We start from the raw sequence: 44,655 nt of genomic DNA, 5'->3' as shown, positions 1-44,655 counted from the left end.
AAAAAAAATATAATTCCATCATTAAGGTCTTTTTTACTCAACCTTTAGACTTTAGCTTGTCTTGAGCGAAGTCTAAATGCTCAAGGTGTCAAAATTAATTCAATTCAATAAGCATAGAAGTTTTTCCTTTGATGCTTAAACGATCACTGAAATTAATAGTTGCTTCAGAAATCACATCTTTTCCTGAAACGCTTCCATTTAAACCTTCAGCAAAACGAGCTAGCTCCAATTCCTGGGCTTCAGGATTATTATTGATTACCACCATTACGCGTTCTTCTTCATTATATCTAAAATACACATACACGTTATTGTCCGGTAAATACTGCAGTAATTTTCCGAAATGCAGCACTTCTTTATTTTTTCTATAATTCAATAATTTCTTGGTGAAGGCATGATAATCATTCTGAGTTTTTGTTCTTCCAGCTTCAGTAAATGCAGATTGTGGGTCTCCTTTCCAGCCACCCGGAAAATCTCTACGAATGTCGCCATCTCCTTTTTCAGCTTTATTTCCAACCATCCCAATTTCATCTCCATAATATAACTGCGGGATTCCACGTGTAGTAAGCACCAAAGTCATCGCCAACTTATACTTATTAACATCTCCTTTATATGTATGGTTTATTCTATCTGTGTCATGGTTTCCTGCAAATACCAGAATATTATCTATGTCGGCATATAAAAAATCATTTACAAAATTCTCATACACCTTAATCATTCCTTTGTCCCAACTAGGATTTTCTTCATCAAACACGGTCATTATCGCATCATGCAAGGTAAAATCCATTACAGAAGGTAAGTTGGAATTGTAACTTTGAATCGCTCCTATTGGACTATCTTTTTGCCAGTAAGAGATTTGTGCCTGATCGTGCATCCAAACTTCCCCTACGATATTAAAATTAGGATATTCGTTCATTATAGACTTTGTCCATTTAGCAATTCCTTCCTTGTCGTTGTAAGAATAGGTATCTACCCGAAAGCCATCTAAATCGGCATATTCTATCCACCAAATTGCATTTTGGGTAAGATAATTTAGCACCAATGGATTACGCTGATTAAGATCTGGCATTGAGCTCACAAACCAACCGTCTACACAGTATTTCCAATCTATTTCAGACCGATTCGTATCATATTGCGTGGTCATTCTATAATTAGAATTTGCATATCCCGGAAACTGATGGATCCAGTCGTAGGTTGGCAGATCATTGATCATCCAATGCGTTGCACCCCAATGGTTGGTAACATAATCCATTACCAATTTCATATCCCGCGCGTGCATCTCTGCAGCCAATTTTTTATAATCTTCGTTCGTACCATAACGCGGATCTATATTATACACGTCACTTTGCGCATAGGTATGGTAAGAATAGGTTTTATCGTTATCCTCCAAAAGCGGTGTACTCCAAAGCGCAGTAACTCCAAGATCTTCTAAATAATCTAAATTATCTATTACTCCCTGAAGATCCCCACCATGGCGACCACCTAAATTTGTGCGATCTGCTTTTTCTACCATTTTAGCTGAAGAATCGTTATCCGGATTTCCATTAGCAAAACGATCCGGCATAATTAAATACATGGCGTCACTGGCATCAAAACCTTTCCTGAAGGCAGAACCTTCCCTTCTTTCTTTTAATTCAAAAGGTTTACTGAAAATAGTTTTTCCTTCTTTGCTGAAGTTGAACTCATAAGAACCTGCTGGAAGATCCTTAGTATTAATAGTTACAAAAACATAATTAGAGTTCTCTGTTCGAAGCACATTTTCAATGATCATTTCCTTTGGGGCAGACAATTCATATTGAGCGATATCTTTTCCGTAGAACATGATCTGAAGGCTAGGCTGCTGCATATTGCTCCACCAAAAAGGAGGCTCCATCCTATCTATCTGTGCAGATGTAGAAAGACTAAAAAACACCAAAAAAAGTACTATTAACTGCTTCATTTATATAATTTATATGCCTCAAAAGCTGAGGTTGTGACTAAACTTCTACTGCGCTATTTGGATGAACTTCTATAGATTTCCCTTTCACAAGAATATTGATAGCTGCCGTTCCTTCCAAGTTAAAACAAGTCTTCTCCTTACTAACCTCAACTTTTACTATTTGGTTTCTAAAATTCACTTTAAAAGAATACGCATCCCATTCTTCCGGAATTCTTGGATTAAAAGAAAGCTGATCATTCACAATCCTCATTCCTCCAAATCCTTCTACAATACTCATCCAGGTACCAGCCATACTAGTAATATGGCAACCTTCTTTTACTTCATGGTTATAATCGTCCAGATCTAATCTGGCTGTACGCACATAAAATTCATAAGCTTGTTTCATTCGACCTAATTTTGCTGCCTGAATACTATGAACACATGGAGAAAGTGAAGATTCATGCACCGTTAAAGGCTCGTAAAAATCGAAATGTCTCGCGAGTTCTTTTTCTTCAAATTGATCTTCAAAAAAGTAGAATCCCTGTAAAACATCGGCTTGCTTGATATAACAGGATCTCAGAATTCTGTCCCAACTCCATTTCTGATTGATGGGTCTATGCTTTTTGTCTAGATTTTCAACAGGGATTAATTCCTTATCCAAAAATCCATCTTGCTGAAGGAACACCTCCAAATGATCTGAATACGGGAAATACATATTGTCTGAAACCTCTTTCCATTTCATTAATTCCCCATCAGAAAGATTGGTTAAGCCAAAAATTCTATCGTAATCTTCTGCATGACCATCTTTTACTTTCTTTAGTGTTTCTAAACAATACTCGATACACCATTTTGCCAAGAAATTGGTATACCAGTTATTATTTACGTTATTTTCATATTCGTTAGGGCCTGTAACCCCAAGAATCATAAACTTATTTTTATCGTTGCTAAAAGTTGCTCTTTGTTGCCAAAAACGGGCAACGGCAATCATTACTTCCAGTCCTTTTTCCGGAATATAATCGAAATCTCCCGTGTATCGTACATAATTATAAATGGCAAAAACCATTGCACCATTTCTATGAATTTCTTCAAAAGTGATTTCCCATTCGTTATGGCTTTCTTCCCCATTCATGGTCACCATTGGATACAAAGCAGCACCATTAGTAAAACCTAACTTTTCTGCATTCTCTATCGCCTTATCCAAATGGTTATATCTATAAGAAAGTAAATTCCTTGCTACCTGTTGGTCTTTTGTTGCCATATAAAAAGGAATGCAATAAGCTTCGGTATCCCAATAAGTACTTCCTCCATATTTCTCTCCGGTAAAACCTTTTGGACCAATATTTAATCGCTCATCTTTCCCTGAGTAGGTTTGATTTAGCTGAAAAATATTAAAACGAATTCCTTGCTGCGCTTTTACATCACCGGAAATAGAGATATCTGCCATTTCCCAAGTTTTTTCCCAGGCATCCTTTTGGTCCTGAAGCAATCCTCTGTATCCTATGCTAACAGCGGTAGATACTACATTTTTAGCAGCAGCTATGAGCTCATTCCTATCATGATTCATATCTGTAACATAGCCCGCAAACTTCTGCAAACTCACGACATCTCCTTTTTCTGCTGAAATCTTATAGGAGAATGAAATTTTATCAATCTCTTTTTCTTCCTTATACTCAAGCTCAACTTTTTTACCATTCAGTAAAACTTCAGATTGCATAAAGGTACATGCGTGAAATTCTGTTTTTAAGGTTTTTGAAACAATAAAACCTTGATTTTCCGAAGAACTCACCTCTATGGTTTCCCAGAATTTCTCTTCCCAGTTAGCATCCATATTGGAAATCCCACTATCCAAATAAGGTTGAAAAGTGATTGTCGCATCTCCAGAAATCAATTCTATCTGGTAATCTATCGCTCCCACTTCATCTAGTTCTAAAGACAAAAATCTGGTGGCTTCTACTCTTATTAAAATATTGTTAGGTAAAGTGGCAACAAAACTACGTTGATACCAGCCTTCCTTCATATTAAGTTCTCTGCGATAATCCTCTACTTTAATGCACGTATTTAGGTCTAAAGTTTCGCCGTTCACAAAAATATTGATCCCTATCCAGTTGGGAGCATTTAATACCTTTGCAAAATATTCCGGATAGCCATTTTTCCACCAGCCCACTTTGGTTTTATCCGGGTAATACACCCCGGCGATATAACTCCCCTGAAATGTTTCTCCTGAATATTGTTCTTCAAAATTGGCGCGCTGGCCCATTTTTCCATTTCCTATGCTGAACAAACTTTCTGAAGATTCTACACGATCTTTCTCGAAACCTTCTTCTATGATAGACCAATTGTCTGGTTGTATATAATCTTGATTCATACCTACGTTGTCACTAATTTTTTTTATAAAATCTATTTCAATTTCTTCAAAACTGCTAAAAACATGATCTGCTTCATGCAGTACATCTTTTTCACCAATTCCTATACTCATCATTCCAGCTATATTTGCAGCTTGTACACCTGCAACCGAATCTTCGAATACTAAGCAGTTTTCCTTCGAAACTCCAATTTTTTCAGCAGCGATAAGAAAAACTTCCGGATCTGGTTTGGCGTTACTTACATCATTCCCATCTACAATGGCTTGAAACTTTTCAATCAACCCAGTTTTCTTCAAGATTGGACGTGCATTCTTACTTGCAGAACCCAATGAAATTGGAATATTTTCTTCAGAAAGAAAATCTATAATTCTGGAAACTCCGGGTAAAATATCCTTACTAGTTAGATTAGTGATATGGGACAAATAGTTGTCATTCTTAACCGCCATCTTTTCTGTGAATTCCTCTTTAGATAAGCTTGTATTTCCCCATGCTAAAATTTTCTCAAGAGAGCGCACTCGGCTAACCCCTTTTAGTTCTTCATTTTGAAGCTCTGTAAAATCGAAACCCAAATCGTTAGCCAATTTTTTCCAGGCTAAAAAGTGGAATTTCGCAGTATCTACAATTACTCCATCCAAATCGAATATTACTCCTTTAATTTTGCTCACTAATATTTATTTTTCGTTGTGTTTGAACTCTTAAGGTTAAAATTCCCGCCAAGATCATTGAGAAACCACCTATTAACAAAGCGTATATAGGTTGATTTCCAAAAAATTCTTTTACTAAAAACCCTAAAATTGTGGCTGCCACAATTTGAGGTATTACTATAAAGAAGTTAAAAACCCCCATATAATATCCCATTTTATTGGATGGTAGAGATCCAGATAACATTGCATAGGGTATAGATAAGATACTCGCCCAGGCAATTCCTACTCCAACCATCGCTAACAATAATCCCACTTTATCTGAAAGAAAATAAATGGAGATTAAACCCAGCCCTCCCGCACAAAGTGCCAATAAATGAGTGAATTTGTTACTTGTTCTTTTCGCCAATACAGGTAATAAAAAGGCCACTGCTGCAGCAACTCCATTATATACGGTGAACATCACCGTCACCCAGTCTGCCGCATCATTATATAATTCTGAGGTAGTATCTGAGGTTCCAAATACGTGTCCTGTTACGGCTTGAGTTGTATAGATCCACATAGAAAACAATGCAAACCAAGAGAAAAATTGTACCCATGCCAGTTGTTTCATTGCTCTTGGCATGTTAAGCATGTCTGTAACTATAACGGTAAAACCATTACGAATTTCTTTTTTTCGTAACTGAGAAACTATTGTAAATAGCAGTCCTGTAATTAAAAGTCCTATAAAAAGTATGTATAGTTCCTTGGTTAAATCTTTATAATAGATAATTCCAGAGAATAATGCACCTATTATGGACATCACAAGACCTATAGTAAATTGAGATTCAATATTCTTCTTTTTATCTACAACCTCATTATTTGCAGTCGAAATCGCTTTGTCTGCCTTATCGAAGGCTGCTAATTCTTCAGGAGAGTATTCCTTGGACTTAAAAACTGTCCAGAGAACTGCCAATAAAAACACTGCACCCCCAACATAGAAAGACCACTTTACAGAATCTGGAATAACGCCTTCTGCTGCGGTATTGCTTACTCCAAACCAATTTGTAAACATATATGGCAACAAAGAACCTATTACGGCTCCTATCCCAATAAAGAAACTTTGCATGGAGAAACCTAGGGTTCGTTGTCTTTCGGGAAGATTATCTCCTACAAATGCACGAAATGGTTCCATAGAAATATTTATGGAAGCATCCATAATCCATAAGGTACCTGCGGCTACCCAAAGCGTTGGAGAATTGGGCATAATAAATAAGGCAATTGAAGAAAGAATTGCACCAACTAAGAAATATGGTCGTCTCCTACCTAATTTTGTCCAAGTTCGGTCGCTAAAATAACCAACTATAGGCTGAACAATTAGTCCGGTAACCGGTGCAGCAATCCATAAAATGGGAATATCTTCTACATTTGCGCCTAAGGTTTCAAAAATTCTTGAAGTGTTGGCATTTTGTAAAGCAAATCCAAATTGAATACCCAGGAATCCAAAACTCATGTTCCAGATCTCCCAAAAACTAAGGTTGCGTTTTTGCATATCGTAAGATTAATTTCTACTACGACAAGCACTATGACTCGTCAAAACATATTAACGGAAGTGAAAATATCAGTTTTGACAATTATAATAAGGCTGTAAAGATATATAAATTTTTAAATGCTGAAAGTAAAATTAGCCTTTTGTAGAATTTCGTTCCACCAAACCAGTTTCTATTATAATGGTTTCAAACGGCTCATCCTCTGCATCTTCATTCTCTAATTTCTTAATAAGTAAGCGTGCTGCCTGTGCTCCCATTTCCTCTCCATGTTGATTAATGGTAGTTAAACTAGGGATAAATCGTTTAGACAACTCACCATCTGTAAACCCGATTACCTGAACATCTTCAGGCACTTTTAAGCCTTGTTCCTGAAAAGCTTTTATAGCATAGATCGCGAAATGCTCATTTACAGCGAACACAGCATCCATATGTTTATTATTAAGAAAAGATTGAATCTCAGATTCGCTATGGTCAAAATCTTCCACTTTTAGAATCAAGTTTTCATCAAAAGCAATATTACTCTCATTAAGCGCATCTATGTAGCCTTGCGTTCTAAGTTTACCAACACTCACATAATCTATAGTGGTTATAAGTCCTATTCTTCTACAGCCTTTATCTACAAGATGTTTTACGGCTTTTTTAGCACCTAAGGTATCATCGATAATTATCTTATCGCAATTTATTTCATCGATAACTCTATCAAACATCACGAGTGGCATTCCCTGCTCGATCACTTCAGTTAAATGATGATAATCTCCTTTTTGCTGTGTTTCTTTAGCAACTGAAAGGATAAATCCATCTGTACTACCGTTCGCTAAAATCTCCATATTTATCACTTCCTTATCAAAAGAATTGTTGGAAGTACAAATAATAACATGGTAGCCTTTTTCGTTGGCAACCTGCTCTATACCACTTATCACGGTAGTAAAGTAATGATGGACAATTTCAGGAATAATAACTCCGATGGTCTTGGTTTTTCGATTCTTAAGACTAAGTGCAATATTATTTGGCTTATAATTATACAGTTTAGCAAAGGCCTTTATTTTTTGGCGGGTATCTTCACTAATTTCAGCACTATCACGCAAAGCTTTAGACACTGTAGATATTGAAACATCTAACTCTTTGGCAATTAATTTAAGGGTTAATCTTTTCTTCATAAAATAGTAATCGTAGGGTCTTCGAAGTTTCCTGTAATCTACAACAAAATTTCAAAAATCCGTATAAAGCATTAAAACATAAAAGTTGTCAACACGAAAACGTTTTCGTAGTGGTCATCAGGCAAATACGCAAGAAATTAACATTTAGTTTACATACATTTAGCCTCAGGAAGTGAAAATATACAGTTAAATTTTATTCAAATTAATCGATTTATTTATGAAAAAATTACTTAAAAGTTCGTTGTTTTTGCTGCTAATGCTGCCGATGAGCTTTTTTGCCCAACAAACTGTAAGCGGTACTATTACTGAGAGTACAACCGGCTTACCTATTCCCGGGGCAAACATAATTGTTAAAGGAACAACTAACGGAACTACCACAGATTTTGATGGTAAATACACCATCTCCAATATAGATAATGGAAATGTCCTGGTATTTTCTTTTCTAGGTTTTGTGAGTCAAGAAATACCTTATAATGGTCAAACTTCTTTAGATGTGTTGTTAGATGAAAGTCAGAATGCTTTAGAAGAAGTCTTATTGATTGGGTATGGATCTACTACGCAGCAAGATGCCACCGGTGCAGTAGAAAAGATAGATTCAGAAAAATTTAACCAAGGAGCAGTGATATCTCCAGAACAGCTTATTGCAGGTAAATCTGCCGGAGTACGTATTACGCCAAGTAGTGAGCCAGGTGGTGGTGCTGAAATTAGAATTCGTGGAGGATCTTCTTTATCCGGAAACAATTCTCCTTTGATCGTTGTAGATGGAATTCCATTAGATCAAAGAGGTGTTCAGGGAGTTCGAAATCAGCTAAACGCTATTAACCCTAACGAAATTGAAGACTTTGTAATTCTTAAAGATGCTGCCGCAACTTCTATTTACGGTTCACGTGCATCTAACGGAGTAATTCTTATTACTACTAAAAAAGGAGTTACAAGTACAGATTTTACTGCAGAGTACGATCTTAAAATCTCTGGAGGAGAAATTACAGATAAAATTGATGTGTTGAATGCTGCACAGTTTAGAAATATAATTGAAACTACAGATGGTACTGATGTAAGTTTATTAGGAACTTCTGATACGGATTGGCAAGACCAAATATATAGAAGGCTTATGGAGCGATTCATAATATTACAGTAGGACAAGGTTATGACAATTTTACTTATAGATTGAATTTCAACCATACAGATCAGCAGGGTGTATTGAAAAAGGATTTTTATGAGCGTAATGCGTTGAATTTAACCTTAACTCAGAATTTCCTTGATAACGATCTTAAATTAACATTGAATTCCAAAGGAATTTTAGATGAGAACAGTTTTGCAGATCAAGGTGCTATTGGTGCTGCTGTAGCTTTCGACCCTACTCAGTCGGTATTTGATCCAACAAGTCCTTTTGATGGATTTTTTGAATTTAGAGGTGGTGATACAACAGATGATGAATTTAGACAAGCTACTAGAAATCCATTGGCATTATTACTGCAAAGAGACAACAATGCAAAAAACAAAAGGAATATCTCCAATTTAAATGTAGATTATAGATTCTCTTTTTTACCTGAATTAAGGTTCAATTTAAATGCCGGTTTCGATTATGCTGAATTAAGCGGATACGAAACGAGACCTATTACCTCTGCCGCTAATAACCAATCTGTTCGTTTCGAAAATTTTTATGAGGGAATAAATAGAAACACTTTATTGGATTTTTACTTCAACTATAAAAATGATTTGGATGCTATTGATACTAAGTTAGATCTAACCGCAGGTCATTCTTATCAGGAATTCTTTATTAACAGCAAAAGTAGAACAACTCAAAACAATAGTCTTGTTGCTAATCCTGTTAGTATAAATAGAAACTCTTTAGAATCTTATTTTGCAAGAGCAAGTTTCGATATTTCCAATAGATATTTAATTTCTGCAAGTTACCGTAGAGATGGTTCTTCAAGATTTTCTGAAGATAATAGATGGAGTAGTTTTCCATCGGTATCTATAGGTTGGAAGATCATGAACGAATCCTTCATGGAAAACAGTAACGTATTCAGCAATTTAAAATTAAGAGCTGGGTATGGTATTACAGGAAACCAAGAGATTGGTCCTAACTATGGCTATTTAGGAATTTATACTCCTAGCCAGAGGGGTGCAAACGTTCAATTTGGGAATACTTTCGTAAATACATTAAGACCTGAAGAATTTGATGAAAACCTAAAATGGGAAGAATTAAAAACTACCAACGTAGGATTAGATTTTGGTATCTTCAACAATAGATTTTCTGGGAGCGTAGATGCTTATTATAGAGAAACAAAAGATCTTTTGGCTACTGTACCAGTGCCGGCAGGTGCGAATCTTTCAGATTTGCTAACCACCAATGTGGGTGAAACAGTAAGCCGTGGTATTGAAGTTGGTTTAGATGCTGCTATAATCCAAAGAGAAGATTTTAACTGGAATGTTAATTATAATATTTCTTTCCAAGATCTCGAAATAACCGCGCTATCTTTAGGAAATGATCCTAATTTCTTTATTCCTCAAGGAGGTATAGGTGGTGGTGTTGGTAACAACATTCAAATTTGGAAAGAAGGTTTCGATCCTACAACATTCTTTGTATATCGCCAAGTTTACAATAATGAAGGACAACCAATAGAAGGGGCTTATGTAGATGTAAATGGAGACAATCAAATTACAGAAGCAGATCGTCAAGCTTATAAAAAAGCGACTCCAGATTATTTCATGGGCTTAACAAATACTATTAACTATAAGAATTTGGATTTCAGTTTTACTTTTAGAGGTAATTTTGGAAACTACGTATATAACAATACCCAGTCTGGAAATGGATTTGTTGGTGCAGGAACTGTTACTCCGCAAGCATATTATGCCAATTTAAATGCAAATGTGCTTGAATCTAATTTTGAAGCGGCGCAACTGTTCTCAGATTATTATATAAGAAGTGCAGATTTTGTAAGATTAGACAATGTTTCCCTAGGATATTTATTCCCAGGAGATGTAGTAGATGTACGAGCAAGCCTTACAGGTACAAACTTATTTGTAATTACAGATTACGAAGGTTTAGATCCTGAAATTGGAAACGGAATAGATAACAACTTTTACCCTAGAACAAGAAATGTGGTATTAGGACTTAATCTTTCTTTCTAAAAAATAAAAAAACAAATAGCTATTATTATGTATAGAAATTTTAAACCAGTCATGATCCTTTTTTTGAGCACAATATTATTGTGGTCTTGCCAGGACGACTTAGAACTAAAACCTGAGGATAACCGGGAAACCTCTGCAACGGTTTTTGATAATCCGGATTCTTATAGAGAATTTACCGCAAAATTATATGCAGGACTTTCATTGAGTGGACAACAAGGCCCTTCTGGAAATGCCGATCTTCAAGGTTTAGATGAAGGATTCTCAAATTACATGAGACTTTTCTTTAAACTTCAAGAGCTTACTACAGATGAAGCTGTTATTGGCTGGAATGATGGTACAATTAAAGATCTTCACTCTCAAACCTGGACTTCAGGAAATGAGTTTATTAGAACCATGTACAGCAGATTATTATATCAAATAGCATTAACAAACGAATTTTTACGTCAGACTACTGATGCTAAGTTAGATGGTCGTGGAGTTAGTGGAGATTTAAAATCTGAAATTGCTGAATATAGAGCAGAAGCAAGATTTTTAAGAGCTCTAAGCTATTATCATGCAATGGATCTTTTCGGGAATCCACCATTTGTTACAGAAGAAGATCCTATTGGAGCTTTCTTGCCACCACAAATTAAAAGAGCAGATCTTTTTAGTTATATAGAAGGAGAACTTTTGGCTATTGAAAGTACTATTGTACCTGCCAGACAAAACGAATATGGAAGAGCAGACCAGGCCGCGGTTTGGATGTTACTATCTAAATTGTACCTAAATGCTGAAGTGTATACAGGACAAGGTCGATATACAGATGTTATTACTTATACTACTAAAGTAATTCAAGCCGGATATTCTATTCCGGATGTACCTTATCAGTATTTATTTTTAGCAGATAACGATACCAATGGTGCACAAGAGGAGGTGATTTTTCCTATAACATTTGACGGGTTAAATACACAAGCCTATGGTGGAATGACATTTATGATACATGCTTCTATTGGAGGTTCTATGGATCCTGCCGACTTTGGAGTAAGTAGTGGATGGGCCGGATTAAGAACCACACAGCAATTTGTAGATCTTTTCCCGGGCGGAGCAGAATCTGAAGATAAAAGAGCCATCTTTTATACAGATGGTCAGAAAAAAGAGATCGATAATATTTCTGTTTTTACAGACGGGTATGCAGTAGCAAAATTTAAAAATGTAGATATTAATGGAGAACAAGGAAGTGACTCTACGGGGGAATTTCCAGATACAGATTTCCCAATGTTTAGACTTGCAGATGCTTATCTTATGTATGCTGAAGCTGTACTAAGAGGTGGTGGCGGAAGCACAGGACAAGCCGTAACTTATATTAATGAGCTTAAAGAAAGAGCTTATGGAGATTCTAGCGGGAACATCACTGCTTCAGATCTTACTTTAGATTTTATAATAAATGAAAGAGGTAGAGAATTATATTGGGAAGCTCAAAGAAGAACAGACCTTATAAGATTCAATCTATTTACAGAAAATGGAGTATGGGCATTTAAAGGTGGTGTTCCTCAAGGAACTACAACAGCTTCTTTTAGAAATATAATGCCAATACCTGCTTCAGATCTAGTGTAAACACCAACTTAACCCAAAATCCAGGATACTAATTTTAAAAAATTGAAAATGAAAAAAATATTAATATTATTATTTGCTTTTGTATCTCTTCTAGGATTGAATTCCTGTTCTAGTGACGACGATGTAGTTTTTATTGCCCAGCCTGATGTTGAAGGTATTAATTTCATTAATTCTTTTAATGACACTTATGTACTTACTTCAGCTACTTCTGGAAATATCGCAGAAAGATTTGTTTGGAATACTGTAGATTTCGACGTTCCAACAAATATCACTTATGAGCTTCAAGCATCAACGAGTTCAGATTTTTCTAGTTTCGATGTTATAGGAAGTACCAGTGAAAACAATTTAGCTATTAAAGTAAGCCAGTTAATTACACTTGCTACAGATGCAGGGTTGGATAACGATGCTGAAACGGAGGCTCCAAATACAGGACAGGTTTATTTTAGAATAAAAGCTTTCGCCGGAAATGATGGAGGAAACGCTTTAAATACTTCTTCTGAAGTTAAATCTATTACAGTAGTAATGCCGGAAGCAGCTGTAGAAGAAGGACCTAGCTTTAAAGAATTATATCTTGTTGGAGATGCTACTGCCGCAGGTTGGAATAATGATAACAACAATACACCTTTATTCAGAGATTCTGAAAATGAAAACCAATATTACTTTACAGGATATTTTGGTGCAGGTGCATTCAAATTGTTAGATATGAAAGGTGCATGGCAACCACAATGGGGAATTAAAGACGGAAGCCTAACTAATAGTGAATTATTAGGTGAAGATCCAGATGCGTTCCCGGTAGCTACAGCAGGATACTATACATTCACAATAAATACTGAAGATCTTACGTACACTTTTGAAGCCTATGATGCAAGTGCCGCGACTACTTATGATGTTATAGGTATTGTAGGAGCTGGAACATCTGTTGGATGGCCTAATGATGATAATCCTACGCCAGATATTAAAATGACTAATTCAGATTTCGATAAGCATATTTGGCAAGCTAATGATGTTGTACTTACAGATGGTGCAGCAAAATTTAGAGCTAATTTAGCTTGGGATGTAAACTGGGGTGGCGGAGAAAACTTCCCTAGTGGACAAGCAACTGGTGATGACATCATGGTTCAAGCAGGAACCTATACAGTTTGGTTTAATGATATTACCTCTCGTTATACCTTTATTCCGGTTGTAGTAGCTGAGTAATTTCAGAATACAATAATATTAAAGCTGTCTAAAGATAAAGGCTTAACCTAATTCTAATTTTTAGAAGTTAAGTTAAATCCAAATGATCCTTAGACAGCTTTATTCATTTAAAAAATCACATATGATTAAAAAAATAATATTTGGTGCTGCGGTTTCAATGCTTGTAATGGGAACTTCCTGTTCTTCTGATAGCAATCCTGTAGATCCAACAGATGATGTAATTGGAGGAGGTGGAACACCAGAACCCGTTACTCCCCAAGCATTAGATTTATCCAATTACGATAATGGCTCTGGAGTAATGATGCAGACTTTCTATTGGGATGTAGAGCCTAGACATGAATGGTGGAAAATCCTTAACGAAAAAGTTGCGGGATGGGCAGATGCCGGTGTAGATAGAATTTGGCTACCCGTGGTTTCTAAAGGACAATCAGGCGGTTATTCTATGGGCTACGATCCTTCAGATTATTTCGATTTTGGGGAATATTTCCAACATGGAACTACTCCTACTAGATTTGGAACTCGTACGGAATTAGAAACTTTAATAGCTAGTGCGCATAGCGTAAATTTAGAAGTAATTGCAGATATCGTGTTAAATCATAATTCCGGAGGGGGTGAAGAATTCAATCCTTTCAGAAATAAAAACACCTATACCCTATTTGATGAAACCCATGGGAATGCTTCTGGAATGTTCAATAGAAGCTATAAAGATTACCATCCTAACGATATTCATGAGCGAGATGCCGGAGATCTATTTTTCTCGGAACAAGATGTGTGTCACGATCAAGAGCGAGTACAAGAATGGTTTTGGAAAAAAGAAAATTCTGTAGCCAAATATTACAAAAATGTAATGGGCTTTGATGGTTGGAGATTCGATTATGTAAAAGGTTTTGAACCTTGGGTAGTTAAAGCTTGGATAGAGGAAGTTGGTGGTTTTTCTGTTGGTGAGAATTTCGATGGGAATAGTGCTGTGCTCGAAAGATGGGTAGACGCAACTGGCTCCAATGCTTTTGATTTTGCATGTTTTTATAAAATGGAGGAAGCTTTTGACAGGCACAAAGATCTATCATATCTAGGAAAAGATATGTTACGTAAAACCTACCCAGATAAAGCAGTGACTTTTGTGGCAAATCATGACACCGAAAAAGATGATAATGAGGACAACCGTATAGCCGAATCTAATAAAATGAAAGCATATGCTTATATTTTAACGCATGATGGGTATCCTACGATTTTCTACTCAGATTATGAAAATGCCGATTTCCAAGATGAAATTAAAAATATGATCTTACTACATAACACCTTGGCAACAGGCCCAGTGGAGGTGCTTTTTAATGATAATGATGAGTACATCATGAAACGTGCAGGAAATACAAACAATCCAGGTTTAATACTATATATAAACACAAGTGGTAATAATAAGCGAAGAGAAATAGTGACTAATTGGACCTCCAAAAAGTTGAAGGATTATGGAAATAATTCCTCTTATTCTCCTACAACAGGTGCAGACGGAGTGGTATCTCTTGAAGCTCCTGCCAATTCGTATAGCATTTACTCAATTATGGAATAATTTAATTTCTGGTAGAATTCTAAAAGTCGGCTTCCCTACAAAGCCGACTTTTTTATTTCCGTTAGGCCACTAAAGCATTCTATTAATAGTGGCATTTATGGTGTATTCTGCATTTTATCCATATTTTTGCAGCTATGGGATTAACAAACAACGATATATTCAAGAAATTACGTGTTGCACTGAAATTACGCGACGACGATATAGTACAAATTTGCGCGCTGGTAGATTTTAAAGTTACCAAAAGTGAGCTTGGGGCGATCTTTAGAAACGAAGATCACCCAAAATATGTAGAATGTGGAGATCAATTTCTACGAAACTTTTTGAATGGATTGGTTATACACATGCGTGGACCAATGCCTCCTAAGAAGAAAGAAAATAAATAATAAAACTATCTTACTATAAATACCTCCTACCCAATTAAAGAAAAGATCTTTCTCAAAAGATCAGATTTCATCATTAAACACTAAGTAGCATTCATTATCTCCGCAACAAAGGATTCATGAACTCTATAGTGATTTTGATCCAAATGAAATTATGTTGAACAGTTCTTTCGCATCTAATTCGGCCTTCCTTTTCGAAATATTCTTCAGAATTTAATAGCGATGCTCATAGAGCAAGCCTAATATTTTTGAATTAAGGAGATATTTCGCAACATCTATCCTTAACTGAATGTCTCAAAAGAAGAGAGGAATCCCCTCTTCAAAAAATACTGATAAAACTATCATCCCTTAGTCATAAAAGGCCATAATTTATTGGTTGTACTCATTGTACTTTTCCCGGAGAAGATCGCAATGGGAAATGGAATAACTACCCAAAAACAGAAAAAGGATTGCGTTTATTAAAACTTTAACGTTTCAATGATTTCATCGATAAAATGCACTATTTTATCGATGAATAACTTCTCACTATTCCTTCCTAACTCCCACTCAGCCTGATAAAAATCAATTTTTAAATTTAATACAATAAATATTTAACATAAATAAGAATAATTCGTTCAAACAACTTTAAACTTAGATACAATGTTAATTTTAATAGATGAGTTTGATAATTCAATAAAATATAATTAAGTTTATAAGAACCAATCATAATTTGAGTTAATAATTCACGTACCCTACGGCGTTTATTATAAACCATTGAATATTAGCATTTTGCTATTATTAACTTAAAATTTAGCTTATGGTTCCAGAACTACACCTACCCAAACCTACGTCTCGTGTTTATTTTTTTACTTTTATTATTATACTTTTTAGCAGTTTTTCTGTATTTTCTCAGAGTAGGAATTTAGCTACAAATATTATTACAGAAATTAATGTAGAAAACTCTCTAAATGCAACCCTAGATGACACCAATTTTGCTACACTAACCTCTAACTCAGGATTGGTATTGGGTGCATCTGCAGAATCAGCCATTTTAGAATTGGAGTTCGCTGATTTATTAGAAGCTAGGACTACATCTTTTGTTCAGCTAGATTTTCAGCATGACATTCTAAATTTACTAACTCAGGGATCCTTAGGTAATATCCTGGCAGATCTTACGGGAAGTATTGTTTTCGGCAATCATTATTTCAACATCATAGGAAAAAATAATTCGTCTATAGTTTATAGCGCTTCAACCCAAAAATTTACACATAATGATAATTTCAAAATTGTAATCGATTCCGATAATAATTATTATGCCGCTTTTAAACCTGATGCTTCTTATAATAGAATTCAAATCGAAGATCATACCTCAGCTATTTTAGGACTCAATGTAGAAAAATCCATGAATGTGTATAAAGCATTTTATGGAACTGCTAATTCCACTAATTGTTACTCCCCTAGATTTACATCTAGTAATGCCAATGGCATATCTTTAGACGTTCTAAACCTAGGGGGCGCAGGCGTTAGTAATCCTTCACTAGCGATCGATCAAGATTTGTCTACTTTTTCAGAACTAAGTCATGGAACTTTAGGTGTTGCCTCTAGTATCTCACAACTATTTTATTTAGAAAATGAGGCCTTAAATACAGATAAGATAGAGCTATCATTTAAAATGGATGGAGCTCTAGTGGGTGCGGAATTATTTGATAAGATTGAGCTAATTGCTTATTACAATAATTCTCCTGTTTTTTCAGCAAAAACAACAAATTTACTTACTGCTGAGCTTTTAACAGAATTGCAAAAGGGAGAGGTAGTAACAATTACTTTTAATCCGAAAGTAGTATTTGATAAGATGGAAATTAAACTATCAGCTCTGGCAGATATAGGGTTGGAGCAATCTTTTGATATTCATGAAATACAAATAATAACCGCAGTTTGTGAGGCACAAAAAGATAATGACAACGATGGACTAACAAATGGAGAAGAAGCAACTTTGGGAACCGATCCAAACAATCCTGATACCGATGGTGATGGGATTAATGATGGAGACGAAGTAGCCAATGAAACAGATCCTTTAAACTCTTGCGATCCAGATAATACTCGAGATGAATGCGATGCAGATAACGACGGACTAACAAATGCCGAAGAGGCAACTTTAAGTACAGATCCAAACAATCCTGATACAGACAGTGATGGGATTAATGATGGAGATGAAGTAGCTAATGGAACAGATCCGCTAAATTCTTGTGATCCAGATAATACTCGGGATGAATGTGATGCAGACAATGACGGGCTAACAAATGCTGAAGAGGCCACTTTAGGAACCGATGCAAATAATCCTGATACAGACGGTGATGGGATTAATGATGGAGATGAAGAAGCTAACGAAACAGATCCGCTAAATCCTTGTGATCCGGATAATACTCGTGACGAATGTGATGCCGATAACGACGGACTAACAAATGCCGAAGAAGCGACTTTAGGAACCGATGCAAATAATCCTGATACCGATGGGGATGGAATTAATGATGGAGATGAAGTAGCTAACGAAACAGATCCGCTAAATCCTTGTGATCCGGATAATACTCGAGATGAATGTGATGCAGATAATGACGGACTAACAAATGCCGAAGAAGCAACTTTAAGTACAGATCCAAACAATCCTGATACAGACAGTGATGGGATTAATGATGGAGATGAAGTAGCTAATGGAACAGATCCTTTAAACTCTTGCGATCCAGATAATACTCGAGATGAATGCGATCCAGACAATGACGGGCTAACAAATGCTGAAGAGGCCACTTTAAGTACAGATCCAAACAATCCTGATACAGATAGTGATGGGATTAATGATGGAGATGAAGTAGCTAATGGAACAGATCCTTTAAACTCTTGTGATCCCAATAATACCGGAGACGAATGTGATGCCGATAATGACGGACTAACAAATGCCGAAGAAGCCACTTTAGGCACCGATCCGAACAATCCTGATACAGATGATGACGGAATTAATGATGGAGATGAAGTAGCTAACGAAACATATCCGTTAAATTCTTGTGATCCGGATAATACTCGAGATGAATGCGATGCCGATAATGACGGACTAACAAATGCCGAAGAAACAACTTTAGGTACAGATCCAAACAATCCTGATACAGATGGGGACGGAATTGATGATGGAGATGAAGTAGCTAATGAGACAGATCCGCTAAATCCTTGTGATCCGGATAATTCTGGAGCAAATTGTAACACTGATGCTGATAATGACGGGCTTACCAATGCAGAAGAAGAAACTTTAGGTACAGATCCAAACAATGCTGATACTGATGGGGATGGAATTAATGATGGAGATGAAGTCAACAATGAAACAGATCCGTTAAATTCTTGTGATCCAGATGACTCCGGAGCAGATTGCAACACTGATTCTGATAATGACGGTTTAACTGATGCGGAAGAAGCAACTTTAGGCACCGACCCAAACAATGCTGATACTGATGGTGACGGAATTAATGATGGAGACGAAGTCGACAACGAAACAGATCCTTTAAACTCTTGTGACCCTGATAATTCTGGAGCAGATTGTAACATCGATTCTGATGATGACGGGCTTACCGATGCAGAAGAAAATACGCTAGGTACAGATCCAAACAATGCTGATACCGACGCTGATGGAATTAATGACGGAGATGAAGTCAACAACGGAACTGATCCTCTAAATTCTTGTGATCCGGATAATACTGGAGATGAATGCGATGCAGATAATGACGGACTCACAAATGCTGAGGAAGAAAGCCTAGGTACTAATCCAGATAATTCCGATAGTGATAACGATGGAATAGATGATGGCGAAGAGTTTAATAACGGAACCAATCCTCTCAACCCTTGTGATCCAAATAATGATGGAAGTGATTGCAATAATGATAATGACAATGATGGTTTGGATAACGAATCAGAAGAAGAACTAGGAACAGATCCTGATAATGCCGATTCTGATAACGATGGTATAAATGATGGAGATGAGGTAAACAATGGAACAGATCCATTAAATGCGTGCGATCCAAATTCCGCAAATGAAAATTGTTCAGAAAGAGCAACCGTGGCTGTTGAAATAACAGCAGACAATCCAACTCCTACTATTGATGGAGAAGTTGAATTTACAATCACCTTCATTAATAAAGGATCAGCTTCTGTTAGCAACGTTACTGTAATGCAAGAATTGAATACAGGATTCGAGTTAATTGATGCGTACAGTAATATTGGAATTTATAACAGGAATACTAATAACTGGGATTTAGAATTTGTAGACGCAAATTCATCTGCAGAACTACTAGTTCGGGCTAAAGTTCTTAATCAAGGAATCTATAGCAACACAGTTTTAATAAATCAAGTAACCCCTATAGATATAACTCCGGGAGACAATTCTGCATCTATATTATTATTTCCTAATTGCATGACAATCTTCAATCAATTTTCCCCGAACAAAGATGGGATGAATGAAACCTTCATGATAGATTGTATTGAGAAATATCCAAATAATTACTTGCAAATATTCAACCGGGATGGTAATAGAGTTTTCGAAAAGAAGAGTTACAAAAATGGCTGGGATGGTTCAGCGGAAGGAGACTTATCTATAGGTTCTCAGAAAAAAGTGCCAAATGGAACTTACTTCTTCGTGCTAGACTTAGGGAATGGTTCCCCACAAATCAAAGGATGGATTCAAATAATAAGATAATTATGAAAAAGATATATATACAAATATGCCTAAGTATTGGGATTGTTCTTTTTACCCTAAATGGATATGCCCAGATAGAACCTAAATTCACCCATTACTTCTTTAATTTGCAGAACATTAACCCTGCAGCAACAAGTACATTGGAGACTACCACTCTAACCGGAATTATTCGCTCTCAATGGCAGGGAATTGAGGGAGCACCGGAGTCTCAATTGTTATCCTTAGGATTCCCATTGAATAATAATAAAATGGGAATAGGAATAAACATTGTAAATGACATTATCGGACCAAGTTCGTATAGGTCTTTTGAAGGAAACTACTCCTACTCTATTCGGTTATCCGAAAATAGTTCTTTAGCATTAGGAATTAATCTTGGTGCCACCTTATTAGACGTAGATTTCACAAAGGGAAATTTTGAAAATCCCGGGGATGCAGCAAGAAGCAATGTAAACAATAGGACCTATTTTAAATCTGGAGCAGGATTAATCTACCATACAGAGAACTGGTATCTAGGTTTAGCAGTACCTAATTTTTTTAAACAAGATTTTTATGATGAAGAAATTGGTAACGTAATCGCAGATAAATTTCAATATAACTTACATTCAAGCTACCTGCTATATATAAATTCTAGACTAGATTTTGTTCCTAGCGTCTTAGCAACGATAGTTAATGGAAACCCGATCACGCTAAACACTAATGCAAATTTCATGTATAACAACAAATTTAATTTTGGTGTTGGTTATAGGTATAATGAAGCATTAAACGCATCTATAGGTTTCAATTTTTTATCTCATTTTCATGTAGGATACTCTTACGATCTAAGTTTAGAAGACTTTGGAAGATACAATGATGGTTCTCACGAAATTATTCTTAAGTACAAGTTTGATATAAAACCCGGAAGACCCGATGTTTTGAATATTTTTTAATACCCTATGATTAACCCTACCCTAACGAAAAAGGTCCCAAGAATTTTCTTGAGACCTTTTTTACTAAAGTTTTGAAAAGTTTAAGCTAAAACCGCCTGAACTTTATCTGCAGCTTCTTGGAATTCTACAGCACTCTGTACATCCAATCCGCTATTATCTATCAATTCTTTCGCTATATCTGCATTGGTTCCTTGTAAACGAACAATGATAGGAATTTTAATGTTCCCCATATTCTTGTAAGCGTCTACAACTCCCTGAGCCACACGATCACATCTTACAATACCACCAAAGATATTAATAAGGATCGCTTTTACATTATCATCCTTTAAGATAAGTCTGAATGCTTCTTCTACTCTTTTTGCATCTGCAGTTCCACCAACATCCAAGAAGTTAGCCGGCTCTCCACCTGCTTGCTTAATAAGATCCATAGTTGCCATTGCAAGTCCGGCACCATTCACCATACATCCAACGTTTCCGTCCAGATCTACATAGTTAAGTCCAACCTTTCTTGCTTCAACTTCAACCGGATTTTCCTCACGGATGTCACGCATTTCTGCATAATCCTTATGTCTATATAATGCGTTATCATCTAAAGTTACTTTAGCATCTACCGCCATTATCTTATTATCACTCGTTTTAAGAACAGGATTGATCTCAAATAAAGCTGAATCAGATTCTACGTAGCAGTATAAAGAGCCATAACGAATTTCGTCATTTCCTTAAATCCTACTCCGCTTAAACCTAAGTTAAAAGCAATTCTTCTAGCCTGAAAACCTTGTAATCCAACTGAAGGATCTATTTCTTCAGTAAAAATTAAATGTGGAGTTTCCTCTGCAACAGTTTCTATATCCATTCCACCTTCTGTAGAATACATGATCATGTTACGTCCAGTAGTTCTATTTAAAAGCACAGACATGTAATACTCTTCCGGCTCATTTTCTCCAGGATAATAAACATCCTCTGTAACTAATACTTGGTGAACTTTTTTACCTTCAGCAGAAGTTTGAGGCGTAACCAGGTTCATCCCGATTATTTGTCCTGCAATTTCTTCAACCTCTTTAAGGTTCTTAGCAAGTTTTACTCCACCACCTTTTCCACGTCCTCCGGCATGCACCTGAGCTTTAATTACGTGCCATCCGGTTCCGGTTAACTCGGTAAGTTCTTTTGCAGCATCTACTGCTTCTTTTGCATTATGAGCAACAATACCACGCTGTATGCGTACGCCAAAGCTGTTCAAAATTTCTTTTCCTTGATATTCGTGTATGTTCATAATCTGCTTTTCTTCAGTATTAATTACGGAACGCAAAAGTAACAAATGTAATAGGATGTACCAATATTTTTTGAAATTATAAACGTTAAGGAAAAATGTCATCCTGTTTCGATAGCTATTGGAGTTATTTCAATATTTAATATTATTGACATAAAAGATGAACGAGACCATAGCCTGACGAAACCACTGAACAGACCAACGAATTATGAATACAATTTTAAATTGTTACTAAATGAACATTTTGTTAGAATGTGTTATATTCTAGTAAAATTTATAGCTTACTAATTATCTAAAGTATTTTTGCCGGCAATTTAATTTAAATATGAATAATCAAGACCTCCTAAACATCGCTGCGGAATTTGGCAGCCCTGTATATGTATATAATGCTGAAAAAATTGAATCTCAATACAACAGGCTCACTTCAGCATTCAAACAGGTGGAAAGCCTCAGAATTAATTATGCTGTAAAGGCACTTTCTAACATTTCTATCCTGAAATTATTTAAAAAATTAGGATCGGGCTTAGATACCGTTTCAATTCAGGAAGTAAAATTAGGACTAAAAGCCGGGTTCGAACCTTCAAAAATAATCTACACGCCTAATGGGGTTTCTTTAGAAGAAATTGAAGAAGTTACCACGTTGGGAGTACAAATTAATATCGACAATCTTTCTATTTTAGAGCAATTTGGAACCAGACATCCAAAAATTCCTGTTTGTATTCGTATCAATCCGCATGTAATGGCCGGTGGAAATAGTAATATTTCGGTAGGTCATATAGATTCTAAATTTGGAATTTCTATTCATCAAATTCCGCATTTATTGCGAATTGTGGAAAATACTGGAATGAACATCAATGGAATTCACATGCATACAGGAAGTGATATTTTAGATATTGAGGTATTTTTATATGCTTCAGAAATATTGTTTGAAACAGCGAAACATTTCCCAGATCTAGATTTCATCGATTTTGGCAGCGGATTTAAAGTGCCATATAAGCCCGGAGATATCGAAACCAATATTGAAGAATTAGGCGAAAAATTAAGCGAGCGATTTATAGATTTTTGTACACAATATGGAAGAGACCTCACGTTGGCTTTTGAACCGGGAAAATTCTTGGTAAGTGAGGCCGGAAAATTTATTGCGAAGGTTAATGTTATAAAACAAACCACTTCCACCGTTTTTGCAGGAGTAGATTCTGGATTTAATCATTTAATTAGACCGATGCTTTATGGCTCCCAGCATGAGATCAGCAATGTTTCTCATCCCGATGGGAAAGAGCGATTCTACTCGGTAGTAGGATATATCTGTGAAACCGACACCTTTGCTACCAATAGAAGAATTGCCGAAATAAAAGAAGGAGACCTTCTTAGTTTTAATAATGCCGGAGCTTATTGTTTTACCATGGCCAGCAACTACAATTCTAGATATCGCCCTGCGGAAGTACTTTGGTATAATAAAGAGGCGCATCTAATTAGAAAAAGGGAAGTTTTTGAAGATCTCATTCAAAATCAAGTAGAAATTGAATTATAAATTAGTATGCTTCAGCATTAAAACCTGAAGCTTTTTAGTTTTTATCACTAAATTGAACTCAGTACATTAGATAAGACCAAAAATGTACAGTGTATTCATTTAAATTTCAACTATTATAAACTTCCTTAATTATGAATTTCAAATTACCACTTTTTATACTTCTCGTCTGTTTCAGTATTTCTATTAGCTCTGCTCAAAAACTATCTAAAAAAAGAAAAAAAAGATTCTTAGCAGTATAGAAAATAACAATGCAGAGGCTATTGCTTTTTTGGAAAAAGTGGTGAATATTAACAGTGGGACATTAAATGCCAAAGGTGTTAAAGAAGTGGGAATGTTATTCCAGCAGGCTTTTAATGATATAGATTTTAAAACCCGTTGGGTAGAAATGCCGGAAGAGATGAATAGAGCCGGGCATCTTTTTGCCGAAACTTCTGGAGATAAAGGAAAAAAATTATTGCTAATTGGCCATTTGGATACTGTTTTTGAAGAAGATAGTCCTTTTCAGAAATTCAAAAAAATAAATGATAGTATTGCCCATGCTCCTGGTGGAAACGATATGAAAGGCGGCGACGTTATCATTCTATTTGCTTTAAAAGCATTACATGAAAACGGTCTTTTAAAGGATGCTCAAATAATAGCTGCTTTTACTGGAGATGAAGAAAGCACTGGAAAACCTCTTAGCATTAGTAGGAAAGATTTAATTGAAGCGGCTAAGAGAAGTGATATTGCTTTAGGATTTGAAACCGCCACGGGATATAATAATGTAACTATTGCGCGAAGAGGTTCTTCTGACTGGGAAGTAGAAGTTAAAGGAAAGCGGGCACATTCCTCCGGAATTTTTAGTGAAGATACCGGTGCCGGAGCCATTTTTGAAATGTCGCGGATTTTAAATGCCTTTTATACCGATGTGAAAGGAGAAGAGTATCTCACCTTTAATCCAGGAGTATTAGTAGGTGGAACTTTTGCTGAAATAGACGATTTAACCAGCAAGGGAACTGTTTTTGGGAAAACAAATGTAGTAGCTCAAAAAGCGATTGTTAAAGGAGGACTGCGATTTATTTCTGAAGAACAAAAAGAAAACGCGAGAAATAAAATGAGAGAAATTGTTTCCAATAATTTACCACAAACTTCTGCAGAAGTCAAATTTACAGATAGCTATCCGGCCATGGCACCAACAAAAGGAAATGAAGACTTGCTGGAAGTTTTTAGCAATGTAAGTGAAGCTTTGGGACAAGGAAAGGTAGCAGCATATGATCCTTCCAAACGTGGAGCGGCAGACATCTCTTTTGTAGCATCCTATGTAGATGGCTTGGACGGTTTAGGAACCATGGGAAATAATGCTCATACCCCTGAGGAAACCGTAAATTTAAATACGATAGAAAATCTTACGAAGCGTGCCGCCATTTTAATTTATAGACTTTTAAACACCAAGTAAAATTAGATCTTAGACTGTTGTATCCCTAAGGTTTGGTTAAATCTATTTTTGAAAACCTCTAATATTGATACCTTGCACTAAAATCCACATTTCCCTGCTATGTATTATATTTTACACCTTCCAGATGAACTTGAAAATGTAGCAGACCTCATTATTCCATTATTCGAAAAGGTAAATTACACCTTACTTTCATTTCCTTTAGAAGAAGAATTTTTATTTGATGAGGAAGATCTTGTAATCCTATATTTACCAGATTCAGGAATTAAAAAAATATTACCTGCGGCGGCCAATAAAAAGTGGCCTTTAGGTATCCTACCGCATCCTGAAGCTACAAAAGCAATAAATGGCTTAGGGCTTTCAGAAAATTTAGAAGAAGCAGTTAAGGAGATTTTAGACACGCCAGAGCTGCAGTTATTGGATCTGCTAATTTGCAATCATATTCCTGTACTTCAATCTGTAAACGTTGGCGATGTTTTTATTTTTTCAGAAGAAAAAGAGCACACAGGATTTATAACAGAAGTATATAATTTTTTCAGAAATATTAGAAAAGCATCAGGACTTTCCCATAGTCCATTTTTATTAAGTGCAGATGGAGAAAAAATTATTCAAACTTCTGCATTGGGAATTATTGCTGTAGAACATGCTGCAGGTTCTGTAATTTCCAAAAGATTAATTAAGAATAGCGCCATGAACGATGGCAAATTTCAGACTCTTATTCTGGCGCCTCAAAATATTCTTCAGTTATTTTTATTTCTATTTAAAAGTTTGTTGCCCAACCCTAAAGCCATGGCTCAGGTTCCCGAATTTATAGGGCAAATAAAATCTTCCAATTTAAAAATTGAAGGTGAAAGCACAATTGACTTTTCTATAGATGGAGAAACCATGAGTGCCAAAATAATTGAGATCGAGGTAGAAAAAGAACAATTATCACTTTGTCAAAAAAGCATTTTTGGATTTGAAAAAGAGGGAGCAGACGGCAAGAAGAGCTTAAAAATAGAGCGTTTACCTACAGGGGAACGTCGGGATGAATTAATTAAGCGGAAACTACCAATTTGGCCAAGAGCGACAACCGAAGAATTTCAGGACCTATTTAAGGTGCTAAAAGAAAATGCCAAATTATCCTCCTCCTTTTTGGTTATGATGATTCTGGCTACCCTTATTGCGACCTTCGGACTTTTTGGTGACTCTTCCCCTGTTATTATTGGAGCTATGATCTTGGCGCCCATCATCTCTCCAATTGTATCTTTTTCTATGGGAATGGTGCGCTACGACACAAATCTGTTGAAAACAGGAATAGTTACCATTTTAATTGGTACCGCTGTGGCATTACTATTTGCGGCAGCTGTTAGTTTAATAATTCCTCTTAAGATATTAACCGGAGAAATAGATGCCCGCCTCACACCTAACCTTTTAGATATGGGAATTGCTGTGGCATCTGGAATTGCTGCAGCCTACGCGCATGCCAAGGAGGGAATTGCAAAAAGTCTTGCAGGAGTTGCTATTGCGGTTGCGCTAGTACCTCCATTGGCTGTCGCCGGAATTGGCGTTGGTTGGTGGGACTGGGAAGTTTTCTCCGGTGCATTTCTTCTTTATTTAACCAACCTTGCCGGTATAATTATGTTTGCCGGAATTACCTTTTTGATTTTAGGATTTGCTCCGTTTAGACGTGCTAGAATGGGGCTTATTTACACTTTAGTGATCATTGCATTGGTTATGGTTCCTCTTTCGCTATCTTTTAATAGGATTAAACAAGAAGCTAGAATCACCTCCAAACTGGAAGGAACAAATTTTGACGATATTTATCTACGAGATGTAAAAGTGAGAACCGGAAAACCTTTGATGGTCTCATTAAAACTTGTTAGCCCCGAAGCCATAGATGCCAAAGAAATGGCCAATATAAAAGTGGAAATTGAAGAGAAGATAGGGCAGCCAATAATTCTTGAAGTTATTTCGGCAATAGAATTTTAAAGAATTATTTTTGAATTCTTTAAAATTGGTACCATGTTTAAAACCTTAGATCAGAAAAATTGGAACAGAAAAGAACATTTTGAGTTTTTTTCCACATTCGACGAGCCTTTTTTTGGGATAGTTTCTGAAGTAGATTGCACGAAAGCCTATAAATTCTCTAAAAATAACAAGCGCTCTTTTTTTGCACATTATTTACACAAAACTTTAATGGCAGTTAACGAGATTGAGGAATTCAAATATCGGATTTCAAATGATGAAGTTATTATTTGCGAGCCCGTACATTCTGCAGCAACAATCGCCAGAACAGATGGGACGTTCGCTTTTTCTTTTGCTGAATTTGATACAGATTTTTCCATATTTCAGAAGAGCTTGAAAAAAGAGATCGAAGAAGTGCAAAATTCAACTGGACTTAGATTTAACGATGACGCAAAACGTTTGGATAGCATCCATATTTCTTCTTTTCCGTGGCATAAGTTAACCGGTCTAACACATTCCAGAAACTTTAAACACCCGGACAGTGTCCCCAAGATTACATTCGGTAAGATGTATTCATTAGATAACAAATGTAAATTGCCCCTTGCTATTAATGTGCATCACGGACTAATGGATGGTTTTCATGTAGCAAAATTTCTCGAAAAATTTCAGGAGCTGCTAGATTCAGAATAATAGTGAACTACTAAACCTTTGTAATTATTAGCGTTTTTAAAGTAATCATTTTAGATTTTTTTACCAAATCTTCAACATTGCTTAAAAAAGTGTTAATTTTAACTTTTAGAATTAATTTTCATTATTTATTTCACACTATATCAAGTTATTAACTAATCTAAATTACAAAGCACTATGAAAATTTTAAAAATTATAGGAATCGCGTTATTAATTATAATTGGAATTCCTCTTATTCTGGCACTTTTTGTTTCTAATGATATGAATTATGAAAAATCTATAGATATAAATGCGCCGATCGAAGTAGTTTGGGAAAATGTAAATAGCCTTTCTGATATGGATAAATGGAGCCCTTGGAACGATTACGACCCTAATATGAAGAAAGAATTTAGCGGGACAGATGGGGAGATTGGTGCAAAACAGTCTTGGGACAGCGAGGTAGAAGAGGTAGGAAAAGGAAGCCAAACCATTGCTAAGCTTGATGCGCCCAACTTAATTGAAACAGATCTTGTGTTTTATTCGCCTTATGAGAGCGAAGCAAAAGCCTACGTAAAATTAAAAGAAAAAGGGAATGTAACCACAGCCACCTGGGGATTCGATAGCGAAATGCCCTATCCTTTTAATGTGATGCAACTGTTTACCGATATGGAAGAAATGATGGATAAGGATTGGAATAATGGTTTAACGAAACTAAAAAAGTTAAGCGAAAATTAGACTTTTCTTTTTAATTAGAATAAGAAAATGCTCCACGAATGGGGCATTTTTCTATTTGTAGTTTTTTTGATTTCTATAAAATCAAAAGATTCTAGTTTAATATTGAGCCAAACCTACATTCACTATATTTGGCATCTAAAAAAAACAACATGAAATATACCTTCTTAACATTTATTCTTACACTTTTTATTGCCTGCGACAGCAATGATAATGGAAATGAGTCTGTGGATTTTAAAGCTCAAAATGAAGTAGATATCACAGCGTATATAACCGATAAGAATTTAAACGCCCAAAAGAGCGACTCAGGTTTGTACTATGTTATCAACGAAGAAGGAACCGGAGAGCGACCAACCTCAACTTCTAACGTTACCGTGGCGTATAAAGGTTATTTCTTAAATGGATCTGTATTCGACCAGAGCAATGCTAATGGAATAAGTTTTGGCCTACAGCAAGTAATAAAAGGCTGGACAGAAGGGATCACCTATTTTAAGGAAGGAGGATCGGGATTGTTATTAGTTCCTGCTCATTTAGGATATGGAAACAATGATTTTCGTGGAATTCCGGGCGGTTCGGTATTGATATTTGAGATCGATTTGATCTCGGTAAATTAGAATCTTTAGGACAAAATTTTCCCGAATTGGAAAATCTAAAATTTAACTCCTATCAGGTTCTTCTTTGGTATGGGTTATTTTTTTTGATCTTATATCTGTTTAACTTTAGAATACATTGCAAAAGTTAGAACAGACTGTTTAACTCTTCTATCTTTGCAACAAACTCGAGAAAATGTTGGATTTCATTATTGTTGGTAGCGCACAAGCCGGCCTAAGTATGGCTTATCACTTAAAGCAAATGGGGAAATCTTTTCTCGTGGTTGATAAGGAAGATAAGATTGGAGAATCTTGGCTGAGTAGATGGGACTCTTTAAAGCTTTTTACACCCACAGAGTTCAATCATTTAGAAGGAATGGAGTTTCCATCTCCTAAGGGTCATTATCCGAATAAATATGAAGTAGCTGCCTATTTTGAAGCTTATGTAGAAAAATTTGAAATTCCCGTTCAATTTAATACGCTTATCACTTCAATAGAAAAGAAGAAAGGAGTTTTTAGATTAAAACATGAAGATGGTGAGTTAAAGTGCGCGAATGTTATTATTGCTACCGGCCCTTTTCATACTCCCTATACTCCCCCATTTTCAGTTAAGGTCAGCAAAAAAGTAAGGCAGATACATAGTAACTATTATAAAAATCTGGATCAACTTCAAGAAGGAGATGCTTTAGTGGTAGGCGGAGGAGATTCTGGATTTCAGATCCTAGATGAGGTTTCTCGAAAAGGAAAAAAAACATTTTTTGCAGGACCTTCTGATGCTAAAACATTACCGCAGGAAATCTTAGGAAAGACATTATGGTGGTGGTTTACAAAAACCGGTTTTTTAAGCTACAGCAAACACTCTTGGATTGGTAAGTTAATTGCAAATAGACCTCAGCCAATTATAGGACTTGACATCAAGGAAATACTAAATAGAGAGAATGTGATTCCCGTTGGCAGGGCTTTAAATGCCGATGGAAAAACTATGACCTTTGAAATGGATGAGGTTTCAACTATTAAAAATATAGTTTGGGCAACCGGCTACAGGCCTAATTTTAACTGGATTCAAGGTTTAGAATTAGATAAAAAAGGGTATCCAAAAAACAAAAGAGGCGTAAGTGCTATAATGGGTCTTTACTTTATAGGTCTTCCTTGGTTGCATACCCGAGGCTCTGCTACCTTGGGAGGTGTTAAAAAAGATGCAGCTACATAGCCAAGAATATAGCGAAGCAAGAAGCTAAAATGATTTCAGAACCTGTATTAGCTTCATAATAGATTGTATTACTTCTTAGGTTCTGGTTTCTGGTTTCTTTAAAATAGATTGAAAATTCTTTTTTTAAGCTTGAAGTATCATTTTCGATGATAGTCAATTTCTTCAAAACATACATGATATAAAAACAAAAAACTGCCCCATTTCTGGAGCAGTTTTTTTTTAATACTTATTATTTAAAGGAGCTTAGAAAATATATCTAAGACCTACTTGCATTTGCCATCTAGACTCTAAACTAAAGTCGTTTGCAAAAGTGCTTCTTTGTGATGGATCAAAACTATATATCGGAGTATTAGTGTCGTCTACAGAAACTCCAAGAGGTTGGTCGTTCACAGGAACTTCAATGACACCCCAATCAGAATTAATTAAGTTTCCGAAGTTTAACACATCTAAACTCAATTGAATTGTGTTAGTACCGGTTCCAACTTTAAAGTCGTAATCCTGCAAGAATTTCACATCCCAACGTCCTCTCCAAGGGCTTAATACAGCATATTTTTCTGCATAATCTCCTCTTCTATCTCTTAGGTATTCATCCTGCTGAATATAAGATTCGAAAGCAGCTCTTTGCGCTTCTTGCTCCGCATCTGTTCCAGTAAAGTTATATCCTGAAAGATCAGATTGTGTTGGTATATAGATCAAATCGTTTAATACAGATCCGTCATTATTGATATCTCCTGAATACGTGTAAGAGAATCTTCCTCCTTGAGCGTACTCGTAAAATGCACCAATAGATGTTCTCCATTGTTTGTTTTGACCATAACTGAAGGATTTGTTCAATTGTCCAACAATTCTATGTTTATCTCCATAACGAGAAGTAGAACTTACTGCTCTGTTTACATTTCCTAAAGCAGGGTTTCTATCGTAAGCATCACTAGAAATCTCAGCATCTAAAGAACTTGCATCTTCTGCCTCTAAATAGTTATAAGCGATAGTTGCAAAAAGTCCGTTACTGAAAGTCTTTTGTAATTTGAAAGACCAGTTAAAAGAGTAACCAACATCTGTATTAGAGAATACATATGCATTTGTTACACCACCAAATTCATTCAATGCTCTATCAGAGTTCAAATAGATCATTCTATTATCGGCACCGTTTAATGTTCCTGTTGGTGTTGCTAACCCGTAATTTCTTACCATTTGAGAATTTACATCTCTTGTGTAGATAATGTCTGTAGTTGCAAGGATTCCATTTTCAAACTTATAGTCTAAACCTAAATTACTTCTCCAAACCTGTGGAAATTGAAAATCTGGTGCAGATGTAGTGTAAAAGAAGAAATTAGGATTCGCTACCTGGTTTCCAATCCATACAAATGGTAAACGACCTGTAAAGATCCCTGTTCCACCTCTAAGCTGAACCGTTTTATCTCCTTTAATATCATAATTGAAACCTAATCTTGGAGAGAATAATAATTTCTTAGAAGGAAGATCCAAACTGTTCAATTTGGTTTCATTTCCATTCTCATCGAAATATGTAATATTTGGTTGGTAGTTTCCTTCAGGGAATGTCCCACCTGCAGATCTATCTATATTTTCTTGAATCTTATCCTGAGTATCAAAATATAATGGCTGATCTACTCTTAAACCGTAAGTCAACGTAAATTTATCTGTAGCTTTCCATTTATCTTGTGCATAAAATGCCAATTGCCCAACGTTTGTTTCAGCTAAAGCCCATGTTCCATTTGCATTGTTAGTATCAAAAGTGCTTTGTGCGTTTGCTAAAGCTGCTGCAATCGTTCCATTGTTAACGGCTTCTTCAAAACTTCCGGCTCCACCTCTAACACTTGTAAAAGCATCGAAAAATGTACTTACCGGACCTTGTCCTGCTTCCGCATTCCCACCAAAATCGTATAATCCTAAGTTAAACGAGTTATCGAATTCAAATTTTTCGAAACTACCACCTACAGTAATTGTGTGATTTCCAAGAATGAAGTTTAAGTTATTTGTAACCTGATACACCTTTTGTTCCAACCTATTGTTGATAGAGAAAGGCTCATGTCCAGCAACTATATAACGAACTCCATCTTCTTGAATATTAATTGGAGGTGCCGGTGCAGAGAAAGGATCTCTACTATCATCAAATTTAGTATAACCTACCTGTAACTTATTTGTGATCGTTCCAGAGAAGTTCGAGTTTAATTCTATTAAGTAAGAATCTATTTTATTGTTGATTCTATATCCAGAATTTCTAAATTGTAAAGTTGTTAAATCTGGTCCTCTACGTCCAATAGCTTCTCTGTTTGCAGGTAAATCTCTAGAAGCATCCAAGAAGTTATAAATAAAAGCCAAACGGTGCTTATCAGATACATTCCAGTCTAATTTTATAAGACCTTTTGTAGATTCTGTTTCGTGCGTAAATCCTTCGTAAGGTCCAGTTTCGTATCCTAAGTTTCCTAATTGAGTAGAAACAAAGTCAAGATCGTCTGCTGTAACTCTAGATACGTTAGATCCCGATAATCCCGGACGAGATGCTAAAAAGTTAGATCCTAGATCTTCTCTATCATCTTTTTCGAAGTTACCAAATACAAATAATTTGTTTTCGATAATTGGTCCACCAACACTAACTCCATATTGAGCTTGAGTAAGGTCCGGAACAAAAATATCGTCTCCGGCAACTTTACTTCCTGTCATATCTTCGTTACGGTAGAACCCGTATACAGTCCCTTTCCAATCGTTAGTTCCACTTTTAGTAACTGCATTTACAGAAGCTCCTGTAAAACCAGCTTGAGTAACATCGTAAGGTGCTGTAGATACTTGAATTTGCTCTATTGCATCTAAAGATACCGGCTGAGCATTTGTTTGTCCACCTGGAGTAGCTGCATCCAATCCAAATGGATTGTTGAAAATAGATCCATCCAAACTAAAATTATTGAACTGGTCATTTCTACCTCCAAAAGAACCATTGCTAGAAGCAGTTGGCTCTAATCTGTAAAAATCTGCTGCAGATCTTGTAATAGATGGCAATGTTTTTAATTCTCTACTTCCAATGTTTGTCTCTGCACCCGTACGGTCACTATTAATAACAGCATTTTTTTCACTGCTAATAACAACCGCGTCTAAAGCAGTAGCATCTGCAGACATGGTAACATCCATATTAAATGTTTGTCCCAGTCTAAGATCTACATCTGTTAAAACATAATCTTTAAATCCAACAAAACTTACGGTAACCGTATAAGGACCACCAATTCTCAAGTTTAACATGTTAAATCGTCCGTCAAAATTTGTCACCGCTCCGTATACAGTCCCAGTAGGCATGTGCACCGCTTTTACATTAGCGCCCGGAAGTACAACATTCTGATCTTCATAAATAATACCACTAATCTCAGCTGTAGTTACCTGAGAAAAACCAGATAAAGACAGTAAAACAGCAGTTACAAATAAAAGTAAATTGTGTTTCATTTTTAATTTTTTGATTGTTGTGTTACGTTGTTAATATTTTGCAAAAATACTGCAAATTTATTTAATTGAAATCTAAATATTTGAAATTCTAAGCCTCATTTATCTCCATCAATTTCATTAAATTTATATTCGATTTGTTTCACAATTAACTGGTTTAAAACTACTTATATGAAAAATTTTGATTGGAGTCAATTTTCGAGAAAGATAGCTGTGAAGACAGACATGCAAAAAATTTATGATGCGTGGACGATTCCTGCTGAAATAGAGAAGTGGTTCTTGAGCAAAACCACTTATTACGATGCAAACGGAAAAAAATTAGATAAAAAAAACGCATGTTACTGAAGGTGCGTCTTACGAATGGTCTTGGTATTTGTATGATGCCGTAGAGAAAGGTAAAATCAAAAAAGCAAACGGAAAAGATCACTTACAATTTACCTTTGCGGGAGATTGTTTGGTAGATGTGCTTCTTACAAAGAAAGACGAATTTACGATTGTAGAGCTCACCCAAAAAAACATTCCTACAGATGAAGATTCTAAAAAGAATGTGAGATTGGGTTGCGATTCCGGATGGGCTTTTTATATGGTAAATCTAAAATCAATATATGAAGGTGGATTAGATCTAAGAAATAAGGAAGAAAAATTAAAAGGGATGTTGAATAGTTGATTTAATCAAAACTCTAATTTCCTAAAAGGTCACATCGAGCGGAGTCGAGATGCTTTTGCAGCTTATTCGATTGCGCTCAGGATTTCAAAAATATTAAATCGAATAAATTTTTAAGTGATTATTTCAGAGGCTATTTTTCAAAAATTAATTTACGTTTCGGTAAATCATTGTCCTATTTTAGTATCTTCAGCTGTCTTATATATAAACATTTATGAAAGAATTTTTATTGATCCTTAAAGGAGACGGCATGAACCATATGTCTCAAGACGAATTACAAAGCATCATGGCAAATTATAAATCTTGGGTTGCAGAGCTTGGAGAGAATTATATCGGCGGCCAACGTTTGGAAGATTCCGGAGCTTTACATAAAGCAAAAGACCAAAAAATAGCAACGGACGGTCCGTTTTTAGAGTCTAAAGAAATTATAGCCGGCTACTTTATCATTCAGGCAGAAAATTTAGAGGCAGCAAATAAAATTGCACAATCTTCTCCCCACCTTGGTCCTTACCAAATAGAAGTAAGACCTTTTGCGTATCCTAAAATGAATTAGATTTTAAACAAAACTTATAAAAAAAAACTCCCAATTAGCATTTTACTAATTGGGAGTTTTCATCTTACCAGGGTTGCCCTGCTCCATTTTCGCAATAGCTTACTAAGCTTTGCACAAAATGATCCCATCCGCCTTTGGTCATTTCAAAAGCTTCGTGCCCTTTCCATTTTTCATCAAAACCTCCATGTGTAAATACTACAGTACAGCCTTCAGAAGTTTCAGAAATCTCTGTGCTTATCTTAGTTTGTAACCATGCCGGGTTTGCATTTTCTATACATTCCCAAACCACTTTTTTCTTCGGCTCTAATTTTAAAGTTTCAAAACCCATTTCAACAATGTTTCCTTCTTTATTGAACTTAAGAATAGATTTTTCACCTTCCTTTTCTCCAACCGTACAGTCCTTAGACCACCAACCTTGAATTCCGTCTTTTGTAGAAACCGCATCGCAAATAGTTGCTGCAGATGCTTTGATAATTAAATTGTGCTTAATGTCCATTTTTTGTATTTTTAAGTTGTTATTAGTGTTTCTATCCTTATAACACCTGAAATTCCCATTTTAGGACAAGAATCCTAAAAAAAACTACCCTATATTTATTCCAATTAAAGTTCATGAAATTTTTAAATGATAATACTTAGTATGAAAAGCCTTAAATCACCTTTATTTTTTTTACTTCTAATAATAGGATTATCGATTTCCTGCAAATCGGAATCTGATGATTTTGAAATTGGTTTAAACGAAAGCATCTATCATGACGATTTCGAATATGTGGTAACAGATTATAAAGTCTTGCCGATAGATGAATATACCAGCAGGTATAGAATTAATTTTAAAGTAATTAATAATGCAGAAGTTGTAGAACATACCTGGAACAATTCCATCGCATATATTGTAGATTCCAAAGGAAATATCTATAACAACAACAAAGAGCTTCAAATTAAACTAAATGACAGAGAACCTTTTGGATGGAAAAACGAATATCACACCCATCCAAAATCTGAAGAATCTACTATCTTGATCTTCGATCTACCAAAGAAAGTAGACCAGCCTTACTTAAAAGTGAGTGGGAAATTTTTAATGGGAGATGTGTTGGATCTTAGCAAATACAAAAAAATGAAAGTGAAATTGTTTTAATAAAATTTCATTTTTTCGCTAGGATAAAGCCAGTTTTAAAATAATCTTCTCTAAAATTTAATTTTTTATCACGTTAAAATATGAGCATTCAAGTAAAAGTTATAGATCACGTATTGCGACCCGTAGAAAAGGTATTTAATAGCATTGTAGATCCAACTCAGATAACAAAATATTTTGTGTCTGATGCCAATGACAAACTTGTTGAAGGAAACAAAGTTTCTTGGGAATTTAAGGACTATAATGTAAAACTGAATGTAGAGGTATTAAAAGTGATAGAAAACGAGCAAATCATTTTCGATTGGGAAGCGAGTGGTAATAAAGCGAGAGTTTCCATGTCTTTCTCTTCTGAAGAAGAAAACAAAACAAAACTTGTTATAACTGAAGACTTTTTTGAAACGAATGAAGAAGGAATTGCCAAAGCACTTCAGCAAACTCAAGGCTGGACAGATTTTATTTGTTCTCTAAAGGCTTATTTATATACAGGCATTAACCTGAGAAACGGAAAAATGAACTAAAATGCAAATAAAAGCAGCTTCACCAGACGAATATTTAGAGAAGATTCCCGAGGATCGCAAAGAAGCTATGTCCAAATTAAGGACAGTTATAAAAATGAATTTGCCAGAAGGTTTTCAAGAAACCATGAGTTATGGCATGATTGGTTACGTGGTGCCGCATACATTATACCCAGCCGGTTATCATTGTACTCCAGAACTTCCACTCCCATTTATGAATATTGCCTCGCAGAAAAATTTTATTGCAGTATATCACTCCGGAATTTATGCAGATAAAAATTTACTAGACTGGTTCGTAAGCGAATTTCCTAAACATAGCAAATTAAAACTCGATATGGGAAAAAGTTGTATTAGGTTTAAAAAGCCAGAGCATATACCTTCGAGCTAATTGGCGAACTAGCTTCAAAAATGACTGTCCAAGAATGGATCGAAATGTACGAATCTAAGGTAAAACGATAGTTTTATTTTTTAACTATAAGTAAAAACCCACTTAAAATTAAATTTCATCAACCCTAAATTACATTTTAAACATATTTAAAAATAATGTTCTAAATTTATAGTCTTAGCATTTATAAATTCCCTACAAAATTTAAAGTATGTATAAATACGGACTTAGCGTAAAATTCAAATCCACTGAAGGCAATGGAGAGAAACTCTCGTCTATTTTATTAAAAGCTTCAGAATTAGTTTCAACAGCAAAAGGCTGTCAATTATATTTAGTAAGTATAGATAGTGAAGATTCAGATATGGTTTGGACCACAGAAATATGGGATTCCAAAGAAGACCATGCTAATTCCTTAGCTATTATGGGAGTAAAAGAGCTTATTTCTCAAGCGATGCCCCTACTTGCTACCCCACCCGAAAAATGTAAGGAAATCAAAATATTAGGCGGTTATGGGATTAATCCCTAATTAAATTTTCTCCCTGTTATTTTATCCAACCCCATTTTAATTGAAATAATAAAAAGCAAAGAAACTAGGTCCAAACGGCTAATGTGATTTTGAGAATTATTACTGAAAATTTGAAATGCGCCACAGAGGTTTATATTCCTCATGAGGTATTAAATAACAAGATATGAACAATACAACAAACTCATTAAATTGGTTCGAAATTCCGGCCACCAATATTAATCGAAGTAAGGAGTTTTACGAAAAGATCTTTTCTATAGAAATGTCGCTGAATGAAATGCACAATTCTATAATGGCATTTTTTCCATGGGAACCGGGTTCCGGAAAAGCTACCGGAGCTTTAGTGCAAAGCGAAATGCATATCCCGTCTAAAGAGGGTTCTATAATTTATTTAAATGCCAATCCTAATTTAGATCCTGTTTTGGAGCGGGTAGAAAAAGCCGGCGGAAAAGTTTTAGTGCCAAAAACAGATATCGGAGAACATGGCTTTATCGCATTTATAGAGGATACCGAAGGAAATAAGGTAGGCATTCATTCTCAGGAATAACAACATTTCTTTACCCTGTCTTCACCATAAACTTGCTTCAGGGTCTAGCTTTTAGTCCGACGAAGGAGGATTTCTTGGCAGAAAAATTCTGTTCCATTGAGATCCTTCACTGCATTCAGAATGACATTCGAGTTCAATATTCTTTATGACCTTTCAAGGGTCTTTTTAAGGTCCAAGTGTCATCCCGACGGAGGAGGGATCTCTTGATAACAGGAGCTCTGATCTAATGATTTAACTTTCCCTTAGAATTTATGTTCACAAAAATGCTAACTTCATCATCAATATTATTTTACACAAAATGAATGTACGCGCAATTTGGAGTTATTACATCGATATTAATATCGTAAATCTCGTGTTTTCAATTTTCATTATGTATTTATTAGATAATAGGTATTGGGGAATCTTCATGTTTTGCACTCTAGGAATTTTTGTAGGTCGTTATGCCTTTCGTTATTTTAAAAATAACGAGTACAATCTATATTTCAATCTTGGTTTTAGTAAATTGAAATTGCTGAAAATAGTTTGGATCCTCAATCTTATGGTTGCAATCCCATTACTTGTAATCGCTTTAGCCATATAAAATATGAGTCATCTTTTAGAGATAAGTGGCGCTTACAAGTCTTTCGGCAAAAAAAAGAATTCTGGAAAATATTGCTTTTGAAGTAAAAACAGGAGATATATTAGGCATCTTCGGAAGAAACGGAAGTGGAAAATCTACACTTTTGAAAATGATGTTCGGCAGTTTACCCGCAAATCATATCCAGATAAAATATAATTCAGAAATTATTGATGCCCACGAAATAATTCCCCGCCAACTTATTGGTTATTTACCACAAGACAGTTTTTTACCGAAAGGAACAAAGGTTAGAGATATTATCCCGCTATTTTGTGATGATGAAGAGAAGCAAAACAAGGTTTTCTATGCTCCCGGTGTTTCTAAATTCGATCATACTAAAATCGGCAAGCTATCTATGGGACAATTAAGATATCTGGAAACATTGTTGGTAGGATCTCTGGATCATCCATTTATCATGCTGGACGAACCTTTTTCGATGTTAGAACCACTTTACAAAGAACTTCTAAAAGAGCTTTTAAAGAACTTAAGTAAAACTAAAGGTATTATTGTAACAGATCACTATTACCGTGATGTTCTAGATATTACTCAATCTAATTTTCTTCTGAAAAATGGACAGAAAATAGAGATTTCAGAACCTTTGGACTTAATTAATAATGGATATATTACATCACATTAACAACTTCAGCTTATATAAAATAGAAAGTATTCCGGATAGTTAATCTAAGATTTTTTCAACTTTACATGTACATCTTCAGTCTCAATCCTAGACAACAGTTCCAGTTTACCTTCCTCAAATAATTCGTCTAACTGACAAAGATCCGTGTTAAAATCTTCTTGCGTATAATTTTTATAATCTACAAAGCGAATTCCTTCAATTACGCGAGGATTATAGGCTTCTCTAAATCTAAGTCCGCCTTCGTTTACATGAAATTTATAAGCAAGGTAATCTATGGTAAAATTCTCTTTATGGATCCAGTATAAAAACTCATCATGATGATCTGTACCACCACCGTCTTGACTAAAAGTTACTTTTAATTGGTAGTAAGGCATTCCATTAATTTCAGCATCTCCCACCATTTTCTTATTTACAGCTCTATCATTTAAACCATAAGGTAAGTGAGCAAAATAATGAACAGAATTAATGCTACCGGTGTACTTAACTACCATAGTGTCCGGCACCGTGATCAAACTATCATTTAAAAATCGCTTGTAACCCGTATTGCTCACCACATCTTTAATAGTATCTACTCCAAGAGAATCGATAATCTGGCGTTCTAAAAGAAATTCCCCGCCATTTCGAACACTTTTATATTGGTTTTCACGAAATTTAAATTCGATTGTAGCATTTCTATAGTTTTCACCACCTGCATTTTCAATGGTTTTATCGATGATTTCATCCGCAGAAAATTCCTCTTTTTCGTTCTGGCAGGAAGCAGATAGTAGAACTAAAGCAAATATTAAAAGGTATCTCATAATTCAGTTAAAATAGGCGCTAAGATAAAAAAATTAACACAACAGAAATTGTCTAATTCATAATATCACTATTTTAAGACTGCATTATTCCAAACTCCTTACACCTGATAAAATTTTTTGCCAACTTTTCAGAAAACACCGATCTCAAAACTTTACAAAATCATTATAGGAATTTCTAAAGAAACCTTCCTATTTTTGTGCCTCTATGAAGAATACCATCAACATAAAAAACCGTAAAGCGAAATTTGAATATGAATTTCTAGACACCTATGTGGCAGGCATAAAACTTGCAGGGACGGAGATTAAAGCTATTCGCTTGGGGAAAGCATCTATTGCCGAAAGTTTTTGTGAGTTTCAAAATCATGAGCTTTTTGTAATCAATATGCACGTAGAAGAGTATTCTCACGCCACGCACTTTAATCACAATCCTAAAAGTGAACGTAAATTACTTCTGAATAAAGGAGAGTTAAAAAAACTGGAAAAAGAAGTTAAGAATACAGGGCTTACTATTATCCCTATCAACCTCTTCATCAACGATCGTGGAATTGCAAAACTTAAGATCACCTTGGCAAAAGGTAAAAAGTTATACGACAAGCGGGAAACTATGAAGGACAGGGATAATAAACGCAATTTAGACCGAATTAAAAAAGACTTTAATTAAGCCTAGCTCTCATCTCTTTTATTTGGCTATTTTGCAGAGATAAAACCTCTGTTTATGAATGGTAGCTTAAAATCCCTCCTTTTTCTTTTACTTTTTTCCCAATTCACATTTGCACAAGTTATTGGAACTGTTAGAGATAGCAATGACCTGTTTCTGCCATATGTGAATATTTATACTGAGGACGGAAAATATGGAACGACTACCAACGAAGATGGCAATTTCGAACTTCGATTATCTAAAACAGGTGAATACGAATTAGTTTTTCAATTTTTGGGATATCAAACCCTCAAAAAAAAAGATCCTTGTAGATAAATTTCCTTTCCAACTAGACGTCCAATTAACTTCTGAAACTACAAATCTAGACGAGGTAACCATTGATTCCAAAGATAATCCAGCCAATAGAATCATAAGAAGTGCAATTGAAAACAGAAAGCAAAATCTTGCGAAATTAGAACAATATACTGCCAATTATTATTCCCGAGGTTTGTGGCGTATTAAAAATGCACCGGAAAAAATATTAGGACAAGAGCTTGGGGATCTCGGTGGAGGCTTGGATTCTACGCGCAGCGGAATAATCTACTTAAGTGAAACTATTTCTGAAATTACCTTTCGTGCACCCGATGATTTTAAAGAGAAAATTATAGCCTCTAAAGTAAGTGGGAATGACAATGGTTTCAGCTTAAATTCTGCTGAAGAATCTGATTTTTCCTTTTATAATAATACGATAGAAATTAATGCTGAAATAGTTTCTCCTATCGCCGATTATGCTTTCAACTATTACGATTATAAGTTAGAAGGCGTTTTTTATGATACCGAAGGTTACCTTATTAATAAGATTCTAGTAACACCCAAACGTTCAAAAGATCGAGTTTTTAGTGGCTTCATTTATATTGTAGAGGACACTTGGCAAATCTTTGGAACAGAACTAAAAACTACAGGTCAAGCAATTCAAGTGGCACCAATAGAGGAACTCACTTTTACACAAAACTTCAAATATTCTGAAGAAAACAAATTCTGGATCAAAATTAGTCAGGCGGTAGATTTTAGCTTTTCGATGTTTGGAATTGGTGGAGATGGAAGATTTACTGCGGTTTACAGTAATTATAATTTCGAGCCTCAATTTGAAAAAAGAACCTTTACCAGAGAGGTTTTAAGTTTTGCCGATGAGGCCAACAAAAAAGATTCTCTCTACTGGAACAAAATTAGGCCGGTACCATTAACTACAGAAGAGTTAACAGATTATGTGAAGAAGGATAGCATACAAGAGCTAAAAAAGTTCCAAAAAAATATCTGGATTCTGTAGATACAGCACAAAATAAATTCTCCATCTCAAACTTGCTCTTTGGTTATAGCTATGGAAATACCTATAAAAAGCAGCGCATTAGTATTTCTTCACCCTTATTTGGCACACATTATAATACAGTTCAAGGCTACAATACTTCAGTAAATATCGCTTATAGAAGGAACTTAGATGATAATTTCGGAAAATACTGGAGGATTTACTCTAATATGAATTATGGTTTTAGTGATGAGCGCTTCAGAATAATAGCAGGTTTTCAGAAGAAATTCAACAATATTTCCAAGCCAATTTTGAATGTGGAAGCCGGAGTAGAAACCGCGCAAATAAATCCTACACTTCCAATTTCAGAAAGAATAAACGATATCACCAGCTTATTTTTCGAACGAAATTATTTGAAATTATACGAAAAACAGTTTGCAGAAATCTCCTATCAGCAAGAACTTTTTAACGGATTTAGATTGTTTTCAGACATTAGTTATCAGCAACGAAATGCGTTATTTAATACTAATGATCATTCTTGGGTGAATCGTGATGATATTGTCTATAGTTCCAACAATCCTTTGCAGCCAACTAATTTTGGAAGTGCCCCTTTTGAAGATCATCATATTTTTAAGTTGAATATTTCCGGAAGAATAGATTTTGCTCAGAAATATATGAGTTATCCAGATAGTAAAGTAAATGTGCCTTCTAATAAATTTCCAACGCTATGGCTAACCTACGAGAAAGGTTTTGGCAGTGATATTTCTGATTATAATTTCGATCAGGTTCGGGCAGCGCTTACTCAAACCATAAAACTAGGCAATAAAGGGAATTTTGGATATACTTTGAAGGCTGGTGCATTTCTAACTGATAATGAAATCTCCTATTTGGATTATCAACACTTTAATGGGAATCAAACTCGAATTGGAAGCGGCAGCTACCTCAACAAATTCAACTTATTGCCATATTATGATCTGAGCACCAAAAACAACTATTTGGAAGTACATGCAGAGCATGATTTTCAAGGTTGGATCTTAGGGAAACTTCCTTTGATAAATAAACTGAATTATAACTTGATCCTTGGTTCACATGCCCTTTCCATTGAAAACAATAAGCCTTACACAGAGTTTTCTGTTGGAATAGACAATTTAGGATTTGGAAAATACAGGTTGTTAAGACTGGATTATGTAGTCTCCAATTATCAAGGAAAAACTGAAGGTGCCTTTATCTTCGGACTTAAATTTCTAGGGATTTTAGAATAGTGCTAAAAAGTTAGAATATTTTTCTTATTAAAGTGCAAACTTCTAGCAAGTTAGCTTGTCAGGTTGAGCGGAGTCGAAACCTATTTATTTAGTCCAAAAGTTCTCGACTTTAGTTTATCCTGAGAGAAGTCAAAGGGCTCGAACCGACAAATCATTTACTTTAAAACAATAAATAAATAAAACCCTCAATGAGAGTCTAATTCTTATCCTCCAAAAGAGGAACAAATCTAAAATCACCAAATTCCTTTTTATCGAATTCCTTGGCAGATTTTCGTACAAAAAGTGTCATTACCTGCACGTCCTCCCCAACCGGAATAACCAAACGGCCTCCAATCTTTAATTGAGCCAATAACGGATTAGGAACATAAGGCGCACCGGCGGTAACTATAATTTTATCGTAGGGCGCATATTCTTCCAATCCTTTGTATCCGTCTCCAAAACTCAAATATTTGGGTCTGTACCCAATTTTAGCTAAGAAAACTTTGGTTTTTCTGTATAGTTCTCTTTGGCGTTCTATACTATACACCTTTGCTCCCAATTCACATAAAACGGCGGTTTGATAGCCACTTCCAGTTCCAATTTCGAGTACCTTATCTCCTTTTTTAATTTCCAACAACTCGGTTTGAAATGCAACGGTATAAGGTTGAGAAATAGTTTGATCTGCAGCAATGGGAAATGCTTTATCCTGGTAGGCGTGATCTTCGAAACTACTATCCATAAAGAGGTGCCTAGGAATTTTATTAATCGCAGCTAAAACCTTTTTATCCCTCACTCCTTTTGCTTCCACAATTGCTGCCAATTGTTGCCTTTTCCCCTTATGTCTAAATGTATCCTTCAACTTAATAAATTCCAATTATGGCATAAAATTAAACAATCTTAGCCAAGGCTTCAAGCTATGTTTTAATTATTATTTAACGATTGTACTAAATCATTTACAACCAAATTGGTATTGGCTTTATGCTAAGAAATGCTATTTTTGTTGAAAACGTAAAAACATGCTAAAAGCTGGTGTAATTGGGGCAGGACATTTGGGTAAGATCCATTTAAAATTGCTCCAACAATCTTCGGAATATGAGTTGATAGGATTTTATGACGGAGATACCAAACGAGCCAAAGAGATAGAAAACGATTTTGGATATAAAAGTTTC

37 protein-coding genes and 3 pseudogenes (1 of these 40 cut by a window edge) are annotated in these 44,655 nt (G+C 35.4%); 30 read left to right on the top strand and 10 right to left on the bottom strand.

The features are described from left to right. Positions 1 to 94: 94 nt before the first annotated feature. The 5 genes and pseudogenes from ON07_RS02265 to ON07_RS02250 all read right to left on the bottom strand — a co-directional run bounded on the left by ON07_RS02265 (position 95) and on the right by ON07_RS02250 (position 7,605). Positions 95 to 1,936 (bottom strand): glycoside hydrolase family 13 protein, encoded by a 1,842-nt coding sequence (locus ON07_RS02265; RefSeq protein ID WP_010227850.1) that lies wholly within the window; start codon positions 1,934 to 1,936, stop codon positions 95 to 97. 37 nt (positions 1,937 to 1,973) lie between these two features. Continuing rightward, a complete protein-coding gene (locus ON07_RS02260) occupies positions 1,974 to 4,280 on the bottom strand; it encodes a glycoside hydrolase family 65 protein (RefSeq protein WP_010227849.1) in 2,307 nt (768 codons plus the stop codon). Positions 4,281 to 4,388: 108 nt separating this feature from the next. Then, positions 4,389 to 4,943 (bottom strand): annotated as a pseudogene (gene pgmB / locus ON07_RS16735) (beta-phosphoglucomutase); the annotation flags it as partial. Further along, a complete protein-coding gene (locus ON07_RS02255; RefSeq protein ID WP_010227848.1) occupies positions 4,930 to 6,450 on the bottom strand; it encodes an MFS transporter in 1,521 nt (506 codons plus the stop codon). The gene ON07_RS02255 and the pseudogene pgmB, both read right to left, overlap by 14 nt. A gap of 132 nt (positions 6,451 to 6,582) precedes the next feature. Continuing rightward, entirely contained in the window at positions 6,583 to 7,605 is a 1,023-nt protein-coding gene (locus tag ON07_RS02250; RefSeq protein WP_010227847.1) for a LacI family DNA-binding transcriptional regulator, read from the bottom strand. 217 nt (positions 7,606 to 7,822) lie between these two features. Between ON07_RS02250 and ON07_RS16885 the strand changes: the two genes are divergently transcribed. The 8 genes from ON07_RS16885 (at position 7,823) to ON07_RS02215 (ending at position 21,117) form a co-directional block, all read left to right on the top strand. Further along, complete coding sequence (locus ON07_RS16885; RefSeq protein ID WP_010227846.1) at positions 7,823 to 8,743, top strand: carboxypeptidase-like regulatory domain-containing protein; 921 nt, start codon at positions 7,823 to 7,825, stop codon at positions 8,741 to 8,743. A gap of 29 nt (positions 8,744 to 8,772) precedes the next feature. Continuing rightward, entirely contained in the window at positions 8,773 to 10,743 is a 1,971-nt protein-coding gene (locus tag ON07_RS14240; RefSeq protein WP_010227845.1) for a SusC/RagA family TonB-linked outer membrane protein, read from the top strand. Positions 10,744 to 10,806: 63 nt separating this feature from the next. After that, positions 10,807 to 12,336 carry a RagB/SusD family nutrient uptake outer membrane protein gene (locus tag ON07_RS14235; protein ID WP_237708833.1) on the top strand — a complete coding sequence of 510 codons (1,530 nt, stop codon included), beginning with the start codon at positions 10,807 to 10,809 and terminating at the stop codon, positions 12,334 to 12,336. A 48-nt stretch (positions 12,337 to 12,384) separates the two neighbouring features. Continuing rightward, on the top strand, positions 12,385 to 13,533 hold the full coding sequence (locus tag ON07_RS02235; protein ID WP_010227840.1) for a SusF/SusE family outer membrane protein: 1,149 nt from the start codon (positions 12,385 to 12,387) through the stop codon (positions 13,531 to 13,533). Positions 13,534 to 13,654: 121 nt separating this feature from the next. Further along, on the top strand, positions 13,655 to 15,100 hold the full coding sequence (locus ON07_RS02230; protein WP_010227838.1) for an alpha-amylase: 1,446 nt from the start codon (positions 13,655 to 13,657) through the stop codon (positions 15,098 to 15,100). A gap of 134 nt (positions 15,101 to 15,234) precedes the next feature. Further along, positions 15,235 to 15,483: a DUF1456 family protein gene (locus ON07_RS02225; RefSeq protein WP_010227836.1), complete on the top strand. Its 249-nt coding sequence runs from the start codon at positions 15,235 to 15,237 to the stop codon at positions 15,481 to 15,483. 793 nt (positions 15,484 to 16,276) lie between these two features. After that, positions 16,277 to 20,191 (top strand): T9SS type B sorting domain-containing protein, encoded by a 3,915-nt coding sequence (locus tag ON07_RS15800; protein WP_010227835.1) that lies wholly within the window; start codon positions 16,277 to 16,279, stop codon positions 20,189 to 20,191. 2 nt (positions 20,192 to 20,193) lie between these two features. Further along, positions 20,194 to 21,117, top strand: a complete 924-nt coding sequence (locus tag ON07_RS02215) for a PorP/SprF family type IX secretion system membrane protein (RefSeq protein WP_237708832.1) — start codon at positions 20,194 to 20,196, stop codon at positions 21,115 to 21,117. Positions 21,118 to 21,197: 80 nt separating this feature from the next. On the opposite strand, the pseudogene sucC reads toward ON07_RS02215, so the two are convergent. Further along, a pseudogene (gene sucC / locus ON07_RS14230) lies at positions 21,198 to 22,387 on the bottom strand (ADP-forming succinate--CoA ligase subunit beta). Between the two features lie 322 nt (positions 22,388 to 22,709). On the opposite strand from sucC, the gene lysA reads away from it, so the two are divergent. The 7 genes from lysA to ON07_RS02175 all read left to right on the top strand — a co-directional run bounded on the left by lysA (position 22,710) and on the right by ON07_RS02175 (position 30,492). Next, entirely contained in the window at positions 22,710 to 23,915 is a 1,206-nt protein-coding gene (gene lysA / locus ON07_RS02205; RefSeq protein ID WP_010227833.1) for a diaminopimelate decarboxylase, read from the top strand. 277 nt (positions 23,916 to 24,192) lie between these two features. Further along, positions 24,193 to 25,350, top strand: a complete 1,158-nt coding sequence (locus ON07_RS14225; RefSeq protein WP_316928064.1) for a M20/M25/M40 family metallo-hydrolase — start codon at positions 24,193 to 24,195, stop codon at positions 25,348 to 25,350. A 99-nt stretch (positions 25,351 to 25,449) separates the two neighbouring features. Beyond that, positions 25,450 to 27,318: a TIGR00341 family protein gene (locus ON07_RS02195; RefSeq protein ID WP_010227831.1), complete on the top strand. Its 1,869-nt coding sequence runs from the start codon at positions 25,450 to 25,452 to the stop codon at positions 27,316 to 27,318. Positions 27,319 to 27,351: 33 nt separating this feature from the next. Further along, entirely contained in the window at positions 27,352 to 27,984 is a 633-nt protein-coding gene (locus ON07_RS02190; protein WP_010227830.1) for a chloramphenicol acetyltransferase, read from the top strand. 174 nt (positions 27,985 to 28,158) lie between these two features. Further along, the gene (locus ON07_RS02185; protein WP_010227828.1) at positions 28,159 to 28,695 is read left to right on the top strand and encodes an SRPBCC family protein; all 537 of its coding nucleotides are present in this window, start codon (positions 28,159 to 28,161) and stop codon (positions 28,693 to 28,695) included. A 149-nt stretch (positions 28,696 to 28,844) separates the two neighbouring features. Further along, the gene (locus ON07_RS02180; protein ID WP_010227826.1) at positions 28,845 to 29,306 is read left to right on the top strand and encodes an FKBP-type peptidyl-prolyl cis-trans isomerase; all 462 of its coding nucleotides are present in this window, start codon (positions 28,845 to 28,847) and stop codon (positions 29,304 to 29,306) included. A gap of 172 nt (positions 29,307 to 29,478) precedes the next feature. After that, complete coding sequence (locus ON07_RS02175; protein ID WP_010227824.1) at positions 29,479 to 30,492, top strand: flavin-containing monooxygenase; 1,014 nt, start codon at positions 29,479 to 29,481, stop codon at positions 30,490 to 30,492. 243 nt (positions 30,493 to 30,735) lie between these two features. On the opposite strand, the gene ON07_RS02165 is transcribed toward ON07_RS02175, so the two are convergent. Then, complete coding sequence (locus ON07_RS02165) at positions 30,736 to 33,942, bottom strand: TonB-dependent receptor (protein WP_010227821.1); 3,207 nt, start codon at positions 33,940 to 33,942, stop codon at positions 30,736 to 30,738. Positions 33,943 to 34,110: 168 nt separating this feature from the next. Here ON07_RS02165 and ON07_RS16880 point away from each other — a divergent pair, with 168 nt between their 5' ends. The 3 genes from ON07_RS16880 (at position 34,111) to ON07_RS02155 (ending at position 35,156) form a co-directional block, all read left to right on the top strand. Next, positions 34,111 to 34,284, top strand: a complete 174-nt coding sequence (locus ON07_RS16880; protein WP_237708831.1) for a hypothetical protein — start codon at positions 34,111 to 34,113, stop codon at positions 34,282 to 34,284. Between the two features lie 28 nt (positions 34,285 to 34,312). Further along, positions 34,313 to 34,606 (top strand): SRPBCC family protein, encoded by a 294-nt coding sequence (locus tag ON07_RS16875; protein WP_237708830.1) that lies wholly within the window; start codon positions 34,313 to 34,315, stop codon positions 34,604 to 34,606. Positions 34,607 to 34,817: 211 nt separating this feature from the next. Beyond that, positions 34,818 to 35,156, top strand: a complete 339-nt coding sequence (locus tag ON07_RS02155) for a YciI family protein (protein ID WP_010227820.1) — start codon at positions 34,818 to 34,820, stop codon at positions 35,154 to 35,156. A gap of 64 nt (positions 35,157 to 35,220) precedes the next feature. Here ON07_RS02155 and ON07_RS02150 read toward each other — a convergent pair whose 3' ends face one another. After that, a complete protein-coding gene (locus tag ON07_RS02150) occupies positions 35,221 to 35,652 on the bottom strand; it encodes an SRPBCC family protein (protein ID WP_010227819.1) in 432 nt (143 codons plus the stop codon). Between the two features lie 141 nt (positions 35,653 to 35,793). Between ON07_RS02150 and ON07_RS02145 the strand changes: the two genes are divergently transcribed. The 7 genes and pseudogenes from ON07_RS02145 to ON07_RS14210 all read left to right on the top strand — a co-directional run bounded on the left by ON07_RS02145 (position 35,794) and on the right by ON07_RS14210 (position 39,508). Beyond that, positions 35,794 to 36,288 (top strand): hypothetical protein, encoded by a 495-nt coding sequence (locus tag ON07_RS02145; RefSeq protein WP_010227818.1) that lies wholly within the window; start codon positions 35,794 to 35,796, stop codon positions 36,286 to 36,288. A gap of 80 nt (positions 36,289 to 36,368) precedes the next feature. Next, the gene (locus ON07_RS02140) at positions 36,369 to 36,803 is read left to right on the top strand and encodes an SRPBCC domain-containing protein (RefSeq protein ID WP_010227817.1); all 435 of its coding nucleotides are present in this window, start codon (positions 36,369 to 36,371) and stop codon (positions 36,801 to 36,803) included. Between the two features lies 1 nt (position 36,804). Beyond that, positions 36,805 to 37,259: pseudogene (locus tag ON07_RS14215) on the top strand (DUF1801 domain-containing protein). A 137-nt stretch (positions 37,260 to 37,396) separates the two neighbouring features. Further along, on the top strand, positions 37,397 to 37,711 hold the full coding sequence (locus tag ON07_RS02130) for a putative quinol monooxygenase (RefSeq protein WP_010227815.1): 315 nt from the start codon (positions 37,397 to 37,399) through the stop codon (positions 37,709 to 37,711). Between the two features lie 163 nt (positions 37,712 to 37,874). After that, entirely contained in the window at positions 37,875 to 38,255 is a 381-nt protein-coding gene (locus ON07_RS02125) for a VOC family protein (RefSeq protein WP_010227814.1), read from the top strand. A 370-nt stretch (positions 38,256 to 38,625) separates the two neighbouring features. After that, entirely contained in the window at positions 38,626 to 38,835 is a 210-nt protein-coding gene (locus tag ON07_RS02120; RefSeq protein ID WP_155807113.1) for a hypothetical protein, read from the top strand. A 25-nt stretch (positions 38,836 to 38,860) separates the two neighbouring features. Continuing rightward, entirely contained in the window at positions 38,861 to 39,508 is a 648-nt protein-coding gene (locus tag ON07_RS14210) for an ATP-binding cassette domain-containing protein (protein ID WP_010227813.1), read from the top strand. A 44-nt stretch (positions 39,509 to 39,552) separates the two neighbouring features. Here ON07_RS14210 and ON07_RS02110 read toward each other — a convergent pair whose 3' ends face one another. After that, on the bottom strand, positions 39,553 to 40,305 hold the full coding sequence (locus ON07_RS02110) for a DUF6503 family protein (RefSeq protein ID WP_010227812.1): 753 nt from the start codon (positions 40,303 to 40,305) through the stop codon (positions 39,553 to 39,555). A gap of 205 nt (positions 40,306 to 40,510) precedes the next feature. On the opposite strand from ON07_RS02110, the gene smpB reads away from it, so the two are divergent. From smpB to ON07_RS17595, 4 genes are read left to right on the top strand one after another with little or no spacing between them, the layout of a single operon-like run. Next, the gene (gene smpB / locus ON07_RS02105) at positions 40,511 to 40,966 is read left to right on the top strand and encodes an SsrA-binding protein SmpB (protein ID WP_010227811.1); all 456 of its coding nucleotides are present in this window, start codon (positions 40,511 to 40,513) and stop codon (positions 40,964 to 40,966) included. A gap of 54 nt (positions 40,967 to 41,020) precedes the next feature. Beyond that, positions 41,021 to 41,278, top strand: coding sequence for a carboxypeptidase-like regulatory domain-containing protein (locus tag ON07_RS17605; RefSeq protein ID WP_316928063.1), 258 nt, complete (start codon positions 41,021 to 41,023; stop codon positions 41,276 to 41,278). After that, positions 41,244 to 42,269: a DUF5686 family protein gene (locus ON07_RS17600; protein WP_316928065.1), complete on the top strand. Its 1,026-nt coding sequence runs from the start codon at positions 41,244 to 41,246 to the stop codon at positions 42,267 to 42,269. Before ON07_RS17605 ends, ON07_RS17600 begins: the two co-directional genes overlap by 35 nt. A gap of 32 nt (positions 42,270 to 42,301) precedes the next feature. Then, complete coding sequence (locus ON07_RS17595; RefSeq protein WP_316928062.1) at positions 42,302 to 43,507, top strand: DUF5686 family protein; 1,206 nt, start codon at positions 42,302 to 42,304, stop codon at positions 43,505 to 43,507. Between the two features lie 196 nt (positions 43,508 to 43,703). Here the strand turns inward: ON07_RS17595 and ON07_RS02095 are convergent, their stop codons facing one another. Continuing rightward, positions 43,704 to 44,345: a protein-L-isoaspartate(D-aspartate) O-methyltransferase gene (locus ON07_RS02095; protein WP_010227809.1), complete on the bottom strand. Its 642-nt coding sequence runs from the start codon at positions 44,343 to 44,345 to the stop codon at positions 43,704 to 43,706. A gap of 157 nt (positions 44,346 to 44,502) precedes the next feature. Between ON07_RS02095 and ON07_RS02090 the strand changes: the two genes are divergently transcribed. Continuing rightward, positions 44,503 to 44,655 carry the 5' portion of a Gfo/Idh/MocA family protein gene (locus ON07_RS02090; protein WP_010227807.1) on the top strand. The gene runs 813 nt beyond the window's last position, so only the first 153 of its 966 coding nucleotides appear in the window; it begins with the start codon at positions 44,503 to 44,505; the stop codon falls past the right edge of the window.

It is taken from the genome of Gillisia marina (assembly GCF_000258765.1).
GTDB lineage: Bacteria > Bacteroidota > Bacteroidia > Flavobacteriales > Flavobacteriaceae > Gillisia > Gillisia marina.
This window is presented reverse-complemented; position numbering and strand designations above follow the sequence as displayed.

Bases quoted from the DNA above. Each gene is read 5' to 3' on its own strand.
- ON07_RS02265 (WP_010227850.1), bottom strand. From the start codon at position 1,936: ATGAAGCAGTTAATAGTACTTTTTTTGGTGTTTTTTAGTCTTTCTACA.
- ON07_RS02260 (WP_010227849.1), bottom strand. From the start codon at position 4,280: ATGAATCAAGATTATATACAACCAGACAATTGGTCTATCATAGAAGAA.
- ON07_RS02255 (WP_010227848.1), bottom strand. From the start codon at position 6,450: ATGCAAAAACGCAACCTTAGTTTTTGGGAGATCTGGAACATGAGTTTT.
- ON07_RS02250 (WP_010227847.1), bottom strand. From the start codon at position 7,605: ATGAAGAAAAGATTAACCCTTAAATTAATTGCCAAAGAGTTAGATGTT.
- ON07_RS16885 (WP_010227846.1), top strand. From the start codon at position 7,823: ATGAAAAAATTACTTAAAAGTTCGTTGTTTTTGCTGCTAATGCTGCCG.
- ON07_RS02235 (WP_010227840.1), top strand. From the start codon at position 12,385: ATGAAAAAAATATTAATATTATTATTTGCTTTTGTATCTCTTCTAGGA.
- ON07_RS02230 (WP_010227838.1), top strand. From the start codon at position 13,655: ATGATTAAAAAAATAATATTTGGTGCTGCGGTTTCAATGCTTGTAATG.
- ON07_RS02225 (WP_010227836.1), top strand. From the start codon at position 15,235: ATGGGATTAACAAACAACGATATATTCAAGAAATTACGTGTTGCACTG.
- ON07_RS15800 (WP_010227835.1), top strand. From the start codon at position 16,277: ATGGTTCCAGAACTACACCTACCCAAACCTACGTCTCGTGTTTATTTT.
- ON07_RS02215 (WP_237708832.1), top strand. From the start codon at position 20,194: ATGAAAAAGATATATATACAAATATGCCTAAGTATTGGGATTGTTCTT.
- lysA (WP_010227833.1), top strand. From the start codon at position 22,710: ATGAATAATCAAGACCTCCTAAACATCGCTGCGGAATTTGGCAGCCCT.
- ON07_RS02195 (WP_010227831.1), top strand. From the start codon at position 25,450: ATGTATTATATTTTACACCTTCCAGATGAACTTGAAAATGTAGCAGAC.
- ON07_RS02190 (WP_010227830.1), top strand. From the start codon at position 27,352: ATGTTTAAAACCTTAGATCAGAAAAATTGGAACAGAAAAGAACATTTT.
- ON07_RS02185 (WP_010227828.1), top strand. From the start codon at position 28,159: ATGAAAATTTTAAAAATTATAGGAATCGCGTTATTAATTATAATTGGA.
- ON07_RS02180 (WP_010227826.1), top strand. From the start codon at position 28,845: ATGAAATATACCTTCTTAACATTTATTCTTACACTTTTTATTGCCTGC.
- ON07_RS02175 (WP_010227824.1), top strand. From the start codon at position 29,479: ATGTTGGATTTCATTATTGTTGGTAGCGCACAAGCCGGCCTAAGTATG.
- ON07_RS02165 (WP_010227821.1), bottom strand. From the start codon at position 33,942: ATGAAACACAATTTACTTTTATTTGTAACTGCTGTTTTACTGTCTTTA.
- ON07_RS16880 (WP_237708831.1), top strand. From the start codon at position 34,111: ATGAAAAATTTTGATTGGAGTCAATTTTCGAGAAAGATAGCTGTGAAG.
- ON07_RS02155 (WP_010227820.1), top strand. From the start codon at position 34,818: ATGAAAGAATTTTTATTGATCCTTAAAGGAGACGGCATGAACCATATG.
- ON07_RS02150 (WP_010227819.1), bottom strand. From the start codon at position 35,652: ATGGACATTAAGCACAATTTAATTATCAAAGCATCTGCAGCAACTATT.
- ON07_RS02145 (WP_010227818.1), top strand. From the start codon at position 35,794: ATGAAAAGCCTTAAATCACCTTTATTTTTTTTACTTCTAATAATAGGA.
- ON07_RS02140 (WP_010227817.1), top strand. From the start codon at position 36,369: ATGAGCATTCAAGTAAAAGTTATAGATCACGTATTGCGACCCGTAGAA.
- ON07_RS02130 (WP_010227815.1), top strand. From the start codon at position 37,397: ATGTATAAATACGGACTTAGCGTAAAATTCAAATCCACTGAAGGCAAT.
- ON07_RS02125 (WP_010227814.1), top strand. From the start codon at position 37,875: ATGAACAATACAACAAACTCATTAAATTGGTTCGAAATTCCGGCCACC.
- ON07_RS02120 (WP_155807113.1), top strand. From the start codon at position 38,626: ATGTATTTATTAGATAATAGGTATTGGGGAATCTTCATGTTTTGCACT.
- ON07_RS02110 (WP_010227812.1), bottom strand. From the start codon at position 40,305: ATGAGATACCTTTTAATATTTGCTTTAGTTCTACTATCTGCTTCCTGC.
- smpB (WP_010227811.1), top strand. From the start codon at position 40,511: ATGAAGAATACCATCAACATAAAAAACCGTAAAGCGAAATTTGAATAT.
- ON07_RS17605 (WP_316928063.1), top strand. From the start codon at position 41,021: ATGAATGGTAGCTTAAAATCCCTCCTTTTTCTTTTACTTTTTTCCCAA.